The following is a 56347-nucleotide window of genomic DNA, read 5'->3' on the forward strand; positions in this document are numbered from 1 at the left end:
TGGTTGTTGGCGGTGTTGAGCAACTCGAAGCCGGCGTCCTTGAGGTGCTCGGCATAGGCCGGGGGCGACCGGAAGGCGAAGCAGTTGGCGCGCGCCGGGGAACCGCACTTGGATGTTCCGGTGTCGGTCGTCAGCGGCTGCTCGAGGTTGCCCATGACCAGGTCGGACTTGAGCCCCTCCCGCACCGAGTCGAAGAAGTCGTCGCCGTCGTTCGCGGGCAGCTTGTTCGGCGCGCTGCCCATGATGATGTCCCCGGTAGCGGAGAAGGTAATTGCATCATCACTCTCAGTAGCCGATTCGGTCGTCGGCTTGACGGCTCCTGACGCCTTGGAGGACGTCGCCGCGGGGGCCGGCTTCCATGTCGCGGCGGACGGGTCGTCGTCGCGATCAGCCAGCGCCATGCCACCGAGACCGGCACCGACCAGTGCGGCCAGAACGATGGTAATTGTCAGAATTGGGCGTCCGAAGAGGGCCCGACGGTGCTGCGGGGGGTGGGCATTCATCGATCGGGACGATACCGTCGGGCAGCAAGCTCGACGACCGTCGAATGACTGACTTTCGCTCACCGAGAGCGACAGTTTTCGGCCACCGATGGGCGTAATAGTTACGCTGCGAGATCCAGATCGAGGGGTGCCCGCCCGTTTGCGGCCCGCGTACGCCTAGACTGATGTTGCGCGGCTGAAGCGCGTAGTCGGAGGTACAGCGATGGATGAGGTACTGGCTCGCAGCGGGATCTTCCAGGGCGTTGACCCGGAGGCTGCCGAGGCGCTCGCCAAGGAGATGGAGACGATCGAGTTCCGAAAGGGCGACATCGTCTTCAATGAGGGCGAGGCGGGCGACAGCCTTTACATCGTTCTCTCCGGAAAGATCAAGCTTGGCCGCCGCGCCGCGGACGGCCGGCAGAACCTTGTCTCGATCATGGGCCCGTCGGACATGCTCGGCGAGTTGGCTCTGTTCGACCCGGGCCCGCGGACGGCCACGGCCACCGCGGTGACCGACACGCGGCTCGCGCGGCTGAAGAAGTCGTCGCTGCGCCCGTGGCTGAACAACCGGCCGGAGATCGCGGAGCAACTGCTGCGCGTGCTCGCTCGCAGGCTGCGCCGGACGAACGACGCGCTCGCGGACCTGATCTTCACCGACGTCCCCGGTCGGGTGGCGAAGAACCTGCTGCAGATGGCGGGCCGCTTCGGCACTCGTGACGGTGGCGTGCTGCGCGTGACGCACGACCTCACGCAGGAGGAGCTGGCGCAACTCGTCGGCGCTTCCCGCGAGACGGTCAACAAGGCGCTCGCGGACTTCGCGTCTCGGGCCTGGCTGCGTCTCGACGGCAAGAGCGTGATCATCCTCGACCCCGAGCGTCTGGCCCGCCGAGCTCGAGTCTGAGCACAGCGGATACCCGCAAAAAAGAGAATAAGAACACCCGCGAAGGGCCGTCCACACGGACGGCCCTTTAGCGTGCCCGAATAACGGACAAATGCATGATCCGGGTACGAAGCCCGCCCGCAAAGATCCGTGTCGCACCCGGTTCGCCGTTCGTTACGGAGGTGGTCGAGAGGCACTACACGGGCGGAAGGGCGCGGTCTTGAACGAGGTGGCGGGCGTGCAGCACAGCGGGGTGACGACATGACCGTGCTGGACACCGCGATCGACCCGCGTACGCCCTCGTACCTGGCGAACCGCAGCGCGATGCTGGAGCGGCTCGCGGAACTCGAGGCGGCTCTGGAGGCGGCGCGGGCCGGTGGCGGCGAGAAGTGGGTCACCCGGCACCACGCGCGCGGCAAACTGTTGCCGCGGGAACGGGTCGAGATGCTGCTCGATCAGGACAGTCCGTTCCTGGAGCTGTCCCCCGTCGCGGCGTGGGGCTCGGAGTTCCCGATCGGTGCCAGTGTGGTCACGGGCATCGGCGTGGTCGAGGGCGTGGAGTGTGTCGTGGTCGCCAACGACCCGACCGTCGACGGTGGCGCCGTCAACCCGTACACCGTGGAGAAGATCCGGCGGGCGGCCCGGATCGCCGCGGTCAACCGGCTGCCCCTGGTGAACCTGGTGGAGTCCACCGGCGCGGCGGCACCGGCCGGGCCACCGCCGGGTGGCGCGATCGCACGGGACCTGAGTCAGCTCACCGCCGACCGGGTGCCGACCGTCTGCGTCGTCTTCGGCGCGACGACCGGGGACGCGGCCTACCTACCGGCGCTCTCCGACTACACGATCATGGTGCGCGGGCACGCCAAGATGCTCACCATCCACCCGCAGCCGGTCCGGGCGTCCGGCGCGAACGGCCGGCCCGCCCCCGAGGTACGCAGCGCGCCCACGGTTCCCGCCGGGGTAACCGGCCCCGCCGACCAGCTGGCCGAGGACGAGCGTGACGGGCTGCGCCTGGCCCGGCAGTGCGTACGCCGCTTCAACTGGCGCAAACGCGGCCCGTTCCCCCGCTCGTTCCCCCCGGCACCGCCCCGGCACGACGCCGAGGACCTGCTGACGATGGCCGGCACCGGCCCGGGATCGCTGTTCGAGCCGCGCGAGGTGCTCGCGCGGATCCTCGACGGCAGCGACTTCGACGAGTTCAAGCCCGCCCAGGGCACCGCGCTGGTGACCGGCTGGGGCGAGCTGCACGGCTACCCGATCGGTGTGCTGGCCAACCTGGGCGGCGCGTTCTCCCCGGCGGAGACGCAGAAGGCCGTCCACTTCATCCAGCTCGCCAACGCGACGTCGACCACGCTGCTGTTCGTGCAGTACACCGGGGCGCCCACGGCCGAACAGCACGAGGCGGCCGACGTACGCCACGGCGCCCCGCTCGTGCACGCCGTCGCCAAGTCCACCGTCCCGCACCTGACGCTGATGATCGGCGCGACCCCGGGCGAGGAGGCGGGCGGCATCTACGGGCGCGCGTACGAGCCCCGGTTCCTCTTCAGCTGGCCGGCGGAGCGCGCCTCGGACGCCCCGCTCGGCAAGCTCCCGGACGACGGCATCATCGACCCACGCGACACCCGTACGGTCCTCGGCCTCTGCCTGTCCGCGGTTCACAGCGCGGCCGTGGAAGGCGCCGAACACGTCGGCGTCTTCCGCCCCTGACGGCCTGAAAAGTTTCCGGAAAGGTAGAGCAGAGCAGTGATCCGACGTCTTCTGGTGGCCGACCGTGGGGAGATCGCCCGCCGGGTCTTCGCCACGTGCCGCCTCGTCGGCATCGAGACGGTCGCCGTCTACTCCGATGCCGATGCAGATGCCCCCCACGTCACGGAGGCGGACTACGCGGTCCGGCTCAGCGGTGGCTCCGCACCGGCCAACACCTACCTCCGTGGCGACCTGATCCTCGCCGCGGCCAAACGTGCTGGCGCGAACGCCATCCATCCCGGCAACGGGCCGCTCTCCGAGGATCCCGAGTTCGCCGCCGAGGTGGCCGCCGCGGGGATGATCTGGGTCGGTGCGCCGGCCAAGACCCTGGGCACGTTGCACAGCAAGGTTCACACCAAGGCGATCGTCGCCGAGGCGGGCGTACCCGTGCTGGCCACCGCGACCGACCCCACCGAGGTCACCCACTTCCCGGTGCTGATCAAACCGGCCGGCGGCTCCGGCGGGCAGGGCATGCGGGTCGTCCGCGACCCGGTCACGCTCGCCGAGGCCGTCGCCTCGACCCGGCAGGAGACCGGCGACGACGTCTTCTGCGAGCCCTACCTGGAGAACGTGCGGCACATCGAGGTGCCGATCATCGCCGACACCCACGGCGCGGTCGTGCCGTTCGGTGAGCGCGAGTGCTCGGTCCAGCGCCGCTATCAGAAGATCATCGAGGAGACCCCCTCTCCGGCCGTCGACCCCGCTCTGCGTGAGCAGCTCTGCCGCGCCGCGATTCTCGCGGTACGAGCAGTGGGGTACGTCGGCGTCGGCGCCGTCGAGTTCCTGCTGGACAACAACGGCGACTTCTGGTTCATCGAGCTGACCCCGAGCCTGCAGGTCGAACACGCGGTGACCGAGTGCGTCTCCGGGTACGACCTCGTCCGGCTCCAACTGCTCGTCTCCGAGGGCGGGACGCTGCCGATGCCCGGCCCGCCGCCGATCCGCGGGCACGCCATCGAGGTGCGGATCTGCGCGGAGGATCCGGCGTACGCGTGGCTGCCCGCCTCCGGCACCCTGCACCGCTTCAAGGTCCCCGACGTGGCCGGCTCGTTCCGCCCCCTGCCCCAGCCCGGCCTGCGCCTGGACTCGGGCGTGGTCGACGGCTCGGTGGTCGGGGCACACCACGACTCGATGCTGGCCAAGCTCGTCGCGTGGGCGCCGACGCGGCAGGAGGCGGCACGGATGCTCGCCTCCGCACTGACGCGCACCGAGCTGCACGGGGTCGTCGCGAACCGTGACCTGCTCGTCCGGGTCCTGCGGCACGGGGCTTTCCGCGCCGGGGACGTCGACACCGGCTTCCTGGACCGGCACCCCGAGGTGTTCGCGCCGCTGCTGTCCTCCGTGGACGCCGTCCGCATCTCCTGCCTCGCCGCTGCCCTCGCCGGCGCCGCTGCCCGCCGCGCGAGCGCCCCGGTGCTGCGGTCGCTGCCGTCGGGCTGGCGCAACGTACCTTCCGGATCGCAGACCGCCGTGTACGACGGCCCGGCCGGCCCGGTCGAGGTCGGCTATCGGATGAACCGGCACGGCGAGCTGTCGGGCTGGTGGGTCCGCGCGGTCGACCCGGAGGAGCTCGACCTGGCCGGGCTGGGTCAGGCACCCACGCTGGACGACCATCCGCCGACGGTGGTCGTGCACGCCGACGGCAGCCGGGTGGATCTGGACGTCAACGGCATCCGGCTCACGCTGAAGGTGCACCGGGTCGGCGAGGTGTCGTACGTGGACAGCCCCGAGGGCTCGGTGGCGCTGCGGGAGCTGTCCCGTTTCCCCCTGCCCGCGCCGGAGGCCGCCGAGGGCTCACTGATCGCGCCGCTGCCGGGTGCCGTGCGCCGCGTGCTGGTCGTGCCGGGTCAGCGGGTACGCGCCGGCGAGCTGCTGCTCACCCTCGAGGCGATGAAGCTGGAGCACCCGGTCCACGCGCCGTCCGCGGGCGTGGTCGCCTCCCTGCCGGTGCACCCGGGAGCCGAGGTCGACACCGGCGAGCTGCTGGCGGTGCTCGACCCCGAATAGGCGGGGGCCGATCCCGAAGCGGCGGGCCGATTTCGACGCGGCGCGAGACCCCGAACAGGCGGGGCCGATTCCGAAGCGGCGCGAGACCGCGATCAGTCAGCCTGCCAGCACCGCACCACTGAGGCCGTCCTGACCGGCGAGGCAGCGGAACGTGCGGTTTCCGGTGGTCGGCGGGAGCACCGACAGTGCCCACGCGGCGCTGTCGGTGCGGGCGGTTGTCCGCGTGAACATCGCCGGGCTGCAGACGCGCTGCACCCGGGGGTCACTCGTCACCGCCGCCCGGTCAGCCGGGTCGAGACCCGCGGGCAACGAGCCGACCGCGAAGACCTCCCAGCTGTGCTCCCCGGCGCACGCGATCCTGTGAGCGGCCCCACCCTGCGGCGTGTAGCACTCCACCTGGCTCGGGCAGTGCGCCTCAGCATCACCACATCCCGGCAAAAGGGACGCGCTCGGCGATGCTTTCACCCGGGCCGCCAGCGTCCGCACATTCGGCGCCTGGTCCTTGGCGAGCAGGACGCCGCCGGCGGCGATGGCGAGCATCAGAAAGACGCTGAAGCCACCGAAGAGCCACTTCCGCTTGCCACGTTTCTGATCCCCGGTGTGCACGGTCGGCGTCTCGTCCGCGGTGTCCCTGGTCGGGGTCACCGGCGGGATCGGGCGCGGCTGTGGAGAAGGCGTAGGCGGCGTGGACACCGGCCGCGGCGCGGGTGGCACGAAGGTCGCCGCGCGGTAGACGGCCGGTGCCGTGCCCGCCGGCGGGTCGATGCGCAGGTCGGCGAGCAGGTCGTGCAGCTGTTCCGCGTTGGGCCGGGCGCGCGGCTCGTTGTGCATGCCGTAGCGCAGCACCTCGATGAGCGCCCGCGGGATGTCCGGCAGATCCGGGATGGGCCGGTTGAACAGGTCCATCAGCGTGATCAGGCTCGGGCTGCGGTCGCTCTCCCAGCGCGGCGGCCGGCCCGCCATCACCGCGTAGAGGGTGGCGCAGAGCGCGTAGACGTCGACGGCCCCGGACGGGTCGGCGTGCGAGAACATCTCCGGCGGTGCGTACGCCGGGGTCAGCACCTCGAGCGTCACCGAGGAATCACGCATCTCGCCCAGCACCGCGAGCCCGAAGTCGGCCAGCACCGCCGGGTTGAAGTGCGAATACAGGATGTTGGCCGGCTTGACGTCGCGGTGCAGCACCCCGTTGGCGTGCGAGTGCACCAGCGCGTCCGCGATCTTCACGCCCAGGTCGCGGGTCTCGGCGGCGTTCAGCGGGGAGACCCGCATCCGGTCCAGGTACGACCCGTCGCACAGCTCCATGATGAGGTACGGGTGCTGGTCGACGGTCACGCCGACGTCGAACAGGTCGACGACGTGCGGGTGCGACGACATGCGCCCGGCGGCCTTCGCCTCCCGCAGGAAGCGCGCCTGATCACGCGGGCTGTCCAGGGTCCTGTTCTCGACCTTGATCGCCACGTCACGGCCGACGGAGTCCTGCGTGGCCCGGTAGACGGTGGCGTAACCACCCCGGGCCATGACGGACAAGCCGGACATGCCTGGCACGTAGGGCACGGGCAGTCGGTTCGGCGGGGTATCCGTCACGGGTTAGAAAATACGCGACCGGCGGACCAGATCATCCCGGCACGTCAGACGCGTACGCGACAGATTCCGGACGTTCCACGATGGAGAGAGCCAGAGCGTCCCTGACCTCCTCCGCGGCGACCCGTTCGCTGGACTGTTCCGTGGAGTACGCGAGCAGCACAGCCTCCTCGGCCGAATCCCTCGCCGCTGCCATGTCACCGGCTGCCGCATCAACCCTGGCCTGCACCAACGCGGCGACCACCGAGCTACGGACGTCCTCCGCCTTGACCTCTCGCGCCCGCCTGATCCAGGTTCCGGCGGTCTCCGCCTGGCCGTCGGCGAGCAGCGCCGAGGCGTACGACGCGAGCGCCTGCCGCCGCGAGAAAAGCAGCGACGCGCCGGTGTCACTGGCGATCGGGGCGAGCAGCCCGACCGCCGTGGCCGGATCCCCGGCCCTCAGCCGCGCCTCGGCGAGCAGCACCCGCGGTCCGACCTGTGCCGGTGCGAGCGGATTGTGCGGTTCGACCGCCGTCATCACCCGGCGCGCGTCGGCCTCGGCAGCATCCACCTCACCGCGTTGCAGCGCCACGAACCCGCGCAACGTGCCGGCCATGCCGAGCAGCAACGGGTGACCCGTGCGGTCCGCGTAGTCGAGCGCGTCGGTGAGCAGATCGTGCGAGTGGTCGTATTCGCCCAGGCTGCGGGCGATGCCACCACGCACGACCAGCGCGAGTCCACGGCCCCAGTCGTCGGCGACCGCGTCGAAGTCCCGGAACGCCCGGCGTGCCTCGCGATCAGCCTCGGCCAGATCGCCCAGCTCAGCGGACGCGTACGCCTCGACGGCCCGCAGCGTGCCCACCGCCCAGCCCTCGCCGACCCGGTCGCCGAACGGCAGGAAGATCCTGGCCAGCCGGCGCGACTCGTGCAGCCGCCCGGCGAGCAGCCGCGCGAACGCCGTGGTCCCGCGCAGCCAGGAACGGCCGACCGGGTCACCCAGCTCGGCGAACAGTCGTGCGGCCCGCCCGAGCACGGCGTCCGTACCCGCGAAGTCACCGCGGGTGGTGGTCACCCACGCGAGGTTCTGCAGTGCCCAGGCCTGGCCGTGCCGGTCGCCCGCGGAGAGCGTGACCTGGTAGGCCGCCGCGAACCGGCTGCTGGCCTGGCTGAGCTTGCCGGAGAGGAAGTCGGCCATGCCCAGCCGGCGCATCGCGTTGGCGCGCTCGGGGGCCAGCTCGGCGTCGGTGGCGACCTCCAGGGCTTCCTGCCAGGCGGCGACGGCCCTGGTCTGCTCGCCCAGCGCCTCCTGCGCCCGGCCGACGACCAGCAGCGCCTCGGCACGGCACACGGGCTCGTCGGTGGAGCTGCGGGCGATCTTCTCGCCGAAGGCCAGCGCCTCGTTCGCCCGGCCCAGCCGGAGCAGGGCCCGGGCGTGCACCAGCTGGTCGGGCAGGGCCAGGCCGTCCTTGGCGATGCTGGCGGCCCGTTCGGCGTACGCGATGGAAGCGGCCGGTTCGATGTTGGCCAGCGCCCGCCGCGCCATCCGGCCGAGCGCGTCGACACCGAGCGGCGCGACCTCGCGGGCAGTGGCATCGGGGCGCAGCCGGACCGCATCGGCCAGCTCGACCGCGCACTCGGCGTGGGAGGCGACGAACGCGTCCCGCTCGTTCTCGCCGAGGCTCAGTCGCGAGGCGCCGTCATAGCCGAGCGCGGTGACGGTCTCGGGGGCGGCCCAGCGTGCCAGGTAGGCGTGCCGGTCGGCCAGGTCGGCCTTGCCGATGCCCGCATACGCCGCCTCGCGCATGAGCGGGGTGCTGAACGCGTAGCCGCCCCGGACCCGGTGCAGCATGCGGCGTTGCAGCAGCTCGTCGACGGCTCGTTCCAGCTCGACGGCGGCGACCGCGCCGGGCCGGGCGTCACCGGGAGCCCGCCGCTCGCGCAGTGCCTCGATCACGCCGGTCGGCACGGTATCGCCGACGACCGCGGCGTCGCGCAGCACCGAGCGGGGCTCGCCCGGCAGCGCGTCGATGCGGGCGGCGAGGACCGCGGCCAGGTCGCGGGAGAGCAGCTGACTGCCCATGGAACCGTCGGCGAGCTGCCATCTGCCGGCGGCGTTGGCGCCGACGGCGGGCATCAGCGCGCCACGCTCCATCAGCAGCGTGACCAGCTCGGCGAGGTAGAACGGGTTGCCCTGCGCGGTGGCGAGCAACCGGTCCGCGTCGGACTGCGGAAGCTTTCCCCCGTTGAGGTACGACGTGAGCAACCGCGACGCGTCGGCACCCCGCAGCGGGGGCAGCGTGTGGATCTCGGCGTCGGCGAGCCGGGTCAGCGCCCCCGCCGTGCGCACCAGCTCGGGGCGCCCGAGCAGCAGCAGGACCACCGGACCGTCGAGGCGGGAGAGCACACCGCCGAGCGCGTCGATCGTCTCGGAGCTCGCGTCGTGCAGGTCGTCGACGATGACGACCAGCGGTGCCTCCTTCGCCAGCGCGCTGAGCAGTCCGGCGACGGCCGCGGGGATGGTCTCGGTCTCGGGCAGCGTCCCGCCGGTCGGCTGCCACTCGGCGACCGCGTTGGGGCCGACCGGATTGGCCGGTGCCTCGCCATAACCGAGCAGCGCGAGCAGCCGGTCCAGGTCGACGTCGGGGGTCTCCCCGTCGCGGACCAGCCGGGAGACGACCTTGCGCAGCCGCTCCTCGACCACCGAACGGGTCATCGTGGCGGCGACGTCCTTGGGCAGACCGGCGGCCTTGCGGACCAGGTCGGCCAGGGGCGCGAAGCGGCGGCGCTCGCCGAACGCGCGGCAGCGGGCCCGCAGCACCCGCGCGCCGGTGTGGCTGGCGAACCGGCCCGGGCCCACGTCGTATCCGGACGCGAGCCGCTTGACCTCGCCCGCGAACCGGGTCTTGCCGATACCGGCCTCCGCGGTCATGACCATGACGCGCGGGGAACCGGAGTCGATCACCTCGGCGAGCCGGCCCGCGACGCGGCCCAGCTCGGTCTCGCGGCCCACGAAGGGCGCCTCGTCACCGAGGCCCGATCGGGTGCCGGGGGCGTCGTGCAGGCCGAGCAGCTCGTACGCCGGAACGGGCTCGCGCTTCCCCTTGAGCCGCAGCGCCCGCAACTGTCGCCAGCTCGCGATGTGCCGCGTGCCGGCCGACGTGCGGGTGCCCGCGTAGACAGCACCGACCGCGGCGGCGTCGGCCAGCCGGGCGGCGGTGTTCACGGTGTCGCCGATGACGGTGTATTCGATCGAGGCCTGGATGCCCGCGACCACCTCGCCGGTGTTCAGCCCGACGCGCAGGCCCAGCGGCGCGCCGCCGCCACGCTCGTCGTCGAGGACCCGGCGGACTGCACGCTGCATGCTCAGCGCGGCCCGGACGGCACGCTCGGCGTCGTCCTCGTGCGCGACGGGCGCCCCGAAGACGGCCATGATCCCGTCACCGGTGAGCTTGTCGACGTGGCCGCCGAACGTCTTGACCGCGCCGGCCAGGGCGGCGAGCACCCGGTCGGTGACCGCGCCGACCCGCTCGGGGTCGAGGTCCTCGGACCAGGATGTGAAATCGGAGAGGTCGCCGAAGAGCACGGTGACGATGCGCCGCTCCGCCGCCGGGAGTGTTGCCGCAGCGGGCAGCGCCGCACCACAGTTGTGGCAGAAACGGGCACCGGGAACGGCGACGGTTCCGCACACTGGACAGGTCACAGCGGGTCCAACTGTTCCGGGGCCGCCTGTGATTCCCGCCTCAGGTATTCAAGTTGCGCGCGGGCCGACCATTCTGCCGCGAAGCGGACACTTGGGTCCACGTCCGGGTAGACCACGTCGACGATCGCCTCGGGCGTGTCGGCGCCGGCCGCCATCGCGGCCCGGACCTGCGTGAGCCGCTCCTCACGGTGGGTCAGATAAGCCGCTGCCAGCTCACCGCAGTCGCTGCGCACCGGGCCGTGCCCGGGCAACATCAGAGTTTGGTACGCCCGGAGCGCCCCGAGACTCGCCAGGTAGTCCCCGAGATCCCCGTCGGGCCACGCGACAACCGTGGTACCCCGGCCGAGGATCGTGTCACCGGTGAAGATCGCGGGAGTCTGCCCGTCGGTGACGGAGAAGCACACGGAATCCGCGGTGTGTCCCGGCGTCGGAATCACCTCGACGTCGAGCCCCGCCATCCGCGCCCGCTCCGGCAGCGGATCGCCGTGCTTCGGATCGGCGGCCAGGATCGGCACGCCACCCAGCATCCGGGACAGCGTCTCGGCTCCCTCGACGTGATCGTGGTGGCCGTGCGTGATCAGGATCGCGGCGAACGGCTGGTGCTCGGCGATCGAGGCGAGGTGGCCGGCGTCGTCCGGGCCCGGATCGATCACCACGGCCTCGGGCGCGCCGGGCGCGCGCAGCACCCACGTATTGGTGCCGTCCAGCGTCATCGGCCCCGCGTTGGGCGCACGCAGCAGCGTGAGCCACCCCGGCAACTGCTCGACCGGCACCGTTTCCACCTGCGACGACACAGACGCCACCCCCCAGCGAATGGTACGTCGCCGAACGCCCCGGAGCCGAGCACGTATTGTGCGACCCGGTCACCCACGGTCACGTCCGGCGACCAAACCCACAGGTCAGGCGATCTCTGCGATGACCTCGACCTCGACGGGGGCGCCGAGCGGCAGCTCCGCGACGCCGACCGCACTGCGCGCGTGCCGGCCCTGCTCGCCCAGGACGTCACCGAAGAGCTGCGAAGCACCGTTGATCACGGCGGGCTGACCGGTGAAACCCTCGGCGGAGGCGACGAAGCCGGTGACCTTGACGATCTTCACGACCCGGCCGAGCCCGACCAGCGCGTCGATCGCGGCGAGCGCGTTCAGCGCGCAGTTGCGGGCCAGCTCGGTGCCCTGCTCGACGGTGACGTCGGCGCCGACCTTGCCCGTGTAGGGCAGCTTTCCGTCGACCATCGGCAGCTGCCCGGAGACGTAGACGTAGTTCCCGGACTGCACAGCCGGAACGTACGCCGCGAGCGGCGGGACCACGCTCGGCAGCTTCAGACCCATCTCGGCGAGCTTCGCGTAGACCTCCGCGCCACCCTCACCCGTCAACGGCGTCGTCATGACTGAGCCGCCTTGGTCATGCTCTCCTGGCCCTTCGCTCGTCCCTCGCTACCGGTGCAGTCGATCATGACTTGGTCCGCTTCATGTAAGCCACCAGCTGGTCCGGGTTCGGGCCCGGCACAACCTGCACGAGCTCCCAGCCGTCCTCGCCCCAGTTGTCGAGGATCTGCTTGGTCGCGTGGACCAGCAAGGGCACCGTCACGTATTCCCACTTCTGCATTGCGCCAGCCTAGTCAGGCAGCCGGAGCTGCCTCGCGGGCATCCGGATTCCATTACGCTCATGGCGGGGAGGTGCGGCCCCCGGGCCTCATCAGGGAGCACGATGACGCAACCGTCGCCAGGCGGGCCCGCGCAGACGACCGCGGGTCTGCCCGAGTGGCCGCCCATGGGCGCATACCCGGGCGAAACCCCCCATCAGACCCCCACGGTCTACCCCGCCGACTATCCGACGGAGGAGTTCGAGCCGCTCATTCCCTGGGCGGCCCAGCACTCGGCCGACGAGCCGGGCGAGGACGAGGACGAGGTCGGCTGGCATCAGAGGCTGTCCGCGGAGCCGTTCCGCGCCAAGCACGAGAAGCCGGGTGAGTGGCACACCCATGCGCCGGACCATCTCGCCTTCGAGCATTCCCCGCCGGCCGAGGTGCAGCCCGGGGTGCAGCACGACGAGCCCGACGAGGCCATCCCGCTCAGCATGCTGCCGCATCCCTGGGAGGTGCCGTTCGATCCGCACGCGACCGAGACGGCGTACGACGACGAGCGGCCGCGGCGACGTACCGGGCGCTGGATCGTTCTCGCTCTTGTCCTGGTCCTTCTGCTTTTCGCCGGCGGGACGGTCTCGGCCTATCTGCTGCTGCGCGACGCGGACAGCGGCAAGGGCGCGCCCGATCCGGCCACCGCGGTCGACCGCTTCATGACCGCGATCTACACCCAGCAGAACGCGACCGCCGCGGAGAACCTCGTCTGCCGCGAGGCGCGTGATGCCGCCGAGCTGCAGACCAGGGTCAACCAGATCAGGGCGTACGCGACGGAGTACCAGGCGCCATCCTTCAGCTGGGAGAACCCGTCGGTGTCCGGCCTGAGCACCGAGCGGGCCACGGTCGGCGTCCAGCTGACGATGACCACCGACGACGAGAAGAGCGCCGAGCAGCGGCTCACGTTCACCGTCATCCGTAAGACCGGCTGGCTCGTCTGCGACGTCAGCGGCTGACCGGTCTGGTCGTACTCTCGATCTCATGGGGCGAAACGAGTGGCCGGCACGTCTGCACGTCGTGACCGGCAAGGGCGGCACCGGCAAGACCACCGTCGCGGCCGCCCTGGCGCTGGGTCTCGCCGCGGGCGGGCATCGCACCCTGCTGGTCGAGGTCGAGGGCCGGCAGGGCATCGCCCAGCTCTTCGGGCTCGAGCCGCTGCCCTACAAGGAGCTGCGGATCGCCACGCCGCCCAGGGCCGACGGTGAGGTGCGCGCCCTCGCCGTCGACCCCGAGGAGGCGCTGCTCGAATATCTCGACATGTTCTACAAGCTCGGCGCGGCCGGCCGGGCGCTGCGCAAGATCGGCGCGATCGACTTCGCCACCACGATCGCCCCCGGCCTGCGTGACGTGCTTCTCACCGGCAAGGTCAAGGAGGCCACCACCCGCTCCGACAGTGGTCGCCGGGCGTACGACGCGGTGGTGCTGGACGCGCCCCCGACCGGCCGGATCGGGCGGTTCCTCAACGTCACGACCGAGACCGCGCGGCTGGCGAAGATGGGCCCCATCAAGACCCAGAGCGACGGGGTTTCCTCCCTGCTGCGCTCGCCGATCACCTCGGTGCACGTGGTGACGCTCCTCGAGGAGATGCCGGTGCAGGAGAGCCTCGACGCGATCGAGGAACTCACCGCGCTCAACATCCCGGTGGGGCGCATCATCGTCAACGGCGCCCGGCCACCGTTGCTCGCCGGCGCGCGGCTCACCAAGACCGAGCTCAAACGCGGCCTGATCGCGGCCGGCCTGCCGAGCGACCCGGCCTCCGTCGCCGGCCTGCAGTCCGAGGCGAAGGCGCATCTGACCCGCCGTGAGCTGGAGGAGTCGCTGCGCGCCGAGCTCCTGGAGGCCGACCATCCCGTGGTCGAGCTGCCCCTGCTCGACGGCGGCGTCGACCGGGACGGCCTGAATCGGCTCTCAGAACTACTGATGGGTGTCTGACCCGCCACACTCCGCAGCGCCCTACCCCTCTTCGGATGCCAAGAGTCAGTACGCTCGAAGCGTGGCTGATCAGACCGCTCCGCTCTTGGACGTCGACGCGCTGCTGGCCGACCCGGCCACCCGCATCGTGGTCTGCTGTGGCGCCGGCGGAGTGGGCAAGACGACCACCGCCGCGGCTCTCGGGCTGCGCGCGGCGGAAGTGCACGGCCGGCGCACGGTCGTGCTGACCATCGACCCGGCCCGCCGGCTCGCCCAGTCGATGGGCCTGACCGAGCTGGACAACACACCGCGGCAGGTCAAGGGCATCGACACCGAGGCCACCGGCGGCGAGCTGCACGCCATGATGCTCGACATGAAGCGGACCTTCGACGAGGTCGTGCAGACGCACACCTCGCCGCAGCGCGCCGCGGAGATCTTCGCCAACCCGTTCTACCAGGCCATGAGCTCGACGTTCTCCGGCACCCAGGAGTACATGGCGATGGAGAAACTGGGTCAGCTGCGCTCGGCCGACGAGTGGGACCTGATCATCGTCGACACCCCGCCGTCACGCTCGGCGCTCGACTTCCTCGACGCCCCCGCGCGACTGTCGCGGTTCCTCGACGGCCGGATGCTGCGCATGCTGATGGCGCCCGCGCGCGGCGGGCGGAGCATGTTCAGCCTGGTCACGGCCTCGTTCGGGGTGTTCTCCCGGGCCGTGCAGAAGATCCTCGGCGCCCAGTTGCTGACCGACCTGTCGGGCTTCGTGGCCGCGCTCGACTCCATGTTCGGTGGCTTCCGGCAGCGCGCCGACGAGACCTACCGCATCCTGCAGGACCCGCAGACCGCTTTCCTGCTGGTCGCAGCCCCGGAGCGGGACGCCGTCCGGGAGGCTGCCTATTTCGCCGAGCGGCTGGTGGCCGAGCGCATGCCGCTGGCCGGCCTGGTGCTCAACCGCACGCACGAGGTCGCGTTCGACACGATCTCGCTCGCCGAGGCCGAGGCTGCGGCCGCACAGCTGGACGCTGAGGGAGACCAGCAGGTCACCGCGGAGGCGCTGCGGGTGCACGCCGGCCTGCTCCGGCAGATCGAGCGTGAGGTACGGGTCGCAGCCCGCTTCACCGACGCGTTCCCTCAGGTCCCGGCGGTGGCGGTCACAGCGCAGCCCGCCGATGTCCATGACGTCGACGGGCTGCGAACGATCGGCACTGCACTCGCGGGATAGGTCAGCGAGTGGAGACCAACACCTTGTCTGCGCCCTTCTCGCGCAGTGCGGCCTCGAACATCTTCCGCCAGCTGGCCACATGCGGGTGCCGGCGTAACAGAGCGCGGCGCTCCCGTTCGGTCATGCCTCCCCAGACACCGAATTCAATCCGGTTGTCCAGCGCATCCGCGAGGCATTCGTAGCGGACCGGGCAGCTGCGGCAGATTCTCTTGGCCACGTTCTGCTCGGCGCCCTGCACGAAAAGCGCGTCAGGGTCGCCACTCTGACACGCCGCCATGCTGGGCCAGTCGCTGATCATCCCCATCTGTTCACGTCCCCCCTTGCATTCACCCCCTGACGCCCGTTGGCTCATGTCCCCCAAGCCGTACAGACGTCGTGCGATAGCTCGCCGGACCATCATGCTCCGTAGTCGGGCGATTACGCAACGTTGTCCCTCAAATACGTATACCTCGGGAGTTCCGGGCATCCCGTACTGACCGGACGGAGAAAAGTTGCCGTGAATTCTCAGAAATCGTGATGGCCTGACGACTGGCGGTACAGACTCATTCTGGGCGAACCGTGACCTTCTCGACGCTTGGTCATCGGCGCCTTTCGCGTACCCTGCTCAGGTGACCTCCTGGATGCGCAGACGCGATCACAACATCTTCGCCAATGCGACCTCGCTGCTGATCTGTGGCCTGCTCGCGGGCGTTGTCGTCGCCGCGGCGGCGTTCCCGGCGGTGGCGATGTCAGGCCTTGCGGCAAAGGCGGGCGGCGAAACCTTCGCAAGCCTTCCCAGCGAACTCAAAACGGCCAACACGCCTCAGGTAAGCCGTATCTTCGCTTCCGACAACAAGACGCAGATCGCAGTCTTCTATGACGAGTTCCGCAGCGAAGTGCCGCTGAAGGACATCTCGAAGAACATGCAGAACGCGATCGTCGCGGCGGAGGACCACGAGTTCTTCGAACACAACGGCGTCGACCTCAAGGGCGTCGCCCGCGCGTTCGTCAACAACAAGAGCGGCAAGTCCCAGCAGGGCGCCTCAACGCTCACCATGCAGTACGTCCGAATGTCGCTGGCCTATTCCGCGACAAATCCGCAGGAAGTCGTCGACGCCACCAAGGACACCCCCAAGCGCAAGATCACCGAGATGAAGTACGCCATGCAGGTCGAGAAGGAGCTCTCCAAGGAGCAGATCCTGGAGCACTATCTCAACCAGGCGCCCTTCGGAAACGGCTCCTACGGCGTCGCCGCGGCTTCCCAGGTCTACTTCAAGAAGAAGCCCAAGGATCTCTCGGTCGCCGAGGCAGCGCTGCTGGCGAGCATGGTGAAGGCGCCCACGGCGTTCAACCCGACCACCGCCAGCGGCTACCCGCAGGCGCTGGACCGGCGCAACTACGTGCTGAACGACATGCAGGAGCTCGGCTTCATCACCCCCGCCGACTACCAGAAGGCGATCGCGGTCAAGATCAGCCGCACGGTCCAGCACGTCGGCAACGGCTGCGTCTCGGTCAAGACGAACAGCTGGGGCTTCTTCTGCGACTACTTCTACCGCTGGTGGCTCAGCCGCGACGAGTTCGGCAGCACCACGTACGACCGCGAGCGCCGGCTCAAGGGCGGCGGCTACCGCATCCAGACCTCGCTCGACATCAAGGCGCAGAACGCCGCCCGCGAGAACATCAGCGACGAGATCAAGGACACCAACAAGAACGCGCTGCTGCTCGCCGGCATCCAGCCCGGCACCGGCAAGGTCCGGGCGCTCGCCGCGAACCGCAAGTTCAAGCTCGACGACGCGAACAACAAGATCTCCTCGGACCCGGCCAAGGCGAAAAAGAAGATCAAGAGCACCTACCCGAACACCACCAACCCGCTGCTCAGCGGTGGTGGCGACATCAACGGCTACCAGGCCGGCTCGGTGTTCAAGATGTTCACCATGGTGGCGGCGCTGGAGAACGGCTACCCCCTGGCGTATTCGATCAACGCCCCGGCGAAGTACATCTCCAAGTACATCGTCGCGCCCGGCCCGTCGACCTGTAACGGCAAGTACTACTGCCCGTCGAACGCGTCCGCCAGCGAGGCCGGCGTCTTCAACATGTGGACCGGCTTCGGCGCCTCGGTGAACACCTACTTCGTGCCGCTGCAGGAGCGGGTCGGCGCCGAGAAGGTCGTCGACGTCGCCAAGCGCTTCGGTGTCCAGTTCCGCGCCAAGCAGGACTACGACTTCGCCAACGACGAAGCCTCCGCACACCAGTGGGGCGCGTTCACCCTGGGCGTCTCCTCGTCCACGCCGCTCGACATGGCCAACGCGTACGCCACCCTCGCCGGCGACGGCATGTACTGCACCCCGACCCCGGTCGAGCAGATCACCACGATCAGCGGCGACAAACTCGACGTCGGCAAGCCGCACTGCACCCGCGCCACCTCACCCGACGTGGCCCGCGCGGCGCTCGACGCCGCCCGCTGCCCGGTCGGCGACTCGGCTCAGCTCGGCAACTGCCAGGGCCGCACCGCACCCCAGGCCCACGGCATCATCGACCACCCGATCTACGGCAAGACCGGCACCACCGACCACGACAAGACCGCCGCCCTGATCATCGGCAGCAGCTCGCTCGCCGTCGCGGGCTACCTGGTCAACCCGGACTGGCAGAACCACACGGACCGCATGGACCACGCCATCGTCAACCCAGCGGTGTGGAACACGATGAAAGACTTCCTCAAGGGCAAGCCCAAGGTCCAGTTCAAGCGCCCGGGCAGCAAGAAGATCTCCATCGGCGACCAGCGCTCGATCCCCGACGTCACCTGCGCCACCATCGACAACGCCAAGTCCCGCGTCGAAAGCGCCGGCTTCAGCGCCACGACGGGCCAGGAAGTCGAGTCCGACTGCCCCAAGGGCACAGCCGCGGGCACCAACCCCAGCGGCCGGACCATCAAGAACGGCTTCGTCAGCATCGAAATCAGCAAGGGCAAAAAAGAAGACGACAAGAAGGACGACAAGGACAAGCCGGACGACCCGGCTAAGCCTCCTCGTCGGTAGCGGTGGGCTTCGGTGGCTTGCACATCGACCTCGTGACGCGGGCGCGGAAGGCTAGCCGAGCTGACGGCGTACTGATGCGGCCACTCGGCCTCCCTCGGCGCGACCGGCCACAGCAGCCTGGGCCGACTTCATGGCCGGGCCCATCTGTGCCTTGCTGGTGAAACCGCCCGCCGTGAGCGCGTCGCCGACCAGGCTGTCGATCTCCTCGTCGGTCAGCTGGGCCGGGAGGTAGTGAGCGAGCAGATCACCCTCGGCGGTTTCCTTCTCGGCCTGCTCGGTGCGGCCGGCGTCCTTGAACGCGGTTGCCGCCTCGCGGCGCTTCTTCGCCTCCTTGGTCAGGACGGCGAGCACCTCGTCGTCTGACAACTCCCGCGCGGCGTTCCCGGAGACCTCGGCGGTGCGGACAGCAGACAACGCCATTCGCAGCGTGGACGTGGTGAGCTCGTCCCGGCCCTTCATCGCGGTGTGCAGATCATCGGTCAGGCGGTCTTTCAGCGTTCCCATGGACGGTCAAACTACTCTTGCCGTCATGCGCAAGCGCCCCTTTATCACCGCAGCCGCCACGCTGACCGCCGCCGGCGCCGCCACTTTCGCGTACGCCGCCCTGGTCGAACGCAACCTCTTCACCCTGCGCCGCTTCGACGTCCCGATGCTGGAACCCGACGCCGAGCCCCTGCGCATCCTGCACATCTCCGACCTGCACATGATGCCCGACCAGCGCCGCAAGCAGTCCTGGGTCGCCGCCCTCGCCGGCACCGACCCCGACCTCGTGGTCGTCACCGGCGACAACATGGCCTCCCCGGACGCCGTCCCGGGCGTCCTGCGCGCCCTGAACCCGCTGCTGGAAATCCCGGGCGTCTTCGTCTTCGGCTCCAACGACTACCGCGGCCCGGTCTGGAAGAACCCCCTGACCTACGTCTTCGGCAAGGGCGAATACATCCAGGGCGTCGACCTCCCCTCGGAAGACCTCCGCGCCGCCCTCACCACCGCAGGCTGGGCCGACCTCAACAACGCCCGCACCACCCTCAAAGCCGGCGGCCGCACCATCGAATTCGCCGGCGTCGACGACCCCCACATCGACCGCGACGACTACCCCTCGGTGGCAGGCCCCGCCTCCCCGGAAACCGACCTGCACATCGGCGTCACCCACACCCCGGCCTCCCGCGTCCTCAACCCCATGGCCGCCGACGGCTTCGGCCTCCTCCTGGCCGGCCACACCCACGGCGGCCAGGTCTGCGTCCCCGCCTACGGCGCCCTGGTCACCAACTGCGACCTCCCCCGAACCATGGCCAAAGGCCTCCACCGCTGGCCCAACTCCAACGCCTTCCTCCACGTCTCCGCCGGCCTGGGCACCCACCCCACCGCCCCGATCCGCTTCGCCTGCCGCCCCGAAGCCTCCCTCCTCACCCTCATCCCCCGCTGACCCCCCGGTGGCCCCCGGGCCACCGGCTCTCAGCCCCGCCCCTTGAAAATCCCCCAGACCATCACCGCCGCCGTCACCAGCGTCAGCCCGGCAATCCCACAGATCACAAACAACCCCGACTGCACCGTACGATCCCCGATCCCGGCCTGAATAGCAGCCACAAGAGCCGCCGCAGCAGTCCCCGCAAACCCGCCCCCGACAGCGAGCGCCGACTTCGCTACCCCCACCTGGACCTTCACCTCCCCCAAACTCCGCCGAGGCCGCTCCACCCTCACCACTGGCTCACCCATGACCGTTCACTCCACTCCGCGGGTGTAGAGGTCGCCACCAAGCCATCCAGCCCTCACCATCCGAGGCCCGGTCCCGCCCCACCCAAAGTCATCGAGCAGAGCACTGGCCGGCGACGCACCCAAGTCGTCCCGTGACTACTTGTCCAATGCTACGGGTCGCACGACTAGACGCAACCCCACCCTGTCCGCGCACGCGCCCATTGACGGCATAGTCACTGGTCAACACCCCTGAAACCCAGGCCCAAATTCTTCGCAGACCTGGCAGGCCCCAGCCGAAACCCGGGACCCTCGCTCCAGCTCCCAGCCGCTTGCTCCAAATGTTTGGAGAAACTTGGAGCAAATTTGGAGCAGCCGACGCCATCACGACCGGCGCCGGACTGAAGGGAAAAGCGCAGCCCAGGACCCCTCAAGAAGCCAAGGTCAGCGACTCGCCGACTCAGTCTCGCGCGATTTGCTCCAAGAACTTGGAGTAACTTGGAGCAAACTTGGTGCAAGCTGTGGCTGAGGCGATGTTCGACTCCAACGACCCTGGGCGCAGCTCGCTTCGACCGACAACAGTCAGCAGGAGATTCGGAGACATGCAGATACCCGTGCCTCCACCGCCGCTGAACGAGCTACTCGCGCGCCTGGAGAGCAAAAACTTCTTCGGCAAAATTGTCCAAGATCTTCCATACGGGGTTTCTCAAGGTCGATATCTGCACTGGGACTCCATGCGTCACCGGACACCGCCGAACGGCCTCACCCACGACCAGTGGTGGGCGGCAACCAAAATCGCCCGGCTGACGGTCCAGCGACGGCTACCCTTGGCCGACGAGCACGGCAGATTCTTCAATTACTGCCTGCCAGACGACGTGATGCGCAACGTCGACTTCGTCATCACCAATACAGGTGGCCGTATCGGACTGAACGAAGAAGTCGCGAACCCCACCAACAGGGATCAGTATCTCGTCGATTCGCTCATCGAAGAGTCGGTCACCTCCAGCCAGATCGAAGGCGCCTCGACATCCCGGCGGGTGGCACGGGAAATGATCCGCTCCGGAAGGCCACCTCGCGACCGCAGCGAAACAATGATTCTGAACAACTTCCGCGCGATGGAGAGAGTCGGAGAACTGCGGCACGAACCGCTCACCATCGACCTGATCTGCGACCTGCAGCGCATCGTCACGGAAGGCACACTCGACGACCCGGAGTCGGCCGGCAGGTTCCAGACACCCGCGGAAGCACGGATCGCAGTCTTCGATGACCAGGGAGAACTTCTCCACACTCCGCCACCCGCGGAGACGATCCCCGAACGGATGCAGGCCCTCTGCGACTTCGCCAACGCCAAGGCCAGCACCGACGGGCCCTATCTTCCCGGAGTTCTGCGTGCGCTGACGATCCATTTCATGATGGGCTACGAGCACCCTTTCGAGGACGGCAACGGCCGAACGGCGCGCATCCTGTTCTACTGGTCGATGCTCAATCAGGGATTCTGGATCACGGAATTCATCTCCGTTTCCCGGATCCTGAAGGGTGCGCAGGCGAAGTACGCGAGGTCGTACCTGCTCACCGAGGTGGACGACAACGACCTGACCTACTTCTTCGACTACCACCTCGGCGTCATCCACACCGCCATCGACCACCTGAACCAATACCTCACGCGCAAGATGGCGGAGGTCAAGGAGCTTCGCACCAAGCTCCGCAACGAGGCTGACTACCTCAACTCCCGGCAGCTCGCCCTCGTGCAGAACTCACTGAAGCACCCGGATGTCTCGTACTCAGTTCTCTCGCACTCGATGTCGCATCGTGTATCCGGCGAGACCGCGAGGCAGGACCTGGTGGCGCTCGAACAGGCAAACCTGCTGGAACGACGCCGCGTCGGCAAGCGCTTCGTCTATGCCCCGGTGAGCAACCTCGCCGACGCGATCAAGGACCTCAGCGCAGCCAGATAGCTCGTCCAGCGGGGAGCCCCGGCCAGCTTGCTCCAAACATTTGGAGAAACTTGGAGCAAGCTGGGACCAAGCCTCGGAAACAGTTCAGGGCCGGTCCTCCTCGCGGAGAACCAGCCCTGAGCTGGTGCAACATCTGTCGGGGTGGCCGGATTTGAACCGACGGCCTCTTCGTCCCGAACGAAGCGCGCTACCAAGCTGCGCCACACCCCGATGCGTGCTGGACAATAGTATCCGACACCCACCCGGACGCGAAATCGGTATACCCCCCGGCGTAAAGCCGCAGCTCAGCCGCGCTGTCAGCTCGCGGTCAGGGCCTGCTTGTAGAAGTCGGCGGGGTCGGCGGCGAGGGAGGCTTTGACCATGGCGCTCCAGTCGTCGGCGAGGGCTTCCAGTTTTCCGGCTTCCAGGGCGTCGAGGCCGGCGGCCACCACCGTGGCGGGGGCGATCTTGGGGCCGTCATAGAAGGCGGCCATGTCGGTGTCGGCGGCGCCGAGGAAGAGGCCGGTGACCAGGGTGTTCTGGGGGGCCAGTTCGAGGCGGACGCCGTTGGTCATGTTCCAGGCCGCTGCCTTGGCCGCCGCGTAGGCGTTCGAGCCGTCGTACGCGAACCAGGACAGCGCCGACAGCACGTTGAGGATCGCGCCGCCGGTGAGTTGCGGGGCGAAGGCTCGGATCATGTTGAGGGTGCCCCAGAAGTGGGTGTCCAGTTCTCGGCGGATGTCGTCCAGGTCTCCCGTGACGAGGCTGACGCCGGTGGAGATGCCCGCGTTGTTGATCAGGATGGTGACGTCGGGGGCGGCGAGGGCTGCGGCGGCGATCGAGGCCCGGTCGGTGATGTCGAGTTCTAGGGGCGTGACGCCGGGGAGGTCGATGCTGGAGGCGCGGCGGGCCGTTGCGTAGACCTTGGCTGCTCCCCGGTCGAGGAGGGACTGGGTGAACTGGCGGCCGAGGCCTCGGTTGGCGCCGGTGACGAGGACGGTTGCTCCGTTGATCTGCATGTCGGTTACGCTAGAACCTGACGTTGACGTCAGAGGCAAGGGTTGCGACGGGAGTCACTGTGCGGATCGGTGAGCTGGCGGAGAAGGCGGGCGTGAGCGTCCGGGCGTTGCGCTACTACGAGGAGCAGGAGTTGCTGGCCTCGGAGCGCAGCGCGAGCGGGCAGCGTCACTATCGCGAGGATGCCGTCGATCGGGTGCAGCTGATCCAGATGCTCTACGGGGCCGGTCTGTCCAGCAAGACGGTCGCTGAGCTGCTGCCGTGCGTCGATGCCAAGGTCAACACGCCGGAGTCACGGGCCCGGCTCGCCGACGAGCGGGAGCGGATCAATCAGCAGATCATTGATCTCACTCGTACGAGGGACCGCCTCGACGCCGTCATCGAGCTCTCGCAGAGCCCGACCAACGGGTGCACGATCGTCGAAGAAGCGCTCTACGCATGACGGGTGAGCCGGTGTGCGAGGTCGTCATCACGGCCGCTGATGCCGAGTGGCTGGCCGGGTTCACGCGGCGGCTGGTCGAGGATCGGCTGGCGGCATGCGGGCATCAGATCACCCCGATCCGGTCGATCTACCGGTGGGAGGGCACGGTGCACGACGAGGCCGAGGCGCGGGTCACCCTGCATACCCGCGCCTCGCTCGTGCCGGACATCGTGGCCCGGGCCGACGCCGAGCATGAGTACGACGTGCCCTGCGTCCTGGCCCTGCCGATCACCGACGGCAACCCGGCCTACCTGGAATGGATCGTTCGGGAGACCGCTTAAACAGCGGCCTCGAGAGCCGCGCGGGTGAGCAGTGCACGCAGCGTGATGCCGGCTTCGGCCAGAGCCTCGCTGCCGCCCTCCTGCCGGTCGATGACGCAGAGTGCGTGGTCGACGTGCGCGCCGAGCTTGCGCAACTCCTCGGTGGAGATGACGACCTGACCGCCGGAGGTGACCACGTCCTCGATGACCAGGACGCGGCGGCCGGCGACCTCGGCGCCCTCGGAGAGGCGGGCGGTGCCGTACTGCTTGGCCTGTTTGCGGACGAAGGCGGTGGGGAGCTTGGCGTGCCGGGCGACCGCGGTGACCACCGCGATGCCGCCCATCTCCAGGCCGGCCAGGACCTCGGTGCCCTCGGGGATGAGGACGGCCATCTGCTCCGCCAGCTGGTCGAGCAGGACCGGGTCGGCCTCGAACTGGTACTTGTCGAAGTATTCGGTCGCGGTCCGGCCGGAGCGCAGGACGAACTCGCCGGTCAGGCGGCTCACGTCGCGGACCTGCCGCGCAAGGTCTGAGTCAGTCACGAGGTAACAGCCTAGGAGGTCTCTCAGCGAACTCTCGAACCGGTCGATCAGAAGATCATGCAGAGTCTCTCTGACCGGTGGTTCGGGGTCGGGCACAGTGTGGCGCCGGATTCCGCCAAGGCGGGGGCGGAGGCCACGGCGGCTGCGCTGTCCGGGCGTACGCCAAAGGCCGTCTTTGTCTTCTGCTCGGTCAACCACGCCGTGCCCGCGTTGCTCGACGCCGTCCGGGCCGAGGTCGGGCCTGGGGTGACGGTCGTGGGCGGTAGCAGCCTCGGCGAAATTTCCTCGGAGGCCGGGGCGACAACCGACGGCGTGGTGGTCACGGCCCTGGGTGGGGACGGATTCGATATCCGTACGCGCATCGCGTACGTCGGCGGCAACGGTCATCGCGAAGCCGGCGCCGACGTGGCACACGCGCTGGATGGGATGGACCGGCCGCACACCGCGCTGATGATGATCTGCGAGGGCATGTCAGGCAACCCGCACGAGATAGTCCGGGGCGCCTACTCGGTGGTCGGCGCCGCCGTGCCGCTGGTCGGCGGGCTGGCGGCGAACGACACCGGGAAGCGCTCGTTCCAGTTCCACGACGACCGGGTGGTCTCCGGCGCGGTTGTCGGCGTCGCGATCGGCTCGGACGCGCCGATGGGGGTGGGTATCGCGCACGGCTGGCACCGGGTCGAACCGCCCATGGTGATCACCGGCAGCGACCAGACCCGGATCCTGGAGCTGGACGGCGAACCCGCGCTGGACGTGCTGCTGCGCCGCCGGGGCATGGCCGACCCGGCGGAGCTGTTCGCGAACAACACCCGGTTGCAGGCGATCGGGCTGTCCCGGCGCAGTGGCGAGGACATCCGGATCATCGTCGCGGCGGACGAGGCGGACCGTTCACTGATCGGGCTGGCGACCATGCCGCAGGGGGCCATCTGCTGGCTGATGGACAGCGACTACGAGTCGCTGGTCGCCGGGGCCACCGCGTCGTGCGAGGAGGCGGTCGCGGGGCTCGACGGGCGGCCACCGATCGGGGTCTTCACGTTCGACTGCGGCGGGCGGCGGGGCGCGCTGGGCGATGAGGGCATCCGCGCCGAGGCTGCGACGATCTCCGCCGCGCTGCCCGGGGTGCCGTTCGGCGGGCCGTACACGATGGGGGAGATCGCCCGGACGCGTGGTTCGCTCGGGACCCATGCCCTGACCCTCGTCACGCTTGCGCTGGCCTGACGCATGTATACCTGGTCGACGCATCAGCTCACCGAGTACTTCACCGCCGTGAACGCGTCGGCGGATGAGACCGCGGCCATCTCGCTGGCGGTCGAGCGAGCCTGCGAGATGGTCGAGGCCGAGGCCGGCGCGGTGGTGCTCGGCGATCGGGTGCACGGCGCGTGGGGGTTCGGGTCGGACGTACCCACCAAGGGAATTCTCTCGATCGCCAGGGCGCCGGGCACGTTGTCGGTCCCTGCTTTAGGCGATCTGTACGCCGTCCCGAGCGCCCTCGGCGAAGCGATCGAAGGCGCGCTGGTCGTGGGCCGCCTCGACGAGCCGTTCACGCCCGAGGAACGCCAGATGCTCCAGGGCATGGCCCAGGTCCTCGGCGTCGCCCTGCGCAGCATCCGGGTGCTGATCGACGAGCGCACCCTGCGCGCCGAGCGGGAACGCGAGGCCACCGAGCGGCTGATCCTGCTGGAGCAGGCGCAGACCCGGCAGCGGCTGGTCGAGACGCTGCTGACGATCCAGCGCGCGATCTCCAACCGCAAGCCGCTGCCCGAGATCCTGGACGCGGTCACCAGCGGGACGGCGGCGCTGCTCGGCGGCGCACCGGTGGCGTTGATCCTGGCCGAGGGCGGCCGGGGCCGGCGGCTGAGCGTCGCGTCGACCTCCGGCCCGGAAGGCTACGACTTCGCCGACCCGGACAGCTCGCACACCGAGGCGCGCGAAGCCATGGCCACCGCCCAGGTGATCGTCCGGGCCGTCGATCCGCACGATCCGGCCTGGGGCACGATCATCGCCACCCCCGTACGCGTGACCGGCGAGATGGCCGGCGCCCTCGTCGCGCAGCTCCCCGGGTCCGTGGACCAGTACTCGGAGCAGCGTGAGCAGCTCGCGGCGTTCGCTCAGCAGGTGAGCCTGGCGCTCACGGATGCGCGTACGGTCGAAGCCGTCCGCGAGGCCCACCACGACCCGGTCACCGGCCTGCCCAACCGCGGCCTGTTCCTGAAGATCTTCAACCGGGTGCTGGCGTCGCGGGCCGCCCTCACCGAGCCGACCAGCGTGCTCTTCATCGACCTGGACAGGTTCAAGGCCGTCAACGACAGCCTCGGCCACGAAGCCGGCGATCAGTTGCTGGCCGCGGTCGCGGGACGGATCCGGGCATGTGTACGCGCGAGCGACACCACGGCACGCCTCGGTGGCGACGAGTTCGCCGTCCTGCTGCACAACTCGCCGGTGGACGCGGCGACCGCCGTGGGCGAACGGGTGATCGAGACGGTCAAGGAGCCGTTCAACATCGCCGGGCGGGACATCTTCATCGGCGCCAGCGTCGGGGTCGCGATCACCCGGGCCGCGGCCGCGAACTCGGACACCCTGCTGAGCAACGCGGACCTGGCGATGTACCGGGCGAAGAAGGAGGGCCCCGGCAAGGTCGTCGTCTACGAGCCGCACATGCACACCGAGGCGATCAACTACCTGAGTCTGCGTACGGACCTGCAGCGCGCGCTCCAGGAGCACGAGTTCCGGCTTCAATACCAGCCTCTCGTACGCCTGGACACCGGCGAGACCGCGGGCGTGGAGGCACTGATCCGCTGGCACAGCCCCGCGCGGGGACTGGTGTCGCCCGTGGACTTCATCCCGATCGCCGAGGAGTCCGGGCTGATCGTCGAGCTCGGACAGTGGGTGCTGGAGACGTCGGCGGCGCAGGTGGCGGCGTGGCGGCGTACCCATCCGGATCTGACCTTGAATGTGAACGTCTCGGGTCATCAGCTCGTGCACCCGCGGTTCGCGGCGAACGTGACCCGCGCGCTCGCCGTGGCCGGTCTGCCCTCGGGGGCGGTGACGCTGGAACTGACCGAGTCGGTGCTGATGAGCGACCCGGATGCGGCGGTGGCGTCGCTGGCCAGCCTGCGTGAGCTGGGCGTCCAACTGTCCATCGACGACTTCGGGACGGGTTATTCGTCCCTGGCCTACCTGCGGGAACTGCCGGTGGACGAGCTGAAGATCGACCGCGCCTTCATCGCGCGGGCCGAGCTCACCGGCGAAGATCTCGCATTGGTACGCACCATTGTCGAACTGGGCCACATCCTGGGACTGCGCGTGGTGGCCGAAGGCATCGAGAACGCCGCCCAGCTCGAGGCGCTCCGCCGGCTGGGCTGCTCCTACGGTCAGGGATATCACCTGTGCCGCCCCAGCAACCCGGCGGACATCCCGCAGGTCCTCGCGCGACGGTCGCTGACCGCTGTTCACCCGTAAGCGTAATTGATCAGCAGCTTGGGTAGAGGTGTGTCCAGTTTCGGCTACTTTGCGAATTAGCCAATACCTCTGAGAGGTTCGTCGTGACCCCCTTCGCGCTGCTCTTCCTGATCGCTCTCGCCGGCTCTTCCTGTTTCGCCATCGGCCGCGCACTCGGCCGCGGCGAACGATACGAAAAGGGCTACCGCGAGGGCTTCCGCGACGGTGAGACCGGATCCCTGGCCCGCGCCGCCCGCCTGATCCAGCTCAACGACCGCCGCTCGATCGCACCGGCCGTCGAATCCATGCTGGTGCCCGGCCCGGTGCCCTATCTGCTGCCGCAGCGCGGGGCGGCACCCGTCGTCGTCGGAGTGCCGGCCCGCCCGCAGCTCGCGGTGTAACTTTCAGCAGTAGAGATTGGCTCCCGGGCTGACCCCGAGAATCGCGGTGAACCGGTTGTACGCGTCCACCCGGCTCTGCACCTGCGCGGGATTGCGCCCGTCACACTCGAGCGAACCGTTGATGCTCCGGATCGTCTGACCGAAACCGGCGCTGTTCACCATGGCGTCGTGCGGCGTCATCGTGCCCGGCCCCCGCTGCGTCATCCAGTACCAGACGGCGGTCTGATAGGCGACCGATGCTTCGTTCTTGACCCGGTCAGGATTGTTCAGCAGATCGATCCCGAGCGCGTCCCCGGCAGCCTTGTAGTTGAAATTCCAGCTCAACTGAATAGGCCCACGCCCGTGGTACGCGGACTGCCCCGCCGGACACCCGTACGACTGGCTGGTGTCACAGTAGAGCGGCCAGTTCGCCTGATTCTGCTCCTCGACGTAGACCAGACCACCGGACTCGTGGTTCACGTTCGCGAGGAAAGCCGCGGCTTCCTGCTTCTTCACCGTGTCACTGCCGGTCGTGGTGAACGCCGGATACTTCTTCACGGCGTCGACCAGGCCCGCGTACGAGTAGAAGCCGATCCGGCTCGGGAACATCTGGTTGAACTGCGCCTCGGTCACCGGAAAACTCGAGTTTCCCGGCGGCTGCGTCGTCGGCGGCGTGGTGCCACCACCGGAGCAGGAGTACGGCTCCCAGTACCAGGTGCTGATGATCGGGTCATAACCCGGGTTCTCGTTCTTCGCCCGGTAGTAGCCCCCGTTCGAGTACTTCACGATCGAACCCGCCGGATACCACGTCCCCGCCACCCAGTTCGGGTAGCTGCACCCACCGGGCGGCGTCGTCGGGTCGCCCCCACCACCACAGGCCCCGTTGTCGGTCCACACCCCGGACCCACCGGTGCTGGGCGTCTCCCCCTGCGTCCACCACTTCGCGGTCCAGTTGTGCGCACTGTAGGACGCCCGCTGCCCGCCTGTGTAGACCGTCGAGCTGCCGTACGCCGCCACGCAGGCCTCGGCCGCATTGGACGCGGTCATCGGGACAACCGCCGTCGCGACACCGGCCAGCACCACACCAACTATCGCCATGAGCCGTCTTCTGGGCATGGATCACCTTTTTCGCGTGGGGATGAGGGGGGAACGGATTGATTGAACTAGATGTCCCCATCCGGCCGCAATATCTATTAGGAAACTTCACAGATTAAAACAATTCCCCCGCCGATTGGCCGGCTCCTGAACGGGCCGCGCTCACCGCCCGATGATCCTTCACGGACATCGACCGTTCCGACTCCCGTGCGATCAGCCGACATCCGAGGTGTCGACGCCGCCGCCTGTGTAATCAACGCCATCGTAGTTCCGCGACCGGTAACCCGAGCGGAAATCCGGGAGCCATCGGATCGATCCACTTGGCGCGCGAGGAGCGCCCCCATGACATACCCGGCGAACAATCAGAATCAGTCGACACAGCCCGCCGGTCGCCCCCGGTGCCGTGCCGTCGCAGCCAAGCGAGCCCGCCTTTCCGCCCACGCCGCCCGAACCGATGTACGGCCCGGCGGCGCCCGGCTTCGGCGATCCCGTGCGCGACGGCAAGTTCGAATTCACGGCCAGCAAGATGGACTGCTCGAGGTCCGAGGTCGGCAACTTGTTCCTCAACAAGAGGGCCCAGGGCAAGTTCTGCCAGATCACGGTGAAGGTGGAGAACATCGGCAAGAAGGCTCAGGATTTCGACGGTTCGTCGCAGAAGGCGCTGGATCCAAGGGCACCGAGCTCGTCCTGCACGACAGCATGTTCTCGGGCGGCGTCGAGGTGGCGTTGTCCTAGGTGCGGTCGTGTCCGAGCAGGTGGGCGAGTTGCTCTGTCGGGGAGGTGGTGGCGGCTCCAGGGACCGGGGCGGCGTACATGACGCCGCGGAGGCGCTCGGGGATGACTGTGGCGGCGTAGGAGAGGCACCTGTCGGCGATCCCGTCGGGTGCCTCGCTCGGCTGGCCGGTTGCTACGGCGAGGTCCCAGCCGTGGGTGACGGTTTCGACCGTGAAGCCGCGGGCCGCCTCCAACGCCGTGCACGGACCCCATGGCGCGGTGACCTGGTCGTCGGGGGCGAGTTCGAGCCAGGCGGCGCGGATCTCCACGGCCAGCTCGGCATAGGTGGTGGCCAGGTCGGCGTCCGGGATGTCCACGATCACGTGGGGGATGGCTCGGGTAGAGACGCCGCGAGCGGTGCCCAGGCCTCGATGGGCCGTGCCCAGGAGGTGGCCCTGCAGGGCTCGGACGGTGAAGTCCTTGCAGGGGGTCGGTCGATCCAGGTCAGGGGCGGTGGTCGCATGCATGAGGGCGGTCACCCAGGTGAGGGCGGTGAAGTAGTCCTGGCCGAATTTCACGGCTCTTGATATCAGGACTTGGCGATCTCGGCGGCGAGCATCTCGGCGATCTGGACCGTGTTGAGGGCGGCGCCCTTGCGCATGTTGTCGCCGGTGATGAAGAGGTCGAGGGCTCGGGGGTCGTCCATGGCTCGGCGGATGCGGCCGACCCACGAGGGGTCGGTGCCGACGGCGTCGATGGGCATGGGGAATTCGCCGGCTTCGGGGTCGTCGACGAGGATGACGCCGGGGGCGTTGCGGAGGACCTGGCGGGCCTCGTCGGCGGTGATCTCGGAGCCGAAGACGGCGTGGACCGCGACGGAGTGGCCGGTGACGACCGGGACCTGGACGCAGGTGGCGGAGACCTTGAGGTCGGGCAGGGCGAGGATCTTGCGGGACTCGTCGCGGAGCTTGAGCTCGTCGGAGGACCAGCCGAGGGGGCCGAGGTCGCCGGCCCAGGGGACGACGTTGAGGGCGAGCGGGGCCGGGAAGGGGCCGAGGTCGTCGCCGACCGCCTGGCGGACGTTGCCGGGGCGGGAGCCGAGGGTGCGGTCGCCCGCGACCTTGCTGAGCTGGTCGTGCAGGATGTCGACGCCGATCTGGCCGGCGCCCGAGACCGACTGGTAGGAGGCGACGACCAGCTCGCGCAACTCGTACTCGTGGTGGAGTGGGGCTATCGCCATGAGCATGGTCATGGTGGTGCAGTTGGCGTTGGCGACGATGCCACGCGGGCGGTAGCGCAGAGCCTCGCCGTTGATCTCCGGCACGACCAGCGGGACGTCGCGTTCCATCCGCCAGGCGGGGGAGTTGTCGACGACGGTGACGCCGCGGTCGGCGGCGATGGGTGCCCATTCGCGGGAGAGCTCGTCGGGGATGTCGAACATCGCGACGTCGACGCCGTCGAAGACCTCGGGGGTCAGCTCCTGGACGGTCAGCTGCTCACCGCGGCAGGGCAGCTCCTTGCCGGCCGAGCGGGCCGACGCGATCAGCCGGATCTCGCCCCAGACGTTGCGGCGGGAGGTCAGCAGCTCACGCATCACCGTGCCGACGGAACCGGTGGCTCCGACGACCGCGAGGGTGGGCTGCCGACCCATGGCCGGCTTTACCGGCCGGTCCCCGCGTAGACGACGGCAGTCTCGGTCCCACCGAGCTCGAACGTGTCGTGGACCGCGCGGACGGCGGTGTCGAGGTCGCTGTCGCGGCAGACCACCGAGACGCGGATCTCCGAGGTGGAGATCATCTCGATGTTGACGCCGGCCTCGCCGATGCAGGCGAAGAAGGAGGCCGCGACGCCCGGGTGCGAGCGCATCCCGGCGCCGATCAGCGACACCTTGCCGACGTGGTCGTCGAAGAGCAGGCTCTTGAACTTGATCTGTTCCTTGATCTTGTCCAGCGCCGCCATCGCTGTCGGGCCGTCGGCTTTCGGCAGCGTGAACGAGATGTCGGTACGCCCGGTGCCCTCGGTCGACACGTTCTGCACGATCATGTCGATGTTGATCTCGGCCTTGGCGACCGTCTCGAAGATCCGGCCGGCCGAACCGGGCTCGTCGGGCACGCCGACGATCGTGATCTTCGCTTCGCTGCGGTCGTGGGCGACCCCGGTGATCAGTGCTTGTTCCACGCCAGGGTCCTCCATCGAGCCGGTGACGAACGTGCCTTCTTTGTTCGAGTACGAAGAGCGTACGTGGATCGGCACCTTGAAGCGCCGCGCGTATTCCACGCATCGCAACATCAGCACCTTCGCCCCGCCTGCGGCGAGCTCCAGCATCTCCTCGTAAGTGATCTTCTTGATGTGCTGGGCGTCCGGCACGATCCGCGGGTCGGCGGTGAAGACGCCGTCGACGTCGGTGTAGATCTCGCAGACGTCGGCGTGCAGCGCCGCGGCCAGCGCGACAGCGGTCGTGTCAGAGCCACCGCGGCCCAGGGTGGTTATGTCCTTGGTGTCCTGCGAGACGCCCTGGAAGCCGGCGACGATCGCGATCGCGCCCTCGTCCAGCGCGGTGCGCAGCCGGCCCGGCGTCACGTCGATGATCCGTGCCTTGCCGTGCCGCGACGTCGTCAGCACCCCGGCCTGCGAGCCGGTGTAGGACCGGGCCTCGTAGCCGAGGTTGTGGATCGCCATCGCCAGCAGCGCCATCGAGATGCGCTCGCCCGCGGTCAGCAGCATGTCCAGCTCGCGGCCGGGCGGCAGCGGGGTCACCTGATTGGCCAGGTCGAGCAGGTTGTCGGTGGTGTCACCCATCGCGGACACCACGACCACCACGTCATGACCGGCCTTGCGGGCATCCACGACGCGCTCCGCCACACGCTTGATGCGCTCGGCGTCGGCGACGGACGAACCGCCGTACTTCTGCACCACCACGGCCACGGCAGCCGGCCCCTTCCAGATGAAGCTCGCCAAAAGTCTGAAGAGCGCGTCAATCGCTGACCAGACTAGCCGCGACCCGGCTCGGCCCCCGCATGCGATCCCAGAATCCGGCCGGTGGACCACGACACGCTGTTAACGGACGACGGCACCGCGACACGCCGACGCGGGGTTCCGGAGCGGCAACGGCCGCTTCGCGGACGGGGAGGCGAGAATGTCTCGATGCGCTCCCGCCCCCTCTCGCGCGTTCTGTCCGCCCTGGCCGCCACCATGCTGACCGCCGGGCTCTCGGCGTGCGGCGACGAGCCCGCGGAGCCGAGCGCCGGCCCCTCGCCGTCGGCCAGCGCGCCCGAGGAGGACGTCACCGACGCCCGCGTCGAGCTGGCCGCCCGCGCTGCCCGGGCGGAGGATCACCGGTTCACCGCGCTCTACACGTTCGACGTGCCGGGTGAGGCCCAGCGCTCGGTGATGGCCACGATGGCGACCGACGGGAGCTGGCGGGTGGACATCCCGCGCGGTGCGCTCGGGGACACCGCGGATGTCGCGATCGCCGAGACCGAGGCCGGGTTGTTCCAGTGCGCGGTCTCGTCGGCGACCTATCAGGTGGCGCCGTCCTGCGTACGCGTAGCCGACCGGGGTGACCGCGTCCCGAAGAAGTACGACCCGAAGGTCGAACGGGTCTTCCGGCAGTGGCTCCCGGTCTTCACCGACCGCCAGTCCCCGCTGTCGGTGACCGCCGCACAGCCGCTGCCCGGGTCGACGGGCAACTGCTACTCCATCGACTCGATCTCCGCCTCGCTCTCCGCGCCGGTCGACGTCGGCATCTACTGCTACGCCGAGGACGGCCTGCTCACCGCGGCCCGCGTCGGCTTCGGGACCCTGACCATCGCGGGTACGCCCGCCGCGCCCCCCTCCACCATCGATCTCCCCGGCCCGGTGACCGGCGGCGACCCGATGGGACTGGACGCGCCCCCACCGCCGCCGGTCGAGCCGACAACCACGCCGTCGGACAATCTCGTGGTGCCGTCCCCGTCCGCGTGACGCTGGCCGCGTGCCCTTCTGTTCCCACGATCCGGGCGTAGAGTTAGCCGCGGCCGTTTCGTTCACGTAGGGTTGATCTCGACATGCTGCACGCGATTCTTCTCCTTCGCTGCCGCGACGAGGCCCCATCACAGGCCGGCACCTCGTCGCGGAGTTGATGCGCGCCGGTCGTTCCTCGTGAACTGACCAAACCCATCAGGAGCTCGCATGTCCAGCGACGTAAGCACCGACCCCACTGCACAGCAAGATCCATTTGCACGGCAGTCCCCCAGTGGAATGCCGTTTCAGCGCTATGCCGCGTACCAGCAGCAATTTGCCGTTGACCTGCCCGACCGGCAGTGGCCGGCCAAGCGCACCGAGCAGGCCCCCCGCTGGTGTGCGGTCGACCTGCGCGACGGCAACCAGGCGTTGATCGATCCCATGTCCCCCGAGCGCAAGCGGCGCATGTTCAGCCTGCTGGTCGCGATGGGCTACAAGGAGATCGAGGTCGGCTTCCCGGCCGCCAGCCAGACCGACTTCGACTTCGTCCGCCAGCTCATCGAGCAGGACCTGATCCCGGACGACGTGACGATCCAGGTGCTGGTGCAGTGCCGTGAGCACCTGATCGACCGCACGTTCGAGTCGATCCGCGGTGCGAAGCGCGCGATCGTGCACTTCTACAACTCGACCTCGACGCTGCAGCGCCGGGTCGTCTTCGGCCTCGACAAGGCCGGCATCACCGACATCGCCACCACCGGTGCCCGGCTCTGCCAGAAGTACGCGGAGATCCACACCCCGGACACCGAGATCTTCTATGAGTACTCGCCGGAGTCCTACACGGGCACCGAGCTGGAGTACGCCCTCGAGATCTGCTCCGCCGTGATCGACGTGATCGACCCCACCCCGGACCGCCCGCTGATCATCAACCTGCCGGCGACCGTCGAGATGGCCACCCCCAACGTGTACGCCGACAGCATCGAATGGATGCACCGCCACCTGCCCCGCCGCGAGAGCGTGATCCTCAGCCTGCACCCGCACAACGACCGCGGCACCGCCGTCGCCGCCGCCGAGCTGGGCATGCTGGCCGGCGCCGATCGCGTCGAGGGCTGCCTGTTCGGCAACGGCGAGCGCACCGGCAACGTCGACCTGGTCACCCTGGGGCTGAACCTGTTCTCCCAGGGCATCGACCCGATGATCGACTTCTCGCAGATCGACGAGATCAAGCGTGCCGTCGAGTACTGCAACCAGCTGCCCGTGCACGAGCGCCACCCGTACGTCGGCGATCTGGTGTACACCGCGTTCTCCGGCTCGCACCAGGACGCGATCAAGAAGGGCCTGGCCGCGCTCAACGAGGATGCCAAGGCAGCCGGCAAGGACGTAGACGAGTTCACGTGGGGCGTGCCCTACCTGCCGATCGACCCGAAGGACCTGGGCCGCACGTACGAAGCCGTCATCCGGGTCAACTCGCAGTCCGGCAAGGGCGGCGTGGCGTACATCATGAAGGAGGAGCACAAGTTCGACCTGCCGCGCAGGCTGCAGATCGAGTTCTCCGGCGTGGTGCAGCACGTGACCGACGCCGACGGCGGCGAGGTCGGCCCGCAGCAGATGTGGGACATCTTCGCCAGCGAGTACCTCATCGACCACCAGCAGTTCGGCATCATCGACCTGGAGCGCTACTCCACGGCAACCGTGGACGGCAAGGTCGAGATCGACGCGGAGATCCGGCACCGCAACACCCGCCGCCCGCTCGTCGGCGTCGGCAACGGCCCGATCGACGCGTACGTGCAGGCGCTGGAGCCGCTGGACATCCACGTCCGGGTCCTCGACTACGCGGAGCACGCGCTGACCTCCGGCGAGGACGCCCGCGCGGCGGCCTATGTGGAATGTGAGATCAACGGCCGCACGGTCTGGGGCGTCGGCGTCGACGCCAACATCGTCACCGCGTCCATCAAGGCCGTGACCAGCGCCGTCAACCGGGTGCGCTAGTCCTCGCAGCTTCTTTCCCGCGCGTCGACCGGCGACCCCGGCGGCGCGCGGGAGATACCCGGCACGGATGACTTGCCGCGCGAATCGGGCGTACGTTTCGTACGCTTTGCTATGTGCCCCCTCGTTTCGCCCTTCCCCTCGCCGCTGCCCTCCTCACCCTGACCGCCGCCGCCGGCTGCGATGTCGCCGTCGATGACGGCTCGGGCTCCCCCGGAACCAATTCGACAAGCGACTCAGGCTCTTCCGGCGGCCAGAGCGCCGGCGACGCCAATGCCCAGCTCGACAAGCTGATCGTCGCCAAGGAAAGCTCGATGAGCGGCTACAGCCGGGAGAAATTCCCCCACTGGCGCAGCGCGGGCTCAAACTGCGACACCCGCGACAAGGTCCTCCAGCGCGACGGCACCAAGGTCAAGCTCTCCGGCTGCAACGTCGTCGCCGGCACGTGGACCAGCTTCTACGACGGCGACAAGATCACCGACCCCTCCAAGGTCGACATCGACCACATGGTCCCGCTCGCCAACGCCTGGCGTTCCGGCGCCGCCAAGTGGGACACCGACAAGCGCGGCGACTTCGCCAACGACCTCAACGATCCCCAGCTCATCGCGGTTTCAGCGTCGTCCAACCGGTCAAAGGGTGACCAGGACCCGTCAACCTGGAAACCCGAACTGAGCAGCTCCTGGTGCGAATACGCCAAAGACTGGATCTCGGTCAAGACCACCTGGAAACTGACGGTGACCGACAAAGAGAAAACCGCCCTGGACGACATGCTGAGGAAGTGCTGATGAGCGACCCCGCAACGACGCCGGCCGCCCCGACAGAACCGACCACACCGTCTGCCACGCCCGCCGCTGCTGAAGCGCCCGTTGCTGCTGAAGCGCCCGCCGCTGGTGAAGCGCCTGCTGCTGGTGAAGCGCCTGCTGCTGACGCTGAGAAGCCGGCCGCGGCGGGGGACAGCAAGACCACCGACATCGTGGCTGGTCAGGGCGGGGTGATGACCGACGAGGTCGGCGTCGTTACGGGCGACCTCACCCTGCGCAGCGAGCTCACCGCCGGCAACGTCGTGGTCCGGGTCCAATACAAGGACGCCGACGAGTGGTACGCCGTGACGGGCGCGAAAGCCGTCCTCAAGGACCCCGCCGACCTCGAAGCCGTCCACGCGATCGCCGTCGGCATCCTGAACCGGCCCGAGGGCTGACCGGCAGACTCCTTTACAGATCGACAACATGCTATGTAGCGTCCGGACATGGCCATCCCCGGCATGTCCCGCCTGATCGCCACGGCGGCGCTGACCCTCCCACTCCTCACCATCCCCCACCAATCCGCCGCGGCCCCTCATTCCGCCGGCGCGGTACAGAGCGGGTCGCCGTCGGGTGGGCCCGCGCTTTCGAGCGTCATTCCGGCGCCCGTCGCGGTCAGGCCCGATCCGAGAGCGACGTTCCGGCTCGGGGCGTTGACTGTGATTCGCACGCAGCCGGGGTCGGACGCTGCCCGCTCGGTGGGTGATCTGATCGCCCGTGAGCTGCGGCCGGCTACGGGATTCGGGTTGCCCGTGCTGCCCGTGGCGCCACGGGCGGTGCCGACGATCTCGTTGCTGCTCGGTGCGCGCGACTACCGGCTGGGCGATGAGGGTTATCGGCTGACGGTGAGCCCGACGAGCGTGACTATCAGGGCGAACAAGGCGGCCGGGCTCTTTGCGGGGACGCGTACTTTGCTTCAGCTTCTGCCCGCGGAGATCGACTCGCCGCGAGTGGTGCGCCGGGTGTGGACGGTGGCGGGCGGCGACATCGTGGACTATCCGCGGTTCGCCTATCGGGGAGCGATGCTCGATGAAGCTCGGCACTTCCACACGCCGAGCGAGGTCAAGGCGTACATCGACGAGATCGGCCGGTTCAAGGTCAACTACCTGCACCTGCATCTCTCCGATGACCAGGGCTGGCGGATCCAGATCGACAGCTGGCCGCGGCTCACGTCGGTCAGTGGCGGGGCGGGCACGGGCGTCGACGGCGAGGGGCCCGGATTCCTGACCAAAGCCCAGTACAAGGACATCGTTGCGTACGCCGCCAAGCGCTACGTCACGATCGTGCCCGAGATCGACATGCCGGGACACGTGAACGCGGCTCAGGTGGCGTACCCGTCGCTGACGTGTGACGGCGTGGCGCCGGCACCGCGGACGGACACCGAGGTCGGTTACAGCTCGCTGTGCATCGGGTCGGACACCACCTACCGGTTCGTCGAGGACGTGATCCGGGAGTTGGCGGCGATCACGCCGGGGCCGTACATCCACATCGGTGGCGACGAGGCGCAGGCCACCAGCGACGCCGACTACATCGCATTCCAGCAGCGGGTGCTGCCGTTGGTCGCGAAATACAGCAAGACGGCCTACGGCTGGAACGAGATCGCCAAAGCGCCCGCGGCGTCCACCGCCGTCGCGCAGTTCTGGGGCACCGGCACCACCGAACCCGACCTGGCAGCGGCCGTCACGACCGGCACGAAGGTGGTCATGTCCCCGGCGAACAAGGCCTACCTGGATATGAAGTACAACCCGTCCACACCGCTGGGCCAGGACTGGGCCGCCCTGATCGAGGTGCGCGACGCCTACGGCTGGGATCCGGCGACGCGCGTGGCCGGTGTCGGCGAGAACGCGGTCCTCGGCGTGGAGGCCCCGCTCTGGTCCGAGACCCTGCGCACCCTGGACGACATCGAGTTCATGGCCTTCCCCCGCCTCCCGGCGATCGCCGAACTCGGCTGGTCCCCACGGTCGACCCACGACTGGGACTCGTTCGCCGCCCGCCTCGGCACCTACGGCCCCCGCTGGACCCAGCAGGGCGTCAACTTCTACCCGTCACCCCAGATCGCCTGGTCCTAGGGTTTTTTCAGCTCAGCCACTCACGCAGAAAGAAGGGCCCGGGGATCCGCTCTGGAGCGCTGGCTCCTTGGATCTCCGGGCCCGGCCTCGACGGGAGTTGCGGTCAGCACCACCCACCGAGCTACGACATCTGCATTCAGCTCTCAGGCATTTGAACTTGCCGGCCGACGCCCGGCGACAACCTCATCTTCGGCGACCGGGAAGTGGCATGCCGTCTGGTGCGATTCGGGGTCGCCGAGGCGGGCGGTCAGAGCCGGGTCCTCGGTGGCACAGATGTCCTGGGCCTTCCAGCAGCGCGTGCGAAAACGGCAGCCTGAGGGCGGGTTGATGGGGCTCGGGACGTCACCGGTGAGCAGGACCCGGTTGCGCTGGGCGCTGTTGCGACGGGCCGGGTCGGGCGTCGGGACAGCGGACATCAGGGCGACCGTGTACGGGTGGCGGGGGTTGCTGTAGAGCTGGTCGCGGTCGGCGATCTCCACGATCTTGCCCAGGTACATGACGGCGACGCGGTCCGAGATGTGCCGGACCACCGACAGGTCGTGCGCGATGAAGACGTAGGTCAGGTCGAATTCTTTTTGCAGGTCGTCGAGGAGGTTGACGACCTGCGCCTGGATCGACACGTCGAGCGCGCTGACCGGTTCGTCCGCGACGATCAGCTTCGGGCGCAGGGCCAGCGCGCGGGCGATGCCGATGCGCTGGCGCTGGCCGCCGGAGAACTCGTGCGGGTAGCGGTTGTAGTGCTCCGGGTTGAGGCCGACCAGTTTGAGCAGGTCCTGGACCGCGGCCTTGACGCCCTTCGGGGTCGGGATCTTCTGGATCTGCAGCGGCGCCGCGATGATCGAGCCGACCGTGTGCCGCGGGTTCAGCGACGAATACGGGTCCTGGAAGATCATCTGGACGTCGCGGCGCAGCGGGCGCAAGCCCTTGTTGCCGACGTGGCTGACGTCGCGGCCCTCGAAGACCACCTTGCCGGCGGTCGGCTCGAGGATGCGGGTCATCAGCCGGCCCGTCGTCGACTTGCCGCAGCCGGACTCGCCGACCAGACCGACGGTCTCGCCCTTCGCCACGGTCAGGTCGATGCCGTCGACCGCCCGCACCGCGCCGACCTTGCGCTTGAACACACCCCGGGTGATCGGGAAGTGCATCTGCAGGCCGCTGATCTCGAGCAGGTTCTCGCTCTGAGCCGCCTTGGTCATGCTCTCCTGGCCCTTCACTCGTTCCTCGCTCCGGTGCAGTCGATCATGACGCCTCTTCTCACTCCCGGGCGCGCTCACAGGTTCGGAGCGACTTCCTGCTCGTAGATCTTCTGGCGGTCCTCGGCCGGAAGGTGACAGGCGACGGCGTGCACGCCTCCGCGCAGCTCGGGCGATTCGGTGAAGGACCGGTCGCCGTTGCGGCCCGCGTACGGGCAGCGGGGGTGGAACGCGCAGCCGGACGGCAGGTTGATGAGGCTCGGCGGGGAGCCCTTGACCGGCGTGAGCCGTTCGCGCAGCTCCCGGTCGAGGCGGGGCATGGAACCGAGCAGTCCCCAGGTGTACGGGTGCTGCGGCTCGTGGAAGACGTCCGCGGCCGGTCCCCGCTCGATGACCTTGCCGCCGTACATGACGAGCACGTCGTCGGCCAGCTCGGCGACCACGCCCAGGTCATGGGTGATCATGATGACCGCGGAGCCGAACTCCTCCTGCAGGTCCCGGATCAGGTCGAGGATCTGGGCCTGCACGGTGACGTCGAGCGCCGTGGTCGGCTCATCGGCGATCAGCAGCTTCGGGTCGTTGACCAGCGCCATCGCGATCATGGCGCGCTGGCGCATGCCGCCGGAGAACTGGTGGCCGTACTCGTTGAAGCGCTTCTCGGGTTGCGGGATGCCGACCCGCGCGAGCATGTCGATGGCCCGGACCCGGGCCTCCTTCTTCGACACCTTGTGGTGCACCCGGTACGCCTCGACGATCTGCGCCCCGACCGTGTAATAGGGGTGCATCGCGCTGAGTGGGTCCTGGAAGATCATCGCCATCTTGCCGCCACGCAGCTTGCGCACCTCCTCGTCGGAGGCGGTGACGAGCTCCTTGTCGTCCAGCCAGATCTCGCCGGCGACCGTGGCGTTGCTGCGGGTGCGGTGCAGACCCAGCACGGCGAGCGAGGTCACGCTCTTGCCGGAACCGGATTCGCCCACGATGCCCAGCGTCTTGCCGCGTTCGACGGCGAACGACGAGCCGGACACGGCCTTGACCACGCCGTCGTCGGTGTTGAACCGGACGGTCAGATCCTTGACCTCGAGGAACGGGCGCTTGGCGGGGCCAGCCGGCATGGTGAGGCCCGCGAGGGAGTCAGTCGACATGGTTCTCTCCTCAGCCCAGCCGTACGCGTGGGTCGATCACGCTGTAGAGCAGGTCGACGATGAGGTTGATGACGACGATGAAGATCGCCGCGATGAGCGTGACGCCGAGGATCACCGGCAGGTCGTTCTGGCGGATCGCCGTCAGCGCCTGATATCCCAGGCCGCGCAGGTTGAATACCTGCTCGGTGAGGATGGCGCCGGCCAGCAGGGTGCCGAAGTCCAGACCGAAGACCGTGACCAGCGGTGTCAGCACGGCGCGCAGGCCATGCTTACCGATGACCGTACGCTCGGGAAGTCCCTTGGACCGCGCCGTACGGATGTAGTCCTCGCCCAGCGTCTCCAGCATGTTGGCGCGGGTGAGCCGGGCGTACGTCGCCGCGAACAGGAACGCCAGCGTGACCCAGGGCAGGATCAGACCGGTGAACCACCCCGCCGGATCCTCAAGGAACGGGGTGTACGCGGCATCCGGTAACCACCCCAGCTCATGGATGAAGATCAGCAGAGCCAACTGACCGGTGAAGTAGATGGGTAGCGAGACACCGGCCAATGCTCCCGTCATCGCCGCTCTGTCGAGGAAGGTCCCCCGTTTCAGTGCGGAGAGTACGCCGGTGGCCACGCCGAACAGGACCCACAGGATGGCCGCCCCGATAGCCAGGGACAGCGTCACCGGGATGTCGCTGATCAGCAGGGGGGTCACCTCCTGCTCGGTCTTGAACGAGTAGCCGAGGCAGGGCGCATCGCAGTGCGTCACGTCCGCGCCGTTGGCGTAGTCGCGGCCGGCCACGAGGCCCTTCAGGAACTTGCCGTACTGCACCGGGATCGGGTCGTCGAGTCCGAGCTTGGTACGGATGCCTTCGAGCGAAGCAGGGTCGGCGGTCTTGCCGATGTAGAGCAGCGCCGGATCGCTCCCCGTGATGGTGGGGACCGCGAAGAAGATGCCGAAGGTCACCATCGTGACCACCAGCAACGTGATCACGGCGTTGACGATCCGCCGAATGAGGTAAGACAGCACGACTATCGGCCGTACAACGAGCGGGCGCCGATTCCTCGCGGAACCGGCGCCCGCCCACTGCGGGCGGCCTTCACCTGCCCTTCGATCTACCCGTTACTCAAGTGCGGGCGAGGTTTGTTACTTGCCGTCGCTGACGCCGAGGGCCTGGAAGTCAACCATGCCGAAGCCGTCGTGGATGTAGACGTTCGTGAGCCGCGGGTTGCGGTAGTTGAGCGCCTTGTCGAACACGAAGGGCAGGTAGTACGCGCCCTCCATGACCTTCTCGTTGATCTGCTTGTACAGGTCGGCAGCCTTCGCCGGGTCGGTCTCGAGCGCGGCCTGGTCGAACAGCGCGTCGATCGACGGGTCCGCGATCTCCGGCAGGTTGTAGTTGCCGTTGTCCTGGATGTACCGGCTGTCGACGAGCGCCTGCAGGTAGCCGGTGCCGGTCTGCCAGTCGGCACCCCAGCCGCCGATGATGATGCCGTAACCGTTCTTCAGAACGTTCGAGGGCGAACCGGTCACCGAGGCGACCTGCGAGCCGTCGTACTGGTCGATCGTCGCCTTGATGCCGACCTCGCCCAGCGCGGCCTGCAGTGCCTCAGCGGTCTTGACCTCGGCCGGCCGGTTGTTACGGACGGCGATCTTGGTGCTGAAGCCGTTCGGCTGGCCACAGGCGGCGAGCGCCTGCTTGGCCTTGTCGATCTGCGGCTTGCCCTGCGCGCGACCGTACGGGTCGTACGACGGGTCCGAGCCGGCGATGTTCGGGGGCAGCATGTTCGTGCCGATGTCGCCACCGGCCACCGGGCCGCCACGAGCGGTCTGCAGCGTGGTCGGGTCGGAGGCGTAGATGACGGCCTTGCGGCAGTCGACCTTGTCGAACGGCGCGACCTTGGTGACCAGGCCGGCGTACCGGATGAAGCCGGTGACCGGCGCGTCGGCGTAAGCCTTCTTCGCCGGGTCCTGCAGGATCTCGGCGCGAGCCTTGGCCTGCACACCGGTCTGGCCGACGTCGATGTCCGCGGTCCCGGCCTCGAGGCGGGAGTCGAGGTCCTCGGCGTTGGTCGTGATCGTCAGGTTGATCGCGTCCGGCAGCGCCTTACGGATCGTGTCCGTGCTCTGGTCCCAGTTGGGGTTGCGCACGAACTTGAGGCTCTTGCCCGGGGAGTACTCGGAGATCATGTACGGGCCGGAAGCCACCGGCTTCTCGCCGTACTTGGCGCCGGTGTCCTTGGCGGCCGGGACGGGGCCCGCGCCCGGCATGGCCAGCAGGTAGGGCAGGTCAGCGAACGGCTTGGCCAGCTTGAAGACGATGGTCGAGTCGTCCGGCGTCTCGACCGACTTCAGGCCCAGCTTGTTCGGGTCGGTGTCCTTGTAGGGGCCGGGGTACTTCTGGCCCTGGTCCAGCTGCTCGATCAGGTAGGTCGGGCCGCCGGGCACGGTGTCCTGCGCGAAGACGCGCTCGATGCCGTACTTGACGTCCTTCGACGTGATCGGGGTGCCGTCGTCGAACTTGATGCCCGACTTGAGCTTGAAGGTGTACGTCTTCTTGTCCGCGCTGATCTCCGGCTCGGCCGACGCGAGGTCGGGCGTGAGCTTGAGGCCGTCCTTGCCGGGTGCACCGGCGTAGTCCATCAGCTTGCGGGTGTAGAGACGGTTCAGGTCCCACACGAACGCGTAGTAACCGCGCACCGGGTCCCACGAGTCGGCATCCTGGGAGGACCAGAGGTTCAGGGTCCCGCCCTTCTTGTCGCTCGCGTTGACTACCGACGTGACCGCCGCGTTGTAAGCGCTCTTGCCGGAGGTGCTGCTGTCACTGTCGCTGTCGGACTTGCCACCGCACGCGGCGGTGAGCCCCAAAGCGACGGCAACTCCTGCAGCCGCCACCGCCCTCGTTTTGCTGACCACCAGTTCTCCTACCTCCTTGAAACGGAACCAACCGGTTCCGTGGACCATGCGATGGTGCACCGGGCACCGCGGTCACACGCTCGCGCGTGATCTAGCGGGCCTTCGGGTCGAGCGCATCCCGCAGACCATCACCGAAGAGGTTGAAGGCCAGCACGGTAATGAAGATCATGGAACCCGGAATGATCATGTACATGGGGTCGAACGTGTAATACGTCAACGCGTCCGACAACATGCCGCCCCAGGACGGGTTCGGTGGGGGGATGCCCACGCCGAGGAAGCTCAGTGCGGCGTCCGTGAGGATGTTGGTGGGGATGATCAGCGTCGTGTAGACGAGGATCGGCGCGGCCAGGTTCGGCAGCAACTCCTTGAAGAGGATGCGGCCCGACCGGGCACCGAGGCTCTTCGAAGCCTCGACGAACTCCCGCTCCCGCAGCGACAGCGTCTGGCCGCGGACAATACGCCCGATGTACGGCCAGCCGAAGAAACCGATGACGCCGATCAGCACGATGACCCGCGACCAGCGGCCGTCCAACCCGAACAAGTCGTCCGGCAGGACCGAGACCAGCGCGATCGCGAACAGCAACTGGGGGAAGGCGAGAAGGAAGTCCATGACCCGGCTGATCACCGAGTCGACCCAGCCGCCGAGATAACCGGCCGCGAGACCCAGCAGACCACCGAGGATCGTGGAGACGAGCGCGGAGAGAATGGCGACGACGAGGGTGGTCTGCGCGCCGTACAGGATCCGGCTGAAGATGTCGCGACCCGAGCCGGGCTCGACACCGAGCAGGAAGTCCTTGCTGATGCCGCCGTACGCGCCGAGCGGGGTCTGGATCGTCGGATCGATCTGATCGCCGTGGAACTCGTTGATCGGGTAACCCCAGAGCCGGGTCAGCACCGGAGCGAGGACCGCCAGGATCACGAGCAGGATCACGACGACGGCGCCGGCAAGCGCGACCTTGTCCCTCTTCAGCCGCCGCCAGGCGATCTGCTTCAGGGAACGGCCGGCGATCGCCTTCTCGCCGGAACCACGCTCCGCGGCGGGGTCGTCGGTGGGCGCCGACCTCTCGTCGGTAATCGACGCCTCTGGGCCGATCGACATCTATCCGCCGGTCCTTTCCCCGGCCACCGACGCACGGTCGTCCACGGCCTCACGCCGGGTTACGAACTCCCGCCGAGGCAATGGCTCCCGCAGCGCCCCGGCAACCGATCGGTTAACGCAAGCCTCGAGTGCCGTCCCCCGGGAACCGGCCGAGTCTGGCCGAGCCACGGAGGGACACGACGGCGGGTTTGCCGCCATCGCTAGGAACATTCACCTATGGCGGGGGGTCGGTCAAGGCCACCACGACTTCACGACTGCTATCCGTGTCTCGCTCGTGATGAGACCGTGACCTCAGCCCCCGTTCAGACCGAAAACTACCGGCTACGAGACAGCGAAGCGGGAGGAACCGGGCAAATATCCCGCGTTTACGGGGCCGAAACACGATGGGGTGGACAGCAGGCCGCGCAGCCGAAGGGGGATCGTCCGTGCGAAGGATGCTTGGGCAGCCCACGCCGGACGCCCGGATGACACCTCGCGGCCCCTTCGGCGGCGCGATGAACCGCGTCAGACCGCGCGACGACCCTCGAAGGCGCGGCCCAGCGTGATCTCGTCGGCGTATTCGAGGTCGCCGCCGACCGGAAGGCCACTCGCCAGCCGGGTCACCGAGATCCCCATCGGCTTGATCATCAGCGCGAGGTAGGTGGCGGTCGCCTCCCCCTCGGTGTTGGGGTCGGTCGCGAGGATCAGCTCCTTGACCTCGCCGGTGCCCAGACGCATCAGCAACTCACGGATCCGCAGGTTGTCCGGGCCGATGCCCTCGAGCGGATTGATGGCGCCACCCAGGACGTGATAGCGGCCCCGGAACTCACCGGTGCGCTCGACAGCGACGATGTCCTTGGGCTCCTCGACAACACAGAGCACCTCATTGGTACGCCGGGTGTCGCGGCAGACGCGGCACTGCTCCGACTCGGCCACGTTGAAGCAGGTCGTGCAGAAGCGGACCAGCTCCTTCACCTTGCGCAGGGTGGTGGCCAGCCGGTTCACGTCGGCCGGGTCCGCGGACAGGACGTGGAACGCGATCCGCTGGGCGCTCTTCGGGCCGACACCCGGCAGGCGCCCCAGCTCGTCGATCAGATCCTGGATGGCACCTTCATACACGGGCTCAGAACCCCGGCAGGGAGAGGCCGCCGAGACCGCCGGTCGCCGGTCCCATCTTCTTCTCGGTCAGCTCCCGCTGCGCCTCGGCCGCGTTGTGGATCGCGGCGAGCACGAGGTCCTCCAGCGTCTCGACGTCGTCGGCGTCGACCGCCTTGGGGTCGATCTTCACGGACTTGAACTCACCCAGCCCGGTCACCACCACCGTGACCAGTCCACCGCCCGCAGTGCCGGTCAGCTCAGCCTCGGCCAGCTCGGCCTGCGCCTGAGCGACCTGCTGCTGCATCTTCTGCGCCTGCTTCATGATCTGCTGCATGTTCGGCTGTCCACCGGGGCGCATCACATAACTCCTCTGAGAAGGGCTGTTGTAGCCATTGTCCCGCGTACCCATTCTCCCGCGCGAAGTCACCTGCGCGCGGAGCCAGGGTCAGGACTCGCTGATCGTCTCCGCACCGAAGGCATCCCGGAGCAACTGCATAGCCTGCTGCTCGGAGCTCTGCCGCGCGGTCTTCTCATCGATGACCTCGTCGAGCGGCTCATCCCCGGGATCGAACCCCTCGATGGTCGCCTTCGGATCGGCATGCCGCGGCGGACCGTCGTACTCGGGGTCGTAAGGCGCTTCCTCGGTCGGCGACCCGTCCGCCCACGCGCCACCGTTACCGCCCCGGTTCGAGGCAGCTTTCAGCGCCGCGGCCTGAGCCGCGCTGCGAACAGGGCTTCCCGCCACCGGGGCAGCGTTACCTGCCGGCGCCCCACCGCTGTCACCGGCGTTGCCCCGGGTTGCTGCGCCGGCCCTGTTCGTCGGGGCGCCTCCCCGTGCGGCGGCGGCCCGGGCAGCGGCGATCGCGCTGCTGGCTGCGGGCGCCCTCGCCGGAGCGGGCGGGTCAGCCGGTTTCGCGGGTGCAGCCTGGGCCGGCCTGGTCGGAGCAGCCTGGGCCGGCCTGGTCGGAGCGGGCGGGGCCTGCCTGGTCGGGACCGGCGGCTCCGGTGCCTCGGTCGGCGTCGTATCCCAGGGCGGGTTGTCCGAATCGTCGGGCGACGCGGTCGGCACGACGGTCACCGGCTCGGTCGGGCCCCCGCCCGGAGCCAGACCGGAGCCCATCGACGCGCCTTCCGAACCGACCGGCGCCCCGGCCGCGGCAGGCGCGTGCCGCAGAGCAGCCACCTCACCCGGATCGACGTTCTGCCCGCCGAGCTGGGCCGTCTCAGGCCATTCGTTGTCGTCGTCTTCTTCTACCGGCGCCGGAACTGCCACACTCCGGGCCGACCCACCTGGACGAACCGGCTCAGGCCACCCACCGTCGTCATCCTCGGCCACAGAGGCATGGGCCGCAGAAGCTTGGGCCGCAGGCTCCCGCCCCCGGCTCTGCGCCTGAACGGGCGCGGCCTGAGCACTTCCACCCATACGCGCAGTCTCGGCGCCCCCACCGCCACGCGCGGCCTCAGCGCCCCCACCGCCACGCGCGGTCTCAGCGTCTCCACCGCCACGCGCGGTCTCAGCGTTTCCGCCGCCACGCGCGGGTTCGACGTTTCCGCCGCCACGCGCGGGTTCGACGTTTCCGCCACCACGCCCGGCCTCGGCACTTCCCCCGCCACGCCCGGCCTCGACGTTTCCGCCACCACGCGCGGGTTCCGCACTGCCGCCCGCACGTGCGGTTGGCGCCGGAGGTCCTGCCTGTGCGGGTTCGCGCGCACCGCCGTTGTCTCTCGGTGACGGTCCCTGCGGACGGCGCGGCGCGGAACCACCACCGTTTCCGCCGCCACCACCATCGCCGGCGACGTCACAGCGGATCGACCAGCGCGCGCCGAACTCCTCGTAGAGCGCGTCCGCGATCAGTTGGGGCTCCGCGGCAACCATCCGGGCGTGCGCCGGGAATCGGAACGTGAGCACCAACGTCTGGCCGTCGAAGTCCCGCACCGTGGCACCCTGCGCCAGCGCCGCGATCTTCTTGCTCTGCCGCCCCACCGCGATCATGACCTCGGGCCACCGCTCACGGATCGACGCGGCCGTGAGCTGCCCAGGAACCGCGGCGACCCCCAGATCAACGTCATCCTCGGGCGCATCCGGCATGATCCCCGCCGGCTCAGCCCACCCCGACCCTCCCGACACCGGCCCACCGGAAACAGCCGCTCCCGGCACTGGCACGCCGGAGACCGGCCCGCTAGAAGCCGGCCCGCTCGAGACCGGAGCATTGGAGACCGGCCCGCTCGAAACCGGACCGCTCGAAACCGGCCCACTCGAAACCGGCCCACTGGAAACCGGCCCGCTCAAGACCGGCCCATTGGAGACCGGCCCGCTGGAGACCGGCAGGGCGGAGCCAGGAGCAAGGGCAGCCGACCCGGCCCCGGAAGCCGGTGAAGTCGGCGCAGCCGAGACCGGCTCAGAGACAGCAGGTGCGGCCGAGACCGGCTCAACAGCAGGAGGCGCGGACACCGGAGCAGGGGCCGCAGGAGCGGAGACCGGAGCAGCCGAGGCGGCCGGCGGAGCTCCTCCACGCCGGCCCGCAGCAGCCAGAGCCGCACGAGCAGCCGAAATCCCTCCGCCCCCAGAAGCAGCCGCACCATCCGCAGCGGTAGCAACCGTCCCGCCCGCGGCAGGTGTCTGCGCGGGCTGCATTGCGGCCAGGTCGATGGCACCGGAGCCCGTGAAACGGCGTTCCATGCGTTCGAGGCGCTGGAGGAGGGCGTTGCTGGAGTCGTCCGCGCCGGGTAGGAGCATGCGGGCGGTGATCAGCTCGAGCAGGAGGCGGGGGGCGGTGGTGCCGCGCATTTCGACGAGGCCGTTGTGCACGATGTCGGCGCAGCGGGAGAGGGTGGCCGGGCCGAGCCGGGTGGCCTGGGCGGCCATCTGGTCGAGCTGGTCGGTCGGGCCGTCGATCAGGCCCTTGGCGACGGCGTCCGGGACCTGCTGGAGGACGATCAGGTCGCGGAAGCGTTCGAGCAGGTCGGAGGCGAAGCGGCGCGGGTCGTGGCCGGCTTCGGCGACCCGGTCGATCGTCTGGTAGGCCGCTGCTCCGTCGCCTGCGGCGAGGGCGTCGCACATCTCGTCGAGGAGCGTGACGTCGGTGACGCCGAGCAGCGCCACGGCCCGGGGGTAGCTGACGCCCTCCGGCCCGGCACCGGCGATGAGCTGGTCGAGCACCGAGAGCGTGTCCCGCGCGCTGCCACCGCCCGCACGCACGACCAGCGGGAAGACCGCCGGGTCGACGTGGACGCCCTCGGCCTCGGTGAGCTGCTGGAGGTAGGGGCGCAGGGTGGCGGGCGGGATCAGCCGGAAGGGGTAGTGGTGGGTCCGCGACCGGATCGTGCCGAGCACCTTTTCGGGCTCGGTGGTGGCGAAGATGAACTTGACGTACTCCGGCGGCTCTTCGACGAGCTTGAGCAGCGCGTTGAAGCCGGCCGGCGAGACCATGTGCGCCTCGTCGATGACGTAGATCTTGTAGCGGCTGTTGGCGGGGGCGAAGAACGCCTTCTCCCGCAGCTCACGCGCGTCGTCGACACCACCGTGGCTGGCCGCGTCGATCTCGATGACGTCGATCGACCCGGCGCCGTCGTTGGCCAGGGATTTACAGGAACCACAGACGCCACACGGCTCGGGCGTGGGACCCTGCTCACAGTTGAGCGAACGGGCCAGGATCCGGGCGCTGGACGTCTTACCGCAGCCACGCGGCCCGGAGAACAGATAAGCATGGTTCAGCCGCCCGCTGCGCAGCGCCTGCGACAGCGGCTCGGTAACGTGTTCCTGCCCGATGACCTCGGCAAACGTGCGAGGCCGATACTTGCGGTAGAGGGCCAGTGCCACTCCTGCCTCCTCTGGACGACCGCGCCATTCTCCGTCGAGGGTGTGACAACAACAAACGCGATGCCCCAGAAGTGAAGGACCCCTCGTGCACCCGCCAGAGCCCGCTTATCCTTGCTGCCTTCCGGCCCTGGGGAGGTTCACGAGATAACGCCGCACGAGGGGCTGTGCACAGCGTACCCAACGCTTCTGACAGCCCACCGGGCGGTCCCGGCGAAACCCGCTCGAGGGGTTCTGTATTCTGGCGCACGGAGGATTCGCCTAGTGGCCTAGGGCGCACGCTTGGAAAGCGTGTTGGGGGAAACCCCTCACGAGTTCGAATCTCGTATCCTCCGCCAGCACGACCCAGCAAGACCCAGTACCACCTGCATGACGTTGAAGGCCGGCCCCATCGGGACCGGCCTTCAGTCATGTCCGGGCACAAGAGCGGGAAAGGTGGCCTCGAGCTGCCAGCCGGCCGGGTGGCGGGACCCGAACGTGAGCTCCCCTCCGTACCCGTGGATGTCGGCAGTGAGGCTGACCAGCCCGAAGCCGCCGCCCGCGCGCTGAGATCCGGAAGCGGAGCCGCCAGGTTCGGTGGTGAGCCGCACGGTCAGCGTCCCGTCGCCCGGCACCGTGGTGATCGTCAGGAGCGTGCCCGGGCCGTCGTGGCGGAGTGCGTTGGTGGCAGCCTCGGTGATCAGGCGGTCGGTGATGTCCTGCAGCGGGGCCGGGAGCCGGGCCGGTGGGTGTCCCGAGATTCTCAGTCCGGCACCGCGCAGCATCTCCAGTCGCGGGCCCAGGGCGGGACCGGAGCCGGCGGCGGCCAATGCCTCTCGGACCTCCGCCAAGGCCGACCGGCCCGCGCCCAGCACGGTGTCGATGCGCTGCTCGGCGGCACTGTCCAGGGGCGTTGTCGCGCGCAGCGCTTCGGTCTGCAGCAACATCACCGTGACCGTACGCGCGAGCGAGTCGTGCACCCGCCGGGCGAGGCGCTCGCGGTCCTCGGCTGCTGCCCGTTCCATGCGTTGCCGCAGGTGTTCGCTGCGTTCCATGCCGGCCAGCCACGCGACCGTCACCGTCACGATGGCCATCAGCAGGCCCTCGACCGGGCCGTGGCGGACAGCGCTGGCCGCCGCCATGGCCACTCCCACCGCCGGGCACAGCACCCATTTGACCCTGGGCGATCCGTGGGTGGCGGCGGTGTACAGGGCGATCGTCGCCGGGAAGAAGCCGATCGCGCGGGCCATCCCCAGGACCGTGTGCGCCGCCGTTGCGCTGCCGACGATCAGGAGGGCCGCGGCCGGGAAGCGTCGCCGCCAGAAGAGCGGGAGAAGTTGCGCCACCGCGAGGGGGAGCGCCACCGCCGTACCCGAAAGGGCAAAGAGGACGGTCATCGCCGAGCCCAGGGCCAGGTCCCAGAAGCGGGCCCGAAACGCGTTGAGCATGGTCCTGAATACCATGGCCGGATGATCCGGCTCGTCATCGTGGACGACCAGGCGCTGGTCCGCGAGGGCCTGAGCCTGATCCTGGGCGCGCAACCGGACCTCGACGTGGTCGCGGAGCTGGCGGACGGCGCGGCCCTGCTGGAGCTGCTGAACGGCGAGCCGGGCGTTGCCGATGTCGTCCTCCTGGATCTCTATCTGCCGGGCGAGGACGGGGTGCAGATCCTCCGGCGCCTGGGAAACGTGAAGGTGCTGATGCTGACCTCCGTGGGGCGGGCGGTGGATGTCCAGCGGGCGCTGGCCGCGGGTGCCGACGGGTTCGTGCTCAAGGACGCGAGCGGGCTGGAGCTGGCGGCTGCGGTGCGGAGTGCGTACGCCGGAGTGACCGCCCTGAGCTCGTCAGCGGCGCAGCTGCTCTGGCCGTCCCCGGCCGGACCGCCACCGGACGCCGGCGCTCGGCTCCGCGGTCTCACGCTGCGCGAGCGTGAGGTGCTCACCCTGCTGGGCCGGGGCATGTCGAACCAGGACATCGCGCGTGACCTGGTGCTTGCCGAGCGTACGGTCAAGGTGCATGTCAGTAACGTGCTCGCGAAACTGGCGGTCTCGAGCCGGACGCAAGCGGCCTTGATAGCTCGTGACTGGTCCTGAGGGACTAGTACTTTCGCCGCTTCCCGCCTGAAACCGGTAGCTGCCAGGCTCCCACCGTGTCGAAGAAACGCAAGCTGCTGATCGCTGTCGGAGTTGTGGTCCTGATCAGCGCCGGTCTCTACGCCGGCAACCGATCGGGGGACGGCAGCGGCCATCCGCGGCTGCTGGCGCATCGGGGGCTGGCCCAGACCTACCCGCTGGACGGCGTGGAGAACGACACCTGCACGGCGACCCGGATCTACCCGCCGGAGCACGCGTACATCGAGAACACCCTGGCGTCGATGCGGGCGGGCTTCGCGGCCGGCGCGGACATGCTGGAGTTCGACGTCCAGGTCACCGCCGACGACCAGCTCGCGGTGTTCCACGACTCGATGCTCGAATGCCGCACCGACGGCGTCGGCAAGGTCCGTGATCACACCCTCGCCAAACTGCGGGAACTCGACCTCGGTTATGGCTACACGGCTGACGGCGGAGCTACGTACCCGTTGCGGGGTAAGGGGGTCGGTCTGCTGCCCACCGTCCAGGAGGTGGTCGGGGCGTTCCCGGATCGCGAGCTGCTCCTCGACCTCAAGAACGAGGAAGCGTCCGAGGGCGACCGACTCGCTGACTACCTGGCCACGCTGCCCGCCGAACGCCTGACCACCCTGGCTGTCTACGGCGGTGACGCATCGGTCGCCGCGGTCGCCACCCGGCTGCCGGGCCTGCGGACAGCGTCGAAGGCAACGATGAAGGACTGCCTGCTCCGCTATCTGGCAACCGGCTGGACCGGCCACGTTCCCGCTGCCTGCCACCACACCGAACTGCACCTGCCCCTACGGTACGGCCGCTGGCTCTGGGGCTGGCCCAACCGCTTCGTCAGCCGCATGAGCGAGGCCGACACCCGCGTCATCCTCGTCGCCGGAGAGGGCCCCTGGTCCGAGGGCTTCGACAGCCCCGAGGCGCTGGCGACGGTCCCCGACGGCTGGTCCGGCTGGCTCTGGACGAACCGGGCTGACATCCATTGAAAAGACTGTCGCCCGGTCCCCCCTGCGGGGCCGGGCGCTTCGTCTTGGGAAAGTGCTGCTCAGATGGCCTTGTTACGACGGAGCTGGCCCTTGCGGAACTGCCCGTTGCGGGCGGCGCGGCGAAGCATGAACACGGTCGGGATCGCGCAGACCAGCAGGGCTGTCAGGCTGGCCTCGGGGCCGAAGGTGCCGCCGGTCAGCGCCGAGTTGCCGTCGAGCGTGGTGTGCCAGAGGGTCGCCGTGGGCGTGGTGCCGGAGGTCGGGACCCCGAAGATGCCGGCTTCGGTCAGGTTCCAGGCAAAGTGGATACCGATCGGCAGCCACAGCGAGCGGGTCAGCACGTAGGCGGCGACCATCATCGTGCCGCCCTCGATCGCGATGGCGACGGTGCCCCAGACGGTCGCGCCATGGTTGACCAGGTGAGTGAGGCCGAACAGGACCGAGGAGATGACCAGGGCGACCACGGTGCCGAGCCGCTCCTCCATGATCCGGAAGATCACCCCGCGGAACAGCATCTCCTCGTTCACCGCGACGCTCGACATGATGCCCAGGGTGATCAGGAACCCGCCGATCGACCCGCCGCCGATGTGCTCCCAGCCGCCGAACATCCCGATGATCAGCATCGTGATCGTGAAGGCCACCGCCCCGACCGTCACGCCGCGCCGCAGGTTCTTCCAGCGGTCGACCTTGGTGACCTCTTCGACCTCGGTACGCCCCTCGACCGTGCGGTTCAGCCACCGGTAGAAGAACACCGCGCCGACCGCCGAGGCGATCCCGATCGGCAGCCCGAGGAACGCGCTCATGTTCGACAACCCGTCGAACGCCCGCGCCACCACCAGCACCAGTGCCATCCCCACGATCAGGATCGGCGCCCGGAACGTCCGCATCCGCTGCTGCCACACCGAGCCGGTCGGGGTGCCGGTCGGGTCGATCGTGTTCCGGGGCTCCGCTGCGTGCGTCATGACCAGGCCTTTCGTCGTCGCTCATCGCGCTCGTTGTCGATGGCTATGACGCTATTCAGCTCAGCCCTTCAGCCCATCCCGCCACAGATGACACATGGGGGTAGCTCTCACGGGGGACCCCCGTCCAGCGTCCGGATCGCGGGGAGCGGTGACGTCAGCAGCCACAGGCAGCCCAGCACTCCGCCCACTGCCGCGATCAGCAGCGTCGGGCGTACCCCGATGACGCCCCCGAGCACCCCGCCCAGCGCTGCCCCCAGCGGTCGGGCCCCGTAGTTGATCGTGCCGAAGACGCCCGCGACCCGGCTGCGCATGTCGTCGGCCATCACCGCGGCCTGGACGGAGTTGAGGTTGATGTCCATCAGCATCACGCCGAACCCGGAGACTGCCTCCGCCGCGGACAGCACCGCCGCGCTAGCCCAGTGCGGGCCGCCGGCCAGCGCGATCGCCGCCGTCGGGGCCGGGAAGAGGAACGCGCCGAGCAGCATCACCCGGCCGATGCCGAAACGGCGGGACAGCCTGGGTGCGAGGGCGGCTCCGGCCAGTCCGCCGAAGGCGCCGACACCGAGGGCCAGACCGAGCAGGGAGACCGGGAGGCCGAGCGTACGCGTAGCAAAGAGCACGACCAGCGCCTGCGCGACAAAGCCGAAGAAGTTGATCGTTGTCACGCAGCCGAGACCGGCGCGCAGATAGCGGTGACCCAGGACGTAGCGCAGCCCGGCCCGCGCATCCGACATCAGTGACCGGGACGGCTCCGGCGCCGCCGGCGCGACGTCGATCCGGGAGATCAGCACGGCCGAGGCAAGGAACGAGGCGGCATCCACGAGCAGGGCGATCGGTGCGGTCAACCGCTGGATCAGGAAGCCGCCCAGCGCCGGACCGGCCACGAACGACGCCGACCGGCTGATCGACAGCTTGCTGTTGGCGTCGACGTAGCGGTTGCGGTCGACCAGGGCCACGAAGAACGACGGGTACGCCGCGTTGAACAGCACCTGCCCCACCCCGGCCAGCAGCGCGACCGCGAAGAGCTGAGCCAGCGTGACGACGCCCAGCCAGTGCGCGATCGGGAGACTGAGCAGGACCAGCGCACGCAGCACGTCAGCCGCGACGAGCAACCGGCGGCGGTGCGCTCGGCGATCGACCCACGAGCCGACCAGCAGGGACAGCAGGTTCGGGGTCCAGACCGCGGCGGTGAGCAGACCCACCTCGGCCGGGGTCGCACCGAGGGTCACGACGGCGATCACGGGCAGGGCCAGTTCGGTGATCCGGTCACCGAAGTTGGAGATCGTCTGGCCGCCCCAGAGCGTGTTGAAGCGGGTCATGTCCGCGGCGGGGGCGGCGGTCATGACGGCAGGTAGTGCCGGAGGATGCGGACGATGCGGGCACCGTCGGGTGCGTCCGTCTCGGCGCGATGAACGTACGGTGCGATCAGCTCGTCGATCTTGATCTCGAGCTCGGCCAGCTCGGCGGCCGTGACGGCCACGCCGGTGTTCGACACCCCCGCGACCCGCACCCACTCCGGCGGCAGGGTCGGCTCGGTCTCCGTCAGCCATCGGCCGGCCTGTTCGGCTGCTGCGGTCATCAGCTGCTCGTTGAGCGCCCGGCCCGCTCCCTGGGTCTCCGGGTCGTCGCCGATCGCCACCGAGAAGCCGCGGGCGACTGCTTTCCACCAGCGCTGGCGGCGGTCGCCGGGGACCTCGTCGGGGTCGGCGTCGGTGACCAGGCCGAAGCCCGCGAGATGCCGCAGGTGCCAGCTCGCCACCGAGGGCGTCGCTCCCACGTGCGGCGACAGGACCGTCGCCGTCGCCGGCCCATGCCGTTGCAGGTGCGACAGGATCGCCAGCCGCACGGGGTGCGCCAGCGCCCGCATCGCCTGCGGGTCGGTGATCCGCAGGTCACCGAAGGGATTCGTGAGAGACATGTTTCGAGAGTACTCTCTCACAATAATGCCGGTCTATATCTGCGCTGCGGCTATCGCGTCGTCCACCTCGGGAAAGATGGCGAAATACCTGCTCAGCCCGATGGTCTCGAGCAGTTCGGCGAGGAAGCGGTTGGGGCCGGCGAAGCTCAGCCAGCCGCCGCGTGCGGAGATCACCTGCTTGGCGGTGACAAAGGCGCTCAACCTGACCGAGTCGCAGAACTTGAGGTCGGTCATGTCGACGACTATTCGCGGGACGGTGCGTTCGAGCAGATCGGCGAGGAGATCATGGAGGCTGGTCGCGGTGTCGGAATCGAGTTCGCCGCTGAGACGGAGCACTGCGACATCGCAGCGGTAATCGGTCACGGTGGCTTGCATGGCATCGCTTTCGTCCTGGTTCGGCGGGATTACAGCCTAGATCTGGCTATCGGACTGGAGGCACACACCAAGTCCGTCCAGATCGCGCGGAACCATCCGGATTACGCAGCGAACTCGCGTGTCGCAGACCACTGAGGACACAAAAATCGGGCCGGCCCCGTAGGGTCCGGCCCGATCAGAAGTTTGGCTGGCCAAGAGAGGATGCATGCGGCACAGCCCGGCTCCTGGCGTCAGATCTGACGCCACCGCCAGCGTGGGCCGCGCCACGCGTCTGCCAGGATCAGCGCGGA

52 protein-coding genes, 2 tRNA genes, 1 other RNA gene and 1 pseudogene (2 of these 56 cut by a window edge) are annotated in these 56347 nt (G+C 68.9%); 23 read left to right on the forward strand and 33 right to left on the reverse strand.

Going from position 1 to position 56347, the window contains the following annotated elements; all coding sequences use genetic code 11:
- Positions 1–503 carry the 5' end (the start) of a CapA family protein gene (locus Aco04nite_RS15160; protein WP_212997866.1) on the reverse strand. Its footprint begins 691 nt before the window's first position, so 503 of the gene's 1194 nt are visible here — the first part of the coding sequence; its start codon is at positions 501–503; its stop codon lies off the left edge, out of view.
- Between the two features lie 202 nt (positions 504–705).
- On the opposite strand from Aco04nite_RS15160, the gene Aco04nite_RS15165 reads away from it, so the two are divergent.
- From Aco04nite_RS15165 to Aco04nite_RS15175, 3 genes are all read left to right on the forward strand, one after another.
- Positions 706–1383 carry a Crp/Fnr family transcriptional regulator gene (locus Aco04nite_RS15165; protein ID WP_067509198.1) on the forward strand — a complete coding sequence of 226 codons (678 nt, stop codon included), beginning with the start codon at positions 706–708 and terminating at the stop codon, positions 1381–1383.
- A gap of 240 nt (positions 1384–1623) precedes the next feature.
- Positions 1624–3069, forward strand: a complete 1446-nt coding sequence (locus Aco04nite_RS15170) for a carboxyl transferase domain-containing protein (protein WP_212997867.1) — start codon at positions 1624–1626, stop codon at positions 3067–3069.
- A gap of 36 nt (positions 3070–3105) precedes the next feature.
- Positions 3106–5115, forward strand: a complete 2010-nt coding sequence (locus tag Aco04nite_RS15175; RefSeq protein ID WP_212997868.1) for an ATP-binding protein — start codon at positions 3106–3108, stop codon at positions 5113–5115.
- 96 nt (positions 5116–5211) lie between these two features.
- Here Aco04nite_RS15175 and Aco04nite_RS15180 read toward each other — a convergent pair whose 3' ends face one another.
- From Aco04nite_RS15180 to sp36, 5 genes are all read right to left on the reverse strand, one after another.
- Positions 5212–6651, reverse strand: a complete 1440-nt coding sequence (locus Aco04nite_RS15180; RefSeq protein WP_244876008.1) for a serine/threonine-protein kinase — start codon at positions 6649–6651, stop codon at positions 5212–5214.
- A gap of 79 nt (positions 6652–6730) precedes the next feature.
- The gene (locus tag Aco04nite_RS15185; RefSeq protein WP_212997870.1) at positions 6731–10375 is read right to left on the reverse strand and encodes an adenylate/guanylate cyclase domain-containing protein; all 3645 of its coding nucleotides are present in this window, start codon (positions 10373–10375) and stop codon (positions 6731–6733) included.
- Positions 10372–11088 carry an MBL fold metallo-hydrolase gene (locus Aco04nite_RS15190; RefSeq protein WP_212997952.1) on the reverse strand — a complete coding sequence of 239 codons (717 nt, stop codon included), beginning with the start codon at positions 11086–11088 and terminating at the stop codon, positions 10372–10374. Before Aco04nite_RS15190 ends, Aco04nite_RS15185 begins: the two co-directional genes overlap by 4 nt.
- Positions 11089–11274: 186 nt before the next feature.
- Complete coding sequence (locus Aco04nite_RS15195) at positions 11275–11760, reverse strand: RidA family protein (protein ID WP_212997871.1); 486 nt, start codon at positions 11758–11760, stop codon at positions 11275–11277.
- 64 nt (positions 11761–11824) lie between these two features.
- The gene (gene sp36, locus Aco04nite_RS15200; protein ID WP_212997872.1) at positions 11825–11980 is read right to left on the reverse strand and encodes a Sp36 family protein; all 156 of its coding nucleotides are present in this window, start codon (positions 11978–11980) and stop codon (positions 11825–11827) included.
- Between the two features lie 102 nt (positions 11981–12082).
- On the opposite strand from sp36, the gene Aco04nite_RS15205 reads away from it, so the two are divergent.
- The 3 genes from Aco04nite_RS15205 (at position 12083) to bagB (ending at position 15144) form a co-directional block, all read left to right on the forward strand.
- The gene (locus Aco04nite_RS15205; RefSeq protein ID WP_212997873.1) at positions 12083–12967 is read left to right on the forward strand and encodes an Rv0361 family membrane protein; all 885 of its coding nucleotides are present in this window, start codon (positions 12083–12085) and stop codon (positions 12965–12967) included.
- Between the two features lie 25 nt (positions 12968–12992).
- Entirely contained in the window at positions 12993–13943 is a 951-nt protein-coding gene (bagA, locus tag Aco04nite_RS15210; protein WP_212997874.1) for an ATPase BagA, read from the forward strand.
- A 61-nt stretch (positions 13944–14004) separates the two neighbouring features.
- The gene (gene bagB / locus Aco04nite_RS15215; protein ID WP_212997875.1) at positions 14005–15144 is read left to right on the forward strand and encodes an ArsA family ATPase; all 1140 of its coding nucleotides are present in this window, start codon (positions 14005–14007) and stop codon (positions 15142–15144) included.
- Position 15145: 1 nt separating this feature from the next.
- Here the strand turns inward: bagB and Aco04nite_RS15220 are convergent, their stop codons facing one another.
- Entirely contained in the window at positions 15146–15448 is a 303-nt protein-coding gene (locus tag Aco04nite_RS15220; RefSeq protein WP_041832981.1) for a WhiB family transcriptional regulator, read from the reverse strand.
- Between the two features lie 316 nt (positions 15449–15764).
- On the opposite strand from Aco04nite_RS15220, the gene Aco04nite_RS15225 reads away from it, so the two are divergent.
- On the forward strand, positions 15765–18158 hold the full coding sequence (locus Aco04nite_RS15225; protein ID WP_212997953.1) for a transglycosylase domain-containing protein: 2394 nt from the start codon (positions 15765–15767) through the stop codon (positions 18156–18158).
- 51 nt (positions 18159–18209) lie between these two features.
- On the opposite strand, the gene Aco04nite_RS15230 is transcribed toward Aco04nite_RS15225, so the two are convergent.
- Positions 18210–18662 (reverse strand): GatB/YqeY domain-containing protein, encoded by a 453-nt coding sequence (locus tag Aco04nite_RS15230; RefSeq protein ID WP_212997876.1) that lies wholly within the window; start codon positions 18660–18662, stop codon positions 18210–18212.
- 25 nt (positions 18663–18687) lie between these two features.
- Between Aco04nite_RS15230 and Aco04nite_RS15235 the strand changes: the two genes are divergently transcribed.
- Positions 18688–19581, forward strand: coding sequence for a metallophosphoesterase (locus tag Aco04nite_RS15235; protein ID WP_212997877.1), 894 nt, complete (start codon positions 18688–18690; stop codon positions 19579–19581).
- Positions 19582–19610: 29 nt separating this feature from the next.
- Here Aco04nite_RS15235 and Aco04nite_RS15240 read toward each other — a convergent pair whose 3' ends face one another.
- The gene (locus tag Aco04nite_RS15240; RefSeq protein ID WP_212997878.1) at positions 19611–19820 is read right to left on the reverse strand and encodes a hypothetical protein; all 210 of its coding nucleotides are present in this window, start codon (positions 19818–19820) and stop codon (positions 19611–19613) included.
- A gap of 629 nt (positions 19821–20449) precedes the next feature.
- Here Aco04nite_RS15240 and Aco04nite_RS15245 point away from each other — a divergent pair.
- Complete coding sequence (locus tag Aco04nite_RS15245; protein ID WP_212997879.1) at positions 20450–21802, forward strand: Fic family protein; 1353 nt, start codon at positions 20450–20452, stop codon at positions 21800–21802.
- Positions 21803–21938: 136 nt separating this feature from the next.
- On the opposite strand, the gene Aco04nite_RS15250 is transcribed toward Aco04nite_RS15245, so the two are convergent.
- Both Aco04nite_RS15250 and Aco04nite_RS15255 read right to left on the reverse strand, forming a co-directional pair.
- Positions 21939–22012, reverse strand: a tRNA-Pro gene (locus Aco04nite_RS15250).
- Positions 22013–22098: 86 nt separating this feature from the next.
- Positions 22099–22800, reverse strand: a complete 702-nt coding sequence (locus tag Aco04nite_RS15255) for an SDR family oxidoreductase (protein ID WP_212997880.1) — start codon at positions 22798–22800, stop codon at positions 22099–22101.
- Between the two features lie 59 nt (positions 22801–22859).
- Between Aco04nite_RS15255 and Aco04nite_RS15260 the strand changes: the two genes are divergently transcribed.
- Together Aco04nite_RS15260 and cutA are read left to right on the forward strand one after the other, a co-directional pair.
- Positions 22860–23240, forward strand: a complete 381-nt coding sequence (locus Aco04nite_RS15260; protein WP_212997881.1) for a MerR family transcriptional regulator — start codon at positions 22860–22862, stop codon at positions 23238–23240.
- Positions 23237–23560 carry a divalent-cation tolerance protein CutA gene (gene cutA, locus Aco04nite_RS15265; protein WP_212997882.1) on the forward strand — a complete coding sequence of 108 codons (324 nt, stop codon included), beginning with the start codon at positions 23237–23239 and terminating at the stop codon, positions 23558–23560. The genes Aco04nite_RS15260 and cutA overlap by 4 nt, the downstream gene beginning before the upstream one ends.
- On the opposite strand, the gene pyrE is transcribed toward cutA, so the two are convergent.
- Positions 23557–24081, reverse strand: a complete 525-nt coding sequence (gene pyrE / locus Aco04nite_RS15270; protein ID WP_212997883.1) for an orotate phosphoribosyltransferase — start codon at positions 24079–24081, stop codon at positions 23557–23559. The two genes, cutA and pyrE, sit on opposite strands and share 4 nt — an antisense overlap.
- A 57-nt stretch (positions 24082–24138) precedes the next feature.
- Between pyrE and Aco04nite_RS15275 the strand changes: the two genes are divergently transcribed.
- From Aco04nite_RS15275 to Aco04nite_RS15285, 3 genes are all read left to right on the forward strand, one after another.
- A complete protein-coding gene (locus Aco04nite_RS15275; RefSeq protein ID WP_212997884.1) occupies positions 24139–25296 on the forward strand; it encodes an FIST signal transduction protein in 1158 nt (385 codons plus the stop codon).
- Between the two features lie 3 nt (positions 25297–25299).
- Positions 25300–27537 carry a putative bifunctional diguanylate cyclase/phosphodiesterase gene (locus tag Aco04nite_RS15280; protein ID WP_212997885.1) on the forward strand — a complete coding sequence of 746 codons (2238 nt, stop codon included), beginning with the start codon at positions 25300–25302 and terminating at the stop codon, positions 27535–27537.
- A gap of 83 nt (positions 27538–27620) precedes the next feature.
- Positions 27621–27917, forward strand: a complete 297-nt coding sequence (locus tag Aco04nite_RS15285; protein WP_212997886.1) for a hypothetical protein — start codon at positions 27621–27623, stop codon at positions 27915–27917.
- Positions 27918–27920: 3 nt separating this feature from the next.
- Here the strand turns inward: Aco04nite_RS15285 and Aco04nite_RS15290 are convergent, their stop codons facing one another.
- Entirely contained in the window at positions 27921–29012 is a 1092-nt protein-coding gene (locus Aco04nite_RS15290) for a glycoside hydrolase family 19 protein (protein ID WP_212997887.1), read from the reverse strand.
- Between the two features lie 192 nt (positions 29013–29204).
- Positions 29205–29609 carry a hypothetical protein gene (locus tag Aco04nite_RS48820; protein WP_244876023.1) on the reverse strand — a complete coding sequence of 135 codons (405 nt, stop codon included), beginning with the start codon at positions 29607–29609 and terminating at the stop codon, positions 29205–29207.
- Here Aco04nite_RS48820 and Aco04nite_RS15295 point away from each other — a divergent pair.
- A complete protein-coding gene (locus Aco04nite_RS15295; RefSeq protein WP_244876021.1) occupies positions 29518–29808 on the forward strand; it encodes a DUF4352 domain-containing protein in 291 nt (96 codons plus the stop codon). The genes Aco04nite_RS48820 and Aco04nite_RS15295 overlap by 92 nt on opposite strands.
- Here Aco04nite_RS15295 and Aco04nite_RS15300 read toward each other — a convergent pair.
- From Aco04nite_RS15300 to Aco04nite_RS15310, 3 genes are read right to left on the reverse strand one after another with little or no spacing between them, the layout of a single operon-like run.
- Positions 29723–30283, reverse strand: a complete 561-nt coding sequence (locus Aco04nite_RS15300; protein WP_244876010.1) for a TIGR03086 family metal-binding protein — start codon at positions 30281–30283, stop codon at positions 29723–29725. The two genes, Aco04nite_RS15295 and Aco04nite_RS15300, sit on opposite strands and share 86 nt — an antisense overlap.
- An 11-nt stretch (positions 30284–30294) precedes the next feature.
- On the reverse strand, positions 30295–31356 hold the full coding sequence (locus Aco04nite_RS15305) for an aspartate-semialdehyde dehydrogenase (RefSeq protein WP_212997888.1): 1062 nt from the start codon (positions 31354–31356) through the stop codon (positions 30295–30297).
- A gap of 8 nt (positions 31357–31364) precedes the next feature.
- On the reverse strand, positions 31365–32630 hold the full coding sequence (locus tag Aco04nite_RS15310) for an aspartate kinase (protein ID WP_203842808.1): 1266 nt from the start codon (positions 32628–32630) through the stop codon (positions 31365–31367).
- Between the two features lie 219 nt (positions 32631–32849).
- On the opposite strand from Aco04nite_RS15310, the gene Aco04nite_RS15315 reads away from it, so the two are divergent.
- From Aco04nite_RS15315 to Aco04nite_RS15335, 5 genes are all read left to right on the forward strand, one after another.
- Complete coding sequence (locus tag Aco04nite_RS15315) at positions 32850–33668, forward strand: hypothetical protein (protein ID WP_212997889.1); 819 nt, start codon at positions 32850–32852, stop codon at positions 33666–33668.
- A gap of 207 nt (positions 33669–33875) precedes the next feature.
- The gene (gene leuA / locus Aco04nite_RS15320; protein ID WP_212997890.1) at positions 33876–35633 is read left to right on the forward strand and encodes a 2-isopropylmalate synthase; all 1758 of its coding nucleotides are present in this window, start codon (positions 33876–33878) and stop codon (positions 35631–35633) included.
- Between the two features lie 113 nt (positions 35634–35746).
- Positions 35747–36415, forward strand: coding sequence for an HNH endonuclease family protein (locus Aco04nite_RS15325; RefSeq protein ID WP_212997891.1), 669 nt, complete (start codon positions 35747–35749; stop codon positions 36413–36415).
- On the forward strand, positions 36415–36828 hold the full coding sequence (locus Aco04nite_RS48825; protein ID WP_244876011.1) for a hypothetical protein: 414 nt from the start codon (positions 36415–36417) through the stop codon (positions 36826–36828). The genes Aco04nite_RS15325 and Aco04nite_RS48825 overlap by 1 nt, the downstream gene beginning before the upstream one ends.
- A 48-nt stretch (positions 36829–36876) precedes the next feature.
- Positions 36877–38499 carry a beta-N-acetylhexosaminidase gene (locus Aco04nite_RS15335; protein ID WP_244876012.1) on the forward strand — a complete coding sequence of 541 codons (1623 nt, stop codon included), beginning with the start codon at positions 36877–36879 and terminating at the stop codon, positions 38497–38499.
- A gap of 143 nt (positions 38500–38642) precedes the next feature.
- Here Aco04nite_RS15335 and Aco04nite_RS15340 read toward each other — a convergent pair whose 3' ends face one another.
- The 10 genes and pseudogenes from Aco04nite_RS15340 to ffs all read right to left on the reverse strand — a co-directional run bounded on the left by Aco04nite_RS15340 (position 38643) and on the right by ffs (position 49896).
- Positions 38643–39695: an ABC transporter ATP-binding protein gene (locus Aco04nite_RS15340; protein ID WP_212997957.1), complete on the reverse strand. Its 1053-nt coding sequence runs from the start codon at positions 39693–39695 to the stop codon at positions 38643–38645.
- Positions 39696–39769: 74 nt separating this feature from the next.
- Positions 39770–40834, reverse strand: a complete 1065-nt coding sequence (locus Aco04nite_RS15345; protein WP_244876013.1) for an ABC transporter ATP-binding protein — start codon at positions 40832–40834, stop codon at positions 39770–39772.
- Between the two features lie 10 nt (positions 40835–40844).
- The gene (locus tag Aco04nite_RS15350) at positions 40845–41846 is read right to left on the reverse strand and encodes an ABC transporter permease (RefSeq protein WP_203842801.1); all 1002 of its coding nucleotides are present in this window, start codon (positions 41844–41846) and stop codon (positions 40845–40847) included.
- A 117-nt stretch (positions 41847–41963) separates the two neighbouring features.
- A complete protein-coding gene (locus Aco04nite_RS15355; RefSeq protein ID WP_212997892.1) occupies positions 41964–43733 on the reverse strand; it encodes an ABC transporter substrate-binding protein in 1770 nt (589 codons plus the stop codon).
- Between the two features lie 91 nt (positions 43734–43824).
- Positions 43825–44832, reverse strand: coding sequence for an ABC transporter permease (locus Aco04nite_RS15360; protein WP_212997893.1), 1008 nt, complete (start codon positions 44830–44832; stop codon positions 43825–43827).
- 504 nt (positions 44833–45336) lie between these two features.
- Positions 45337–45930 (reverse strand): recombination mediator RecR, encoded by a 594-nt coding sequence (gene recR, locus Aco04nite_RS15365; protein ID WP_203842798.1) that lies wholly within the window; start codon positions 45928–45930, stop codon positions 45337–45339.
- Positions 45931–45934: 4 nt separating this feature from the next.
- Positions 45935–46267 carry a YbaB/EbfC family nucleoid-associated protein gene (locus Aco04nite_RS15370; RefSeq protein ID WP_203842797.1) on the reverse strand — a complete coding sequence of 111 codons (333 nt, stop codon included), beginning with the start codon at positions 46265–46267 and terminating at the stop codon, positions 45935–45937.
- An 893-nt stretch (positions 46268–47160) separates the two neighbouring features.
- Positions 47161–47697: a hypothetical protein gene (locus Aco04nite_RS50365; protein ID WP_498370761.1), complete on the reverse strand. Its 537-nt coding sequence runs from the start codon at positions 47695–47697 to the stop codon at positions 47161–47163.
- Between the two features lie 67 nt (positions 47698–47764).
- Positions 47765–49660 (reverse strand): annotated as a pseudogene (locus Aco04nite_RS50370) (DNA polymerase III subunit gamma and tau); the annotation flags it as partial.
- Between the two features lie 140 nt (positions 49661–49800).
- Positions 49801–49896: signal recognition particle sRNA small type (ffs, locus tag Aco04nite_RS15380), an RNA gene on the reverse strand.
- Between the two features lie 80 nt (positions 49897–49976).
- On the opposite strand from ffs, the gene Aco04nite_RS15385 reads away from it, so the two are divergent.
- Positions 49977–50064 (forward strand) — tRNA-Ser (locus tag Aco04nite_RS15385).
- A 66-nt stretch (positions 50065–50130) separates the two neighbouring features.
- Here Aco04nite_RS15385 and Aco04nite_RS15390 read toward each other — a convergent pair.
- Positions 50131–51168, reverse strand: a complete 1038-nt coding sequence (locus tag Aco04nite_RS15390; RefSeq protein ID WP_212997895.1) for a sensor histidine kinase — start codon at positions 51166–51168, stop codon at positions 50131–50133.
- Between the two features lie 6 nt (positions 51169–51174).
- Here Aco04nite_RS15390 and Aco04nite_RS15395 point away from each other — a divergent pair, with 6 nt between their 5' ends.
- Both Aco04nite_RS15395 and Aco04nite_RS15400 read left to right on the forward strand, forming a co-directional pair.
- Complete coding sequence (locus Aco04nite_RS15395; RefSeq protein ID WP_212997896.1) at positions 51175–51798, forward strand: response regulator; 624 nt, start codon at positions 51175–51177, stop codon at positions 51796–51798.
- A 56-nt stretch (positions 51799–51854) separates the two neighbouring features.
- Positions 51855–52802 carry a glycerophosphodiester phosphodiesterase family protein gene (locus Aco04nite_RS15400; protein WP_212997897.1) on the forward strand — a complete coding sequence of 316 codons (948 nt, stop codon included), beginning with the start codon at positions 51855–51857 and terminating at the stop codon, positions 52800–52802.
- A gap of 59 nt (positions 52803–52861) precedes the next feature.
- Here the strand turns inward: Aco04nite_RS15400 and Aco04nite_RS15405 are convergent, their stop codons facing one another.
- The 5 genes from Aco04nite_RS15405 to Aco04nite_RS15425 form a co-directional block, all read right to left on the reverse strand.
- Entirely contained in the window at positions 52862–53764 is a 903-nt protein-coding gene (locus Aco04nite_RS15405; RefSeq protein ID WP_212997898.1) for a CPBP family intramembrane glutamic endopeptidase, read from the reverse strand.
- A 107-nt stretch (positions 53765–53871) separates the two neighbouring features.
- Positions 53872–55107, reverse strand: coding sequence for an MFS transporter (locus Aco04nite_RS15410; RefSeq protein ID WP_212997899.1), 1236 nt, complete (start codon positions 55105–55107; stop codon positions 53872–53874).
- Positions 55104–55682, reverse strand: a complete 579-nt coding sequence (locus Aco04nite_RS15415; RefSeq protein WP_212997900.1) for a helix-turn-helix domain-containing protein — start codon at positions 55680–55682, stop codon at positions 55104–55106. The genes Aco04nite_RS15410 and Aco04nite_RS15415 overlap by 4 nt, the downstream gene beginning before the upstream one ends.
- Before the next feature lie 33 nt (positions 55683–55715).
- Positions 55716–56057, reverse strand: coding sequence for an STAS domain-containing protein (locus Aco04nite_RS15420; protein WP_212997901.1), 342 nt, complete (start codon positions 56055–56057; stop codon positions 55716–55718).
- Between the two features lie 230 nt (positions 56058–56287).
- Positions 56288–56347: the 3' end of a hypothetical protein gene (locus tag Aco04nite_RS15425; RefSeq protein ID WP_203837544.1), read on the reverse strand. 150 nt of this gene lie beyond the right edge of the window; 60 of the gene's 210 nt are visible here — the last part of the coding sequence; its start codon lies beyond the right edge, outside the window; its stop codon occupies positions 56288–56290.

The sequence above is a fragment of the Winogradskya consettensis genome (assembly GCF_018332715.1).
GTDB classification, from domain to species: Bacteria; Actinomycetota; Actinomycetes; order Mycobacteriales; family Micromonosporaceae; genus Actinoplanes; species Actinoplanes consettensis.

Bases quoted from the DNA above. Each gene is read 5' to 3' on its own strand.
- Aco04nite_RS15165 (WP_067509198.1), top strand. From the start codon at position 706: ATGGATGAGGTACTGGCTCGCAGCGGGATCTTCCAGGGCGTTGACCCG.
- Aco04nite_RS15170 (WP_212997867.1), top strand. From the start codon at position 1,624: ATGACCGTGCTGGACACCGCGATCGACCCGCGTACGCCCTCGTACCTG.
- Aco04nite_RS15180 (WP_244876008.1), bottom strand. From the start codon at position 6,651: ATGTCCGGCTTGTCCGTCATGGCCCGGGGTGGTTACGCCACCGTCTAC.
- Aco04nite_RS15190 (WP_212997952.1), bottom strand. From the start codon at position 11,088: ATGACGCTGGACGGCACCAATACGTGGGTGCTGCGCGCGCCCGGCGCG.
- Aco04nite_RS15195 (WP_212997871.1), bottom strand. From the start codon at position 11,760: ATGACGACGCCGTTGACGGGTGAGGGTGGCGCGGAGGTCTACGCGAAG.
- sp36 (WP_212997872.1), bottom strand. From the start codon at position 11,980: ATGCAGAAGTGGGAATACGTGACGGTGCCCTTGCTGGTCCACGCGACC.
- Aco04nite_RS15205 (WP_212997873.1), top strand. From the start codon at position 12,083: ATGACGCAACCGTCGCCAGGCGGGCCCGCGCAGACGACCGCGGGTCTG.
- bagA (WP_212997874.1), top strand. From the start codon at position 12,993: ATGGGGCGAAACGAGTGGCCGGCACGTCTGCACGTCGTGACCGGCAAG.
- Aco04nite_RS15220 (WP_041832981.1), bottom strand. From the start codon at position 15,448: ATGGGGATGATCAGCGACTGGCCCAGCATGGCGGCGTGTCAGAGTGGC.
- Aco04nite_RS15225 (WP_212997953.1), top strand. From the start codon at position 15,765: ATGCGCAGACGCGATCACAACATCTTCGCCAATGCGACCTCGCTGCTG.
- Aco04nite_RS15230 (WP_212997876.1), bottom strand. From the start codon at position 18,662: ATGGGAACGCTGAAAGACCGCCTGACCGATGATCTGCACACCGCGATG.
- Aco04nite_RS15235 (WP_212997877.1), top strand. From the start codon at position 18,688: ATGCGCAAGCGCCCCTTTATCACCGCAGCCGCCACGCTGACCGCCGCC.
- Aco04nite_RS15245 (WP_212997879.1), top strand. From the start codon at position 20,450: ATGCAGATACCCGTGCCTCCACCGCCGCTGAACGAGCTACTCGCGCGC.
- Aco04nite_RS15255 (WP_212997880.1), bottom strand. From the start codon at position 22,800: ATGCAGATCAACGGAGCAACCGTCCTCGTCACCGGCGCCAACCGAGGC.
- cutA (WP_212997882.1), top strand. From the start codon at position 23,237: ATGACGGGTGAGCCGGTGTGCGAGGTCGTCATCACGGCCGCTGATGCC.
- Aco04nite_RS15275 (WP_212997884.1), top strand. From the start codon at position 24,139: ATGCAGAGTCTCTCTGACCGGTGGTTCGGGGTCGGGCACAGTGTGGCG.
- Aco04nite_RS15280 (WP_212997885.1), top strand. From the start codon at position 25,300: ATGTATACCTGGTCGACGCATCAGCTCACCGAGTACTTCACCGCCGTG.
- Aco04nite_RS15290 (WP_212997887.1), bottom strand. From the start codon at position 29,012: ATGCCCAGAAGACGGCTCATGGCGATAGTTGGTGTGGTGCTGGCCGGT.
- Aco04nite_RS15295 (WP_244876021.1), top strand. From the start codon at position 29,518: ATGGACTGCTCGAGGTCCGAGGTCGGCAACTTGTTCCTCAACAAGAGG.
- Aco04nite_RS48820 (WP_244876023.1), bottom strand. From the start codon at position 29,609: ATGTTCTCCACCTTCACCGTGATCTGGCAGAACTTGCCCTGGGCCCTC.
- Aco04nite_RS15305 (WP_212997888.1), bottom strand. From the start codon at position 31,356: ATGGGTCGGCAGCCCACCCTCGCGGTCGTCGGAGCCACCGGTTCCGTC.
- Aco04nite_RS15315 (WP_212997889.1), top strand. From the start codon at position 32,850: ATGCGCTCCCGCCCCCTCTCGCGCGTTCTGTCCGCCCTGGCCGCCACC.
- leuA (WP_212997890.1), top strand. From the start codon at position 33,876: ATGTCCAGCGACGTAAGCACCGACCCCACTGCACAGCAAGATCCATTT.
- Aco04nite_RS48825 (WP_244876011.1), top strand. From the start codon at position 36,415: ATGAGCGACCCCGCAACGACGCCGGCCGCCCCGACAGAACCGACCACA.
- Aco04nite_RS15335 (WP_244876012.1), top strand. From the start codon at position 36,877: ATGGCCATCCCCGGCATGTCCCGCCTGATCGCCACGGCGGCGCTGACC.
- Aco04nite_RS15340 (WP_212997957.1), bottom strand. From the start codon at position 39,695: ATGACCAAGGCGGCTCAGAGCGAGAACCTGCTCGAGATCAGCGGCCTG.
- Aco04nite_RS15345 (WP_244876013.1), bottom strand. From the start codon at position 40,834: ATGTCGACTGACTCCCTCGCGGGCCTCACCATGCCGGCTGGCCCCGCC.
- Aco04nite_RS15360 (WP_212997893.1), bottom strand. From the start codon at position 44,832: ATGTCGATCGGCCCAGAGGCGTCGATTACCGACGAGAGGTCGGCGCCC.
- Aco04nite_RS15370 (WP_203842797.1), bottom strand. From the start codon at position 46,267: ATGCGCCCCGGTGGACAGCCGAACATGCAGCAGATCATGAAGCAGGCG.
- Aco04nite_RS50365 (WP_498370761.1), bottom strand. From the start codon at position 47,697: ATGGTGGTGGCGGCGGAAACGGTGGTGGTTCCGCGCCGCGCCGTCCGC.
- Aco04nite_RS15390 (WP_212997895.1), bottom strand. From the start codon at position 51,168: ATGGTATTCAGGACCATGCTCAACGCGTTTCGGGCCCGCTTCTGGGAC.
- Aco04nite_RS15395 (WP_212997896.1), top strand. From the start codon at position 51,175: ATGATCCGGCTCGTCATCGTGGACGACCAGGCGCTGGTCCGCGAGGGC.
- Aco04nite_RS15405 (WP_212997898.1), bottom strand. From the start codon at position 53,764: ATGACGCACGCAGCGGAGCCCCGGAACACGATCGACCCGACCGGCACC.
- Aco04nite_RS15410 (WP_212997899.1), bottom strand. From the start codon at position 55,107: ATGACCGCCGCCCCCGCCGCGGACATGACCCGCTTCAACACGCTCTGG.
- Aco04nite_RS15415 (WP_212997900.1), bottom strand. From the start codon at position 55,682: ATGTCTCTCACGAATCCCTTCGGTGACCTGCGGATCACCGACCCGCAG.
- Aco04nite_RS15420 (WP_212997901.1), bottom strand. From the start codon at position 56,057: ATGCAAGCCACCGTGACCGATTACCGCTGCGATGTCGCAGTGCTCCGT.